General features: G+C 40.3%; 74 protein-coding genes and 2 pseudogenes (1 of these 76 cut by a window edge). 29 read left to right on the top strand and 47 right to left on the bottom strand.

Annotated features, from left to right (window positions below; all coding sequences use genetic code 11):
• Nucleotides 1-1,012 carry the 3' portion of a DUF2130 domain-containing protein gene (locus tag G6Q00_RS05920; protein WP_163532404.1) on the top strand. It extends 161 nt beyond the left edge of the window, so the window shows 1,012 of its 1,173 coding nt (coding positions 162-1,173); its start codon lies off the left edge, out of view; the stop codon is at nucleotides 1,010-1,012.
• A gap of 13 nt (nucleotides 1,013-1,025) precedes the next feature.
• Here the strand turns inward: G6Q00_RS05920 and G6Q00_RS05915 are convergent, their stop codons facing one another.
• Nucleotides 1,026-2,021, bottom strand: a complete 996-nt coding sequence (locus tag G6Q00_RS05915; RefSeq protein ID WP_163532403.1) for a HoxN/HupN/NixA family nickel/cobalt transporter — start codon at nucleotides 2,019-2,021, stop codon at nucleotides 1,026-1,028.
• Nucleotides 2,022-2,248: 227 nt separating this feature from the next.
• Between G6Q00_RS05915 and G6Q00_RS05910 the strand changes: the two genes are divergently transcribed.
• Nucleotides 2,249-3,295, top strand: coding sequence for an HrgA protein (locus tag G6Q00_RS05910; RefSeq protein WP_163532402.1), 1,047 nt, complete (start codon nucleotides 2,249-2,251; stop codon nucleotides 3,293-3,295).
• 346 nt (nucleotides 3,296-3,641) lie between these two features.
• Nucleotides 3,642-3,791, top strand: coding sequence for a hypothetical protein (locus G6Q00_RS08600; RefSeq protein ID WP_240331017.1), 150 nt, complete (start codon nucleotides 3,642-3,644; stop codon nucleotides 3,789-3,791).
• Here G6Q00_RS08600 and G6Q00_RS05900 read toward each other — a convergent pair.
• Entirely contained in the window at nucleotides 3,778-4,041 is a 264-nt protein-coding gene (locus G6Q00_RS05900; protein ID WP_163532401.1) for a hypothetical protein, read from the bottom strand. The two genes, G6Q00_RS08600 and G6Q00_RS05900, sit on opposite strands and share 14 nt — an antisense overlap.
• An 88-nt stretch (nucleotides 4,042-4,129) precedes the next feature.
• On the opposite strand from G6Q00_RS05900, the gene G6Q00_RS05895 reads away from it, so the two are divergent.
• The 3 genes and pseudogenes from G6Q00_RS05895 to G6Q00_RS05885 all read left to right on the top strand — a co-directional run bounded on the left by G6Q00_RS05895 (nucleotide 4,130) and on the right by G6Q00_RS05885 (nucleotide 4,956).
• Nucleotides 4,130-4,351 (top strand): type II toxin-antitoxin system HicB family antitoxin, encoded by a 222-nt coding sequence (locus G6Q00_RS05895; protein ID WP_163532415.1) that lies wholly within the window; start codon nucleotides 4,130-4,132, stop codon nucleotides 4,349-4,351.
• Nucleotides 4,344-4,534 (top strand): annotated as a pseudogene (locus tag G6Q00_RS05890) (type II toxin-antitoxin system HicA family toxin). The gene G6Q00_RS05895 and the pseudogene G6Q00_RS05890 overlap by 8 nt, the downstream one beginning before the upstream one ends.
• Entirely contained in the window at nucleotides 4,531-4,956 is a 426-nt protein-coding gene (locus G6Q00_RS05885; protein WP_240331016.1) for an IS607 family transposase, read from the top strand. The pseudogene G6Q00_RS05890 and the gene G6Q00_RS05885 overlap by 4 nt, the downstream one beginning before the upstream one ends.
• A gap of 66 nt (nucleotides 4,957-5,022) precedes the next feature.
• Here the strand turns inward: G6Q00_RS05885 and flgK are convergent, their stop codons facing one another.
• The 3 genes from flgK to G6Q00_RS05870 all read right to left on the bottom strand — a co-directional run bounded on the left by flgK (nucleotide 5,023) and on the right by G6Q00_RS05870 (nucleotide 7,557).
• On the bottom strand, nucleotides 5,023-6,843 hold the full coding sequence (flgK, locus tag G6Q00_RS05880; RefSeq protein WP_163532400.1) for a flagellar hook-associated protein FlgK: 1,821 nt from the start codon (nucleotides 6,841-6,843) through the stop codon (nucleotides 5,023-5,025).
• Between the two features lie 11 nt (nucleotides 6,844-6,854).
• On the bottom strand, nucleotides 6,855-7,283 hold the full coding sequence (locus G6Q00_RS05875) for a hypothetical protein (protein WP_163532399.1): 429 nt from the start codon (nucleotides 7,281-7,283) through the stop codon (nucleotides 6,855-6,857).
• Nucleotides 7,284-7,347: 64 nt separating this feature from the next.
• On the bottom strand, nucleotides 7,348-7,557 hold the full coding sequence (locus G6Q00_RS05870; RefSeq protein ID WP_163499433.1) for a flagellar biosynthesis anti-sigma factor FlgM: 210 nt from the start codon (nucleotides 7,555-7,557) through the stop codon (nucleotides 7,348-7,350).
• A 67-nt stretch (nucleotides 7,558-7,624) separates the two neighbouring features.
• Between G6Q00_RS05870 and G6Q00_RS05865 the strand changes: the two genes are divergently transcribed.
• The 6 genes from G6Q00_RS05865 (at nucleotide 7,625) to G6Q00_RS05840 (ending at nucleotide 12,603) form a co-directional block, all read left to right on the top strand.
• Nucleotides 7,625-7,855, top strand: coding sequence for a hypothetical protein (locus G6Q00_RS05865; protein ID WP_163532398.1), 231 nt, complete (start codon nucleotides 7,625-7,627; stop codon nucleotides 7,853-7,855).
• 65 nt (nucleotides 7,856-7,920) lie between these two features.
• Nucleotides 7,921-9,072 carry a peptidoglycan DD-metalloendopeptidase family protein gene (locus tag G6Q00_RS05860; protein WP_163532397.1) on the top strand — a complete coding sequence of 384 codons (1,152 nt, stop codon included), beginning with the start codon at nucleotides 7,921-7,923 and terminating at the stop codon, nucleotides 9,070-9,072.
• Complete coding sequence (locus G6Q00_RS05855; protein ID WP_163532396.1) at nucleotides 9,073-9,672, top strand: NUDIX domain-containing protein; 600 nt, start codon at nucleotides 9,073-9,075, stop codon at nucleotides 9,670-9,672.
• The gene (locus tag G6Q00_RS05850; protein WP_240331015.1) at nucleotides 9,665-10,747 is read left to right on the top strand and encodes a plasminogen-binding N-terminal domain-containing protein; all 1,083 of its coding nucleotides are present in this window, start codon (nucleotides 9,665-9,667) and stop codon (nucleotides 10,745-10,747) included. The genes G6Q00_RS05855 and G6Q00_RS05850 overlap by 8 nt, the downstream gene beginning before the upstream one ends.
• Before the next feature lie 9 nt (nucleotides 10,748-10,756).
• On the top strand, nucleotides 10,757-12,136 hold the full coding sequence (gene glcD / locus G6Q00_RS05845; protein ID WP_163532395.1) for a glycolate oxidase subunit GlcD: 1,380 nt from the start codon (nucleotides 10,757-10,759) through the stop codon (nucleotides 12,134-12,136).
• On the top strand, nucleotides 12,133-12,603 hold the full coding sequence (locus tag G6Q00_RS05840) for a methylated-DNA--[protein]-cysteine S-methyltransferase (RefSeq protein ID WP_163532394.1): 471 nt from the start codon (nucleotides 12,133-12,135) through the stop codon (nucleotides 12,601-12,603). Before glcD ends, G6Q00_RS05840 begins: the two co-directional genes overlap by 4 nt.
• On the opposite strand, the gene G6Q00_RS05835 is transcribed toward G6Q00_RS05840, so the two are convergent.
• The 30 genes from G6Q00_RS05835 to rpsJ all read right to left on the bottom strand — a co-directional run bounded on the left by G6Q00_RS05835 (nucleotide 12,598) and on the right by rpsJ (nucleotide 26,336).
• A complete protein-coding gene (locus tag G6Q00_RS05835) occupies nucleotides 12,598-12,753 on the bottom strand; it encodes a hypothetical protein (RefSeq protein ID WP_163532365.1) in 156 nt (51 codons plus the stop codon). The genes G6Q00_RS05840 and G6Q00_RS05835 overlap by 6 nt on opposite strands.
• Before the next feature lie 8 nt (nucleotides 12,754-12,761).
• Entirely contained in the window at nucleotides 12,762-13,112 is a 351-nt protein-coding gene (rplQ, locus tag G6Q00_RS05830; RefSeq protein WP_163499427.1) for a 50S ribosomal protein L17, read from the bottom strand.
• Nucleotides 13,112-14,122 (bottom strand): DNA-directed RNA polymerase subunit alpha, encoded by a 1,011-nt coding sequence (locus tag G6Q00_RS05825; RefSeq protein ID WP_163499426.1) that lies wholly within the window; start codon nucleotides 14,120-14,122, stop codon nucleotides 13,112-13,114. The genes rplQ and G6Q00_RS05825 overlap by 1 nt, the downstream gene beginning before the upstream one ends.
• A gap of 10 nt (nucleotides 14,123-14,132) precedes the next feature.
• Complete coding sequence (gene rpsD, locus G6Q00_RS05820; RefSeq protein WP_163499425.1) at nucleotides 14,133-14,759, bottom strand: 30S ribosomal protein S4; 627 nt, start codon at nucleotides 14,757-14,759, stop codon at nucleotides 14,133-14,135.
• Between the two features lie 9 nt (nucleotides 14,760-14,768).
• Nucleotides 14,769-15,161 (bottom strand): 30S ribosomal protein S11, encoded by a 393-nt coding sequence (rpsK, locus tag G6Q00_RS05815; RefSeq protein ID WP_163499424.1) that lies wholly within the window; start codon nucleotides 15,159-15,161, stop codon nucleotides 14,769-14,771.
• A gap of 10 nt (nucleotides 15,162-15,171) precedes the next feature.
• Complete coding sequence (rpsM, locus tag G6Q00_RS05810) at nucleotides 15,172-15,534, bottom strand: 30S ribosomal protein S13 (RefSeq protein WP_163499423.1); 363 nt, start codon at nucleotides 15,532-15,534, stop codon at nucleotides 15,172-15,174.
• Between the two features lie 2 nt (nucleotides 15,535-15,536).
• Nucleotides 15,537-15,650: a 50S ribosomal protein L36 gene (gene rpmJ, locus G6Q00_RS05805; RefSeq protein WP_006564198.1), complete on the bottom strand. Its 114-nt coding sequence runs from the start codon at nucleotides 15,648-15,650 to the stop codon at nucleotides 15,537-15,539.
• 61 nt (nucleotides 15,651-15,711) lie between these two features.
• Nucleotides 15,712-15,930 carry a translation initiation factor IF-1 gene (infA, locus tag G6Q00_RS05800; protein ID WP_006564199.1) on the bottom strand — a complete coding sequence of 73 codons (219 nt, stop codon included), beginning with the start codon at nucleotides 15,928-15,930 and terminating at the stop codon, nucleotides 15,712-15,714.
• On the bottom strand, nucleotides 15,931-16,692 hold the full coding sequence (gene map / locus G6Q00_RS05795; protein WP_163532393.1) for a type I methionyl aminopeptidase: 762 nt from the start codon (nucleotides 16,690-16,692) through the stop codon (nucleotides 15,931-15,933).
• Nucleotides 16,692-17,951 (bottom strand): preprotein translocase subunit SecY, encoded by a 1,260-nt coding sequence (gene secY, locus G6Q00_RS05790; protein WP_163499421.1) that lies wholly within the window; start codon nucleotides 17,949-17,951, stop codon nucleotides 16,692-16,694. The genes map and secY overlap by 1 nt, the downstream gene beginning before the upstream one ends.
• Nucleotides 17,951-18,355, bottom strand: a complete 405-nt coding sequence (gene rplO, locus G6Q00_RS05785; protein WP_163532392.1) for a 50S ribosomal protein L15 — start codon at nucleotides 18,353-18,355, stop codon at nucleotides 17,951-17,953. The genes secY and rplO overlap by 1 nt, the downstream gene beginning before the upstream one ends.
• Before the next feature lie 8 nt (nucleotides 18,356-18,363).
• On the bottom strand, nucleotides 18,364-18,804 hold the full coding sequence (gene rpsE, locus G6Q00_RS05780) for a 30S ribosomal protein S5 (RefSeq protein WP_163499419.1): 441 nt from the start codon (nucleotides 18,802-18,804) through the stop codon (nucleotides 18,364-18,366).
• An 8-nt stretch (nucleotides 18,805-18,812) separates the two neighbouring features.
• Nucleotides 18,813-19,169 (bottom strand): 50S ribosomal protein L18, encoded by a 357-nt coding sequence (gene rplR / locus G6Q00_RS05775; protein ID WP_163532391.1) that lies wholly within the window; start codon nucleotides 19,167-19,169, stop codon nucleotides 18,813-18,815.
• A 9-nt stretch (nucleotides 19,170-19,178) separates the two neighbouring features.
• Entirely contained in the window at nucleotides 19,179-19,715 is a 537-nt protein-coding gene (rplF, locus tag G6Q00_RS05770; RefSeq protein WP_163532390.1) for a 50S ribosomal protein L6, read from the bottom strand.
• An 8-nt stretch (nucleotides 19,716-19,723) separates the two neighbouring features.
• Nucleotides 19,724-20,119, bottom strand: a complete 396-nt coding sequence (gene rpsH / locus G6Q00_RS05765) for a 30S ribosomal protein S8 (protein WP_163499416.1) — start codon at nucleotides 20,117-20,119, stop codon at nucleotides 19,724-19,726.
• Between the two features lie 9 nt (nucleotides 20,120-20,128).
• A complete protein-coding gene (locus tag G6Q00_RS05760) occupies nucleotides 20,129-20,314 on the bottom strand; it encodes a type Z 30S ribosomal protein S14 (protein WP_034376675.1) in 186 nt (61 codons plus the stop codon).
• Entirely contained in the window at nucleotides 20,314-20,859 is a 546-nt protein-coding gene (gene rplE / locus G6Q00_RS05755; RefSeq protein WP_163499415.1) for a 50S ribosomal protein L5, read from the bottom strand. Before rplE ends, G6Q00_RS05760 begins: the two co-directional genes overlap by 1 nt.
• Nucleotides 20,860-20,862: 3 nt before the next feature.
• On the bottom strand, nucleotides 20,863-21,084 hold the full coding sequence (rplX, locus tag G6Q00_RS05750) for a 50S ribosomal protein L24 (protein ID WP_163532389.1): 222 nt from the start codon (nucleotides 21,082-21,084) through the stop codon (nucleotides 20,863-20,865).
• The gene (gene rplN / locus G6Q00_RS05745) at nucleotides 21,084-21,452 is read right to left on the bottom strand and encodes a 50S ribosomal protein L14 (protein WP_006564210.1); all 369 of its coding nucleotides are present in this window, start codon (nucleotides 21,450-21,452) and stop codon (nucleotides 21,084-21,086) included. The genes rplX and rplN overlap by 1 nt, the downstream gene beginning before the upstream one ends.
• 2 nt (nucleotides 21,453-21,454) lie before the next feature.
• On the bottom strand, nucleotides 21,455-21,715 hold the full coding sequence (gene rpsQ / locus G6Q00_RS05740; RefSeq protein ID WP_163499413.1) for a 30S ribosomal protein S17: 261 nt from the start codon (nucleotides 21,713-21,715) through the stop codon (nucleotides 21,455-21,457).
• Complete coding sequence (gene rpmC, locus G6Q00_RS05735; protein ID WP_163499412.1) at nucleotides 21,705-21,908, bottom strand: 50S ribosomal protein L29; 204 nt, start codon at nucleotides 21,906-21,908, stop codon at nucleotides 21,705-21,707. The genes rpsQ and rpmC overlap by 11 nt, the downstream gene beginning before the upstream one ends.
• Nucleotides 21,895-22,320 carry a 50S ribosomal protein L16 gene (gene rplP, locus G6Q00_RS05730; RefSeq protein ID WP_163532388.1) on the bottom strand — a complete coding sequence of 142 codons (426 nt, stop codon included), beginning with the start codon at nucleotides 22,318-22,320 and terminating at the stop codon, nucleotides 21,895-21,897. The genes rpmC and rplP overlap by 14 nt, the downstream gene beginning before the upstream one ends.
• Before the next feature lie 2 nt (nucleotides 22,321-22,322).
• Complete coding sequence (gene rpsC, locus G6Q00_RS05725) at nucleotides 22,323-23,015, bottom strand: 30S ribosomal protein S3 (RefSeq protein WP_163499410.1); 693 nt, start codon at nucleotides 23,013-23,015, stop codon at nucleotides 22,323-22,325.
• Nucleotides 23,015-23,341: a 50S ribosomal protein L22 gene (rplV, locus tag G6Q00_RS05720; protein ID WP_163532387.1), complete on the bottom strand. Its 327-nt coding sequence runs from the start codon at nucleotides 23,339-23,341 to the stop codon at nucleotides 23,015-23,017. The genes rpsC and rplV overlap by 1 nt, the downstream gene beginning before the upstream one ends.
• A gap of 28 nt (nucleotides 23,342-23,369) precedes the next feature.
• Nucleotides 23,370-23,651 carry a 30S ribosomal protein S19 gene (gene rpsS / locus G6Q00_RS05715; RefSeq protein WP_006564215.1) on the bottom strand — a complete coding sequence of 94 codons (282 nt, stop codon included), beginning with the start codon at nucleotides 23,649-23,651 and terminating at the stop codon, nucleotides 23,370-23,372.
• Nucleotides 23,652-24,482, bottom strand: a complete 831-nt coding sequence (gene rplB, locus G6Q00_RS05710) for a 50S ribosomal protein L2 (protein ID WP_163532386.1) — start codon at nucleotides 24,480-24,482, stop codon at nucleotides 23,652-23,654. It lies immediately after the preceding gene.
• Nucleotides 24,483-24,491: 9 nt separating this feature from the next.
• Nucleotides 24,492-24,773 carry a 50S ribosomal protein L23 gene (locus tag G6Q00_RS05705; RefSeq protein WP_163499407.1) on the bottom strand — a complete coding sequence of 94 codons (282 nt, stop codon included), beginning with the start codon at nucleotides 24,771-24,773 and terminating at the stop codon, nucleotides 24,492-24,494.
• Nucleotides 24,774-25,397, bottom strand: coding sequence for a 50S ribosomal protein L4 (gene rplD / locus G6Q00_RS05700; protein WP_430750793.1), 624 nt, complete (start codon nucleotides 25,395-25,397; stop codon nucleotides 24,774-24,776).
• On the bottom strand, nucleotides 25,391-25,975 hold the full coding sequence (gene rplC, locus G6Q00_RS05695; protein ID WP_163532384.1) for a 50S ribosomal protein L3: 585 nt from the start codon (nucleotides 25,973-25,975) through the stop codon (nucleotides 25,391-25,393). The genes rplD and rplC overlap by 7 nt, the downstream gene beginning before the upstream one ends.
• 46 nt (nucleotides 25,976-26,021) lie before the next feature.
• On the bottom strand, nucleotides 26,022-26,336 hold the full coding sequence (gene rpsJ / locus G6Q00_RS05690) for a 30S ribosomal protein S10 (RefSeq protein ID WP_006564220.1): 315 nt from the start codon (nucleotides 26,334-26,336) through the stop codon (nucleotides 26,022-26,024).
• A 162-nt stretch (nucleotides 26,337-26,498) separates the two neighbouring features.
• Here rpsJ and G6Q00_RS05685 point away from each other — a divergent pair, with 162 nt between their 5' ends.
• From G6Q00_RS05685 to G6Q00_RS05640, 10 genes are all read left to right on the top strand, one after another.
• On the top strand, nucleotides 26,499-27,563 hold the full coding sequence (locus tag G6Q00_RS05685) for an ATP-binding protein (protein WP_240331014.1): 1,065 nt from the start codon (nucleotides 26,499-26,501) through the stop codon (nucleotides 27,561-27,563).
• A gap of 61 nt (nucleotides 27,564-27,624) precedes the next feature.
• Entirely contained in the window at nucleotides 27,625-28,704 is a 1,080-nt protein-coding gene (gene ispG / locus G6Q00_RS05680; protein ID WP_163532383.1) for a flavodoxin-dependent (E)-4-hydroxy-3-methylbut-2-enyl-diphosphate synthase, read from the top strand.
• A complete protein-coding gene (locus G6Q00_RS05675) occupies nucleotides 28,673-29,797 on the top strand; it encodes a tetrahydrodipicolinate N-succinyltransferase N-terminal domain-containing protein (RefSeq protein ID WP_163532382.1) in 1,125 nt (374 codons plus the stop codon). The genes ispG and G6Q00_RS05675 overlap by 32 nt, the downstream gene beginning before the upstream one ends.
• A 44-nt stretch (nucleotides 29,798-29,841) precedes the next feature.
• A complete protein-coding gene (locus tag G6Q00_RS05670) occupies nucleotides 29,842-30,879 on the top strand; it encodes a tetratricopeptide repeat protein (RefSeq protein ID WP_430750792.1) in 1,038 nt (345 codons plus the stop codon).
• Between the two features lie 62 nt (nucleotides 30,880-30,941).
• Nucleotides 30,942-31,388 (top strand): 50S ribosomal protein L9, encoded by a 447-nt coding sequence (gene rplI / locus G6Q00_RS05665; protein ID WP_163532380.1) that lies wholly within the window; start codon nucleotides 30,942-30,944, stop codon nucleotides 31,386-31,388.
• Between the two features lie 6 nt (nucleotides 31,389-31,394).
• Nucleotides 31,395-31,937 (top strand): ATP-dependent protease subunit HslV, encoded by a 543-nt coding sequence (gene hslV / locus G6Q00_RS05660; protein WP_163532379.1) that lies wholly within the window; start codon nucleotides 31,395-31,397, stop codon nucleotides 31,935-31,937.
• Complete coding sequence (gene hslU, locus G6Q00_RS05655) at nucleotides 31,937-33,277, top strand: HslU--HslV peptidase ATPase subunit (protein ID WP_163532378.1); 1,341 nt, start codon at nucleotides 31,937-31,939, stop codon at nucleotides 33,275-33,277. Before hslV ends, hslU begins: the two co-directional genes overlap by 1 nt.
• On the top strand, nucleotides 33,274-34,164 hold the full coding sequence (era, locus tag G6Q00_RS05650; RefSeq protein WP_205426536.1) for a GTPase Era: 891 nt from the start codon (nucleotides 33,274-33,276) through the stop codon (nucleotides 34,162-34,164). The genes hslU and era overlap by 4 nt, the downstream gene beginning before the upstream one ends.
• Nucleotides 34,165-34,211: 47 nt before the next feature.
• The gene (locus G6Q00_RS05645; protein WP_205426539.1) at nucleotides 34,212-35,204 is read left to right on the top strand and encodes a L,D-transpeptidase family protein; all 993 of its coding nucleotides are present in this window, start codon (nucleotides 34,212-34,214) and stop codon (nucleotides 35,202-35,204) included.
• A 121-nt stretch (nucleotides 35,205-35,325) separates the two neighbouring features.
• Nucleotides 35,326-36,735, top strand: a complete 1,410-nt coding sequence (locus G6Q00_RS05640) for a 4Fe-4S binding protein (RefSeq protein WP_240331013.1) — start codon at nucleotides 35,326-35,328, stop codon at nucleotides 36,733-36,735.
• A 40-nt stretch (nucleotides 36,736-36,775) separates the two neighbouring features.
• Here G6Q00_RS05640 and G6Q00_RS05635 read toward each other — a convergent pair whose 3' ends face one another.
• The 6 genes from G6Q00_RS05635 to G6Q00_RS05610 form a co-directional block, all read right to left on the bottom strand.
• On the bottom strand, nucleotides 36,776-37,606 hold the full coding sequence (locus tag G6Q00_RS05635) for an energy transducer TonB (RefSeq protein WP_163532377.1): 831 nt from the start codon (nucleotides 37,604-37,606) through the stop codon (nucleotides 36,776-36,778).
• A complete protein-coding gene (exbD, locus tag G6Q00_RS05630) occupies nucleotides 37,572-37,961 on the bottom strand; it encodes a TonB system transport protein ExbD (protein WP_163499397.1) in 390 nt (129 codons plus the stop codon). Before exbD ends, G6Q00_RS05635 begins: the two co-directional genes overlap by 35 nt.
• Complete coding sequence (gene exbB / locus G6Q00_RS05625) at nucleotides 37,961-38,413, bottom strand: TonB-system energizer ExbB (protein WP_163499396.1); 453 nt, start codon at nucleotides 38,411-38,413, stop codon at nucleotides 37,961-37,963. Before exbB ends, exbD begins: the two co-directional genes overlap by 1 nt.
• Nucleotides 38,414-38,526: 113 nt before the next feature.
• Nucleotides 38,527-39,516 carry an outer membrane beta-barrel protein gene (locus G6Q00_RS05620; RefSeq protein WP_163532376.1) on the bottom strand — a complete coding sequence of 330 codons (990 nt, stop codon included), beginning with the start codon at nucleotides 39,514-39,516 and terminating at the stop codon, nucleotides 38,527-38,529.
• Nucleotides 39,517-40,506 (bottom strand): tRNA dihydrouridine synthase, encoded by a 990-nt coding sequence (locus G6Q00_RS05615; protein ID WP_430750791.1) that lies wholly within the window; start codon nucleotides 40,504-40,506, stop codon nucleotides 39,517-39,519.
• A gap of 5 nt (nucleotides 40,507-40,511) precedes the next feature.
• The gene (locus G6Q00_RS05610) at nucleotides 40,512-41,735 is read right to left on the bottom strand and encodes a CCA tRNA nucleotidyltransferase (RefSeq protein ID WP_163532375.1); all 1,224 of its coding nucleotides are present in this window, start codon (nucleotides 41,733-41,735) and stop codon (nucleotides 40,512-40,514) included.
• Nucleotides 41,736-41,784: 49 nt separating this feature from the next.
• Here G6Q00_RS05610 and queC point away from each other — a divergent pair, with 49 nt between their 5' ends.
• From queC to G6Q00_RS05595, 3 genes are all read left to right on the top strand, one after another.
• Nucleotides 41,785-42,513 carry a 7-cyano-7-deazaguanine synthase QueC gene (gene queC / locus G6Q00_RS05605; protein WP_163532374.1) on the top strand — a complete coding sequence of 243 codons (729 nt, stop codon included), beginning with the start codon at nucleotides 41,785-41,787 and terminating at the stop codon, nucleotides 42,511-42,513.
• Nucleotides 42,514-42,575: 62 nt separating this feature from the next.
• Complete coding sequence (locus G6Q00_RS05600) at nucleotides 42,576-43,439, top strand: DnaJ C-terminal domain-containing protein (protein WP_163532373.1); 864 nt, start codon at nucleotides 42,576-42,578, stop codon at nucleotides 43,437-43,439.
• A 9-nt stretch (nucleotides 43,440-43,448) separates the two neighbouring features.
• Entirely contained in the window at nucleotides 43,449-43,814 is a 366-nt protein-coding gene (locus G6Q00_RS05595; protein WP_163532372.1) for a heat shock protein transcriptional repressor HspR, read from the top strand.
• Here G6Q00_RS05595 and G6Q00_RS05590 read toward each other — a convergent pair.
• Both G6Q00_RS05590 and uvrB read right to left on the bottom strand, forming a co-directional pair.
• Nucleotides 43,811-44,800: an SAM-dependent methyltransferase gene (locus tag G6Q00_RS05590; RefSeq protein ID WP_163532371.1), complete on the bottom strand. Its 990-nt coding sequence runs from the start codon at nucleotides 44,798-44,800 to the stop codon at nucleotides 43,811-43,813. The two genes, G6Q00_RS05595 and G6Q00_RS05590, sit on opposite strands and share 4 nt — an antisense overlap.
• Nucleotides 44,800-46,758 (bottom strand): excinuclease ABC subunit UvrB, encoded by a 1,959-nt coding sequence (gene uvrB, locus G6Q00_RS05585; RefSeq protein WP_163532370.1) that lies wholly within the window; start codon nucleotides 46,756-46,758, stop codon nucleotides 44,800-44,802. The genes G6Q00_RS05590 and uvrB overlap by 1 nt, the downstream gene beginning before the upstream one ends.
• Nucleotides 46,759-46,815: 57 nt before the next feature.
• Between uvrB and G6Q00_RS05580 the strand changes: the two genes are divergently transcribed.
• From G6Q00_RS05580 to G6Q00_RS05570, 3 genes are read left to right on the top strand one after another with little or no spacing between them, the layout of a single operon-like run.
• Nucleotides 46,816-48,687, top strand: coding sequence for a primosomal protein N' (locus G6Q00_RS05580; protein ID WP_163532369.1), 1,872 nt, complete (start codon nucleotides 46,816-46,818; stop codon nucleotides 48,685-48,687).
• Nucleotides 48,688-48,701: 14 nt separating this feature from the next.
• Nucleotides 48,702-48,980: a cell division protein ZapB gene (locus tag G6Q00_RS05575; RefSeq protein WP_240329437.1), complete on the top strand. Its 279-nt coding sequence runs from the start codon at nucleotides 48,702-48,704 to the stop codon at nucleotides 48,978-48,980.
• Complete coding sequence (locus G6Q00_RS05570) at nucleotides 48,973-49,203, top strand: hypothetical protein (RefSeq protein ID WP_163532368.1); 231 nt, start codon at nucleotides 48,973-48,975, stop codon at nucleotides 49,201-49,203. Before G6Q00_RS05575 ends, G6Q00_RS05570 begins: the two co-directional genes overlap by 8 nt.
• On the opposite strand, the gene G6Q00_RS05565 is transcribed toward G6Q00_RS05570, so the two are convergent.
• The 4 genes from G6Q00_RS05565 to G6Q00_RS05550 all read right to left on the bottom strand — a co-directional run bounded on the left by G6Q00_RS05565 (nucleotide 49,204) and on the right by G6Q00_RS05550 (nucleotide 51,808).
• Nucleotides 49,204-49,722: a DUF3972 domain-containing protein gene (locus tag G6Q00_RS05565; protein ID WP_163499448.1), complete on the bottom strand. Its 519-nt coding sequence runs from the start codon at nucleotides 49,720-49,722 to the stop codon at nucleotides 49,204-49,206.
• Between the two features lies 1 nt (nucleotide 49,723).
• Nucleotides 49,724-51,088 carry an aminotransferase class V-fold PLP-dependent enzyme gene (locus G6Q00_RS05560; RefSeq protein ID WP_163532367.1) on the bottom strand — a complete coding sequence of 455 codons (1,365 nt, stop codon included), beginning with the start codon at nucleotides 51,086-51,088 and terminating at the stop codon, nucleotides 49,724-49,726.
• Nucleotides 51,070-51,405, bottom strand: a complete 336-nt coding sequence (locus G6Q00_RS05555) for a histidine triad nucleotide-binding protein (protein ID WP_163532366.1) — start codon at nucleotides 51,403-51,405, stop codon at nucleotides 51,070-51,072. The genes G6Q00_RS05560 and G6Q00_RS05555 overlap by 19 nt, the downstream gene beginning before the upstream one ends.
• Nucleotides 51,406-51,499: 94 nt before the next feature.
• Entirely contained in the window at nucleotides 51,500-51,808 is a 309-nt protein-coding gene (locus G6Q00_RS05550) for a hypothetical protein (RefSeq protein ID WP_240331012.1), read from the bottom strand.
• Nucleotides 51,809-51,926: 118 nt separating this feature from the next.
• Here G6Q00_RS05550 and tnpA point away from each other — a divergent pair.
• Nucleotides 51,927-52,390 (top strand): annotated as a pseudogene (tnpA, locus tag G6Q00_RS05545) (IS200/IS605 family transposase).
• The last annotated feature ends 15 nt before the right edge of the window (nucleotides 52,391-52,405 follow it).

Raw genomic sequence — 52,405 nt, 5'->3', positions numbered from 1 at the left:
GGTGCAAGAGGGCGTAGCTAAAGCCTTAGAGAAAGAACGATCAGAACTATATAATTCTATCCGTATGAAAGTTAAGCACGAACAAGAGGAGGCTTTAGCTCTTTTACAAAAAGAAAATACAGAAAAATCTAACCAATTAAAAGAAATGCACACTCTGCAGGCTGAAAATGAAAAATTAAAACGAGATAAAGAGGAGATGCGCGTTGCAATAGAGGCACAAAGTGCTGTACAATTAAATACAGAGTTGCAGCAACTCCAAGCTAAGTATGAGATTAAACTCCAAGAAAAAGAGGAGCAGATCAACCAGCTTAAACAGAGTGCATTAGAAATACAAAAGCGCGCTGAGAGTACTTCTCAGCAACTCCAAGGTGAGGCACAAGAGCGGGTTATTGAAGAGTATTTGCGCGTTCATTTTCCCCTAGATAGCATTGAGGATATTAAAAAGGGTCAAAGGGGTGCGGATTGTTTGCATAAGGTTTATACAAGGCAAGGGCTTTTTTGCGGGACTATTTGCTATGAAAGCAAAAATACAAAGAACTTTAATAAAGAGTGGATCACTAAACTTAAAGAAGACATGCAATCAGAGGGGGCTGAGGTGGGGGTTTTGGTGAGTGCTATCTTACCTAAGCAGATGGAGAGAATGGGTTTATTGGAGGGGGTTTATGTGTGTACTTTTGAGGAATTTAAAGGTTTAAGTGTACTTTTGCGTGCCATGGTAGAGAAGATAGCCTTAGTACAAAAGAGTCAAGAAGATAAAGCAGATAAGGCATATTTGCTTTACAATTATTTAACAAGTACAGAATTTAATCTCCATGTACAGGGCATGGTGGAGAGTTTTTTACAGATGCAAGAGGATTTGAGAAAAGAAAAGCAAGCCATGCAAAAACACTGGGCTAAACGGGAAAAACAAATCGATCAGATTTTATTCCATGTAAGCCATACCTATGGGTCATTAGAAGGTATTGCAGGCTTAAGCATGCCAGCCTTACAGGCTTTGGAGTTTAAAGAGTGATTGTAAAATAGTTCTATGTTTTAGTAAATTGCCCCCATTTTTGTTCAATTTTCCCAAAGTGCCAAATCCCATAAGAAATTGCCCAAACCAGCACAAACATGCCCACTAGATAATAGCCAAGATAGCCAAAGTCTAGGTTTTGTAAATACCCTAGTACTCCATTAAACTCCCAGTGCATCTTTTGGCTTAAAACTTGGAAGAGTTCCACACCCCCAATTGCTAGAGCCACTAGTACACTTAAAGCTGTGATAGTGATGTTGTAATAAATCTTACGCAAAGGTGTTTTAAATGCCCAATCATAAGCTTTAACCATGAAAATCCCATCGCAAGTGTCTAATAAACTCATGCCAGCAGCAAAGCAAATAGGCAAAGCGAGCATACCCATAATGCTTGTTTTAAGTGCAACCCCTGATAGGGCTAAAAGCGCGATCTCACTAGCTGTATCAAAACCCAGCCCAAATAAAAAGCCGATAGGATAAATATGCCAGCTTTTAGAAATAAAGACAAATAAGGGTTTGAAAAAGCGATTCATTAATCCTCTTTCTTGTAGCAGGGCTTCTAAGGCTTCTTGATTGTAATGCTTATTTTGCTGTCTAAATACCTTAAATAAATCTATTAAAATAAAGGCATTTAATAGACCTACAATGATTAAAAAGAGACCAGAAACCAAAGTTCCTATAATGCCCCCTATTTCTTTAAAAGCGGGCGCATGCTCTTCAAACCAGTGGAGCGCAAAGGCACTAATTACAATGCTTAAAATCACCACACTAGAATGCCCCATAGAAAAGTAAAAACCCACCCCCATAGCATTTTGTTTTTGTTGGGAGAGTTTGCGGATTGTGTTATCAATACAGGCAATGTGATCGGCATCAAAGGCGTGTCTGGAGCCAAGTAGATAAGCCGTCATGGCCAATGAATAAAAATGAGGCTCATTTGCTAAAACTAACAAACCCACCCCTAAGACATGCAAAAAGATAATCCCCAAAGCATAGGGTAGCCATGAATACATACTATCTAACCTTATTTTTTAAAATTTTGTAACATTTTAGCATATATACAAACTAGATAGTGTGTAAAGATAGTGTTTTGGTGGTGTAGTGATCAACTACCGCCTCACTGAATTTTAAACTTTTTTAACAAAGATATTATTAACATGTATGGTACAATCAGGTCTGTTATTTATTTTATATCAATAACTTTTTATTTACCCGGGAATAGTCAATGAAGAATAAGGGAATGAATGAAAACACTAAGGCTGTTATAGTAGCTGTACTTGAAGCAGTCAGAGAACCTTTGAAACCTTTGGAAATCTGTAAGCAATATAATGAAAAATTCCGAACAACCTGGGAAAGAGACGAGTCGAAAAAACACCTTGTTACCGAAGAATTAGTAAAAAGATTTACTATAAGTAAAAATGGTGTTCGAAATTCTGTTGATGAAGCGCTTAAAAGTGATCACAATGAAGAATTACCTTTTAAAAGAGTTAAAGCTAAACACCTCACTATCGCTTTAAAAGAGTGGGATACAAACAAGGAGAACACGCAGATTTTTATAAAAGATCCTACTAAAAGTGCCACTAAGACCACTACACCATCAAAAGATTATAATGAGAGAGACTTACACCCGCTTTTAGCGTATTTTGCCTACAACAAGTTAGGTTTATCCGCAAAAACTATCAATCACACTACAACAAAAGGTGGTGCAAAATCAGAAAAAGGCAAGGAAAAGGGTAAACACGAATGGCTTCATCCAGATATGGTGGGTGTAAAGTTTAGTTATGAAAATCTTGATAATAAGGCTTTACAGGAATTTATAGCCCACTTTAATAAAGAACCTTTTACATTGGTCTCTTTTGAGCTTAAAAAAGAAATCAAGAATTTGAGTGATTGCCGTGAATATTACTTTCAAGCCATTAGCAATAGTTCATGGGCGCATGAGGGTTATTTGGTAGTAGGAAAGATGGATGATAATCAAAATAAAATCATGGAATTACTCACACGATTAAACACCAGTTTTGGGATAGGGGTAATTCTTCTTAATCTGACGGACATAGAGGGTAGCAAAGTACTTTTAAAAGCTAAAACCAAAGATGAATTAGATCAAACTATGCTTTCTGAACTATGTAATAACAAGGACTTTGAAGAATTTGTGAATATTATTAACTCCCACCACAAAACAAGGGGGACCAGTAATATAGTAATTAAAGGTTTTGACGAAGTGAAAGATAAGGAAAAACTAAAGCAGTATATGAAAGAGAAAGGCATGCTTAACCTACACACCTAAATATCTTGAATCTAAAATCTTTCAAATCCCTATTTTTTGGTGTACCTGTACACGACCCATAACCTTATCCAGTGTGCTAGCATGATCAAAAGCCTAAAAGATAATGCCGCAATCAATAGAGCAAATACCTATGTGAGCTTTTTACAAGTTGTGGGCAATCTAATAATGGCGGAGCAATAAGTAATCATGCAAATGATGTGATTAATACCATAAATCTAATTGGCATGGATAGTAACACTAGCCTACTAGAGGATTGTTTGAAAAACCTAACAAAGGAACTTGAAGGCTTTAATAATCTAGTTGGAGAGGCGAAACAATCCAAGTTTTTAGTCAAAGTTTAGAAAGTTTGCCTAATCACCCGGTAAAGGTGTGGGGTTTTAGCACGCTTAAAGACTCTAGCGATAGCTTTAGTATTGATGATAAAGAGATTATACAGGGAAGTAGCATGTTATTTAGTGCAGCAGAGCCTAAGACTTATACCATTAAGTTGGGCTAAGGTAGCGATAGCTCCGATCTTTTAGCGCGGCTTGACCGGCATTATTAAAATCTGCAAACCCTAAAATTTGATCGCCCTTAAGCATTAAACTAGAATTTTTAACCCAGTCAATAGCAGGGCCTGTATGATCTAGCTCAATAGGTAAGTCTATTTTATTAGCCTTAAGCGTCTTATAAACTTTAGGCTCAATGTTGAAAGTTCGCCCGTCAATGCCGCTAATTTGTCCAATCGGTGAGTTTACAACTTGCATAGTTAAAGTTTAAGAAGTTTTAGATGTTATTTTTTGCGCATTTTAAGATTTTTTGTATGTAATTATAAGAAATTCAAAAGGCAGTGTTATACTTTTAAACGCCATTATTGAAAAAAATGAATTTGGGTATTTTGCCTATGTTCCTACCTTACAAGGTTGTATGTCGCAAGGGGAAACTTACGAAGAAATTCTAAAAAACATAAAAGAAGCTATTGAACTCTATTTAGAGAGTCTAGAAACTGATGAGTTAGCTCTTATTTCTAATAAAAATGCAGCAATAGTTCCTATTGAAGTGACTATTAATGGCTGATTTTCCTAGACTCACTGCAAAAGAAGCTGAAAAACTGCTATTGCAAAACGGCTTTGCTTTTGCTAGACAAAAAGGTAGCCATAGAGTTTACTTAAAAGGTAAGATCAGGTTTTACCCTTTCATTCTGGTGGAATTTTGTACCCTAAAATAATAAAACAGATCATGGAAAACATACTTAAATGAAGTCTAGCGAAGTCTTAAAGATTTTAAAAATATCCCGTGTTACCCTTTGGAAGTATGTTAAAAGCGGAAAGATACGGGTAAAAACTGAGCCTAATGGCTATTATAAGTACAACGATAATAATGTTTATGCGCTTGCTGGTATAGAGGATCAAAGGCTAAATGTGATTTATGCTAGAGTGAGCACTAACAAACAAAAACAAGACTTGCAAAATCAAATGGATAATAATCTTGCTTTCTTGAATGCTAAAGGCATATCTGTAGATAAAATCTACTCTGATATTAAAAGCGGCATGACCTTAGATCGACCCGGTTTTATACAACTTCTTTCTGATGTGATGGATTATAAAATCAAGGCGGTCTATGTTTCTTATAAAGACAGACTAGCTAGACTAAGCTATGAATTTGTTTATTCTTATAACTGACATGAGCAAACCTAAATACCAATAAGCTTGTTGCAAATATTTAGCATTAAGGCGGTGTGATGGCCTTTATTCTTTAATCCCCAACAAAGTTTCAATCATGCGATCAATAGCGGTGATGACTTTAGCATTGGCCGCATAGCCGCTTTGAAATTTAATAAGGTTGACCATTTCCTCATCGCTATTCACTCCAGAGATAGCCTCCTGCTCCTTTTTAACCACATGCAACACCGCTTCCTTGCTATCTAGTGTGTTTTTAGCATGCTCGGCCTCTGTGTGGATCTTGCCCACTACAAATTGGTAGTACTCCTCTATAGTCATGGGTTTATCGTTAAACTTATTTTGGTAGAAGTCCACCTTGTCATATTGGAGTTGTTGCATCATATTGGCCACATCAAAGTTACCATGAATAGGGGCTAGCCAAGGTCTTAAGGTAGTGGGCTCGCGTCTGTAAGCCTCATTAATTTTTATATCTCTAGCATTGCTGCCCTCAAAAAAAGGGTTAAGACCTAAAGCTCCAGTGATGTTAGTGCCATGATCTTTAATAGAGACAAAAAGCCCTTCAGAGGCGTTTTTAGGCTGGATAGTAAATTGCTTAGCCTTGTTATCATAATGGGCGACAAAGTAGTCATCAAAATCATTTGTGGTGTTATTATCATTATTATCATCAGTGTTAGCATTGATTTGCTTAATCACATCATTCATGGTGGTAATAGGGGTGATTTTAATGGTTTTTTTAGTAATGACTTGCCCATCTGTGTTATAGGCGATAAGATCAAAACTGCCCACCTTAATATTGTGGTTGGTATCTTTCAAGACTTCATCGCCTTCAAAATCCATCACTTTTCCCTCAATATTGTGTGCGGCACTTTGGGCGTAAATGGCATTTGTAGACTCAATTAAGCCTTTAGCAAAAGTATCTAGCGCGTCTACATAAACCTGTAATTTACCCTTAGTGGTGCCATGGGAGCCATCATTATAAATCCCCATTAAAGCCCCCACTTTGCCCTCTTGGATACGATCGGTAATATTAACCACCTTAAAATCATCGCCCCTAAAATACACCTGAGCTAGCCGGTTTTCGTTCTTATTTTCCTCCACCACTAAAGGATGAAAAATAGCCCCATCTACAATATTAAACCCATTGGCCACATTGAGTACATACCCATCATCAAAATCGGCTACTTTAATATCATTAATAGAATTAGTTTGGATATGCTTTTTAAAAACACTCCCCCCGATGAGCTCTTTTAACTGAAACTCTAATTGATCGCGCTTGTCTCTAAGTTCATTAGCTTGTTTAAGCATTTTTGGATCTTCCATTTCCTTTAAATGGCGGTTGATATTAGCAATTTCAGACCCTAAGCGGTTGACTTCTTTAATCGTGCTAACAAGTTCTGCGCTTGCCTTTTTTTGCAAAGCCACCACCCGCGCACGGGTATCATGGATATTTTGGGTAAGGGTTTTGGTTTTTTGGACTAAAGCCTGTTTTTGGGCGGGTTCTTTGGCATTTTTAGCTAAATCTTTCCACGCGTTAAAATACTCCTCTAAATCTTTGTGAATCCCCACCTCGTCCATATCCGGAAAATAAGAGGAAACCTCGCGCAAATTATCAAACTGGGTGCTATAAAAGGCGTGTTCTTGGTTAGCGCGGGTGTATCTAGCAAAAACAAAATCATCATGTACGCGTTGGATACTTTGGACATTAACGCCCATGTTCATGTTGCGGTTAGTGTACATGAGCGTACTTTGAGGTGTGGCGATCACTCTTTGGCGGCTATAAAAGGGATCGTTAGCATTAGAAATATTATTACCCGTTGCATCTACCATTACTTGGTGGGCTTGTAAGCCGGTATAAGAGGTGTTAAGCGAGGAAAGAATACCGCCCATGAAAAACTCCCTTAAGCCTGTACTTGTAAAAAGCTACTTGCGATGGTTTGTTTGTTGTAATAACCCACACTTTCATGGGGCACAATTTGTTGCATCAAAGTGGAGTAAAACTCTGAAACGGCAAAGACAATGCGCGCATAATCCGCGTTGATCTCTTTAAGTTCATTAAGACATTGGCGCATCTGTTTTAAAAGCGCGCTCCCTTTTTCATCTAGCAATTCGGCTAAGGGTTTGCCCGGATGCTTTTGCATGAGTTTTAACATCTCTTGATCAAAGAGATTTTTGCAATTTTCAAAAGAGGCGATGCGTTCTTTCTTAGTGGCATTGCGCGCAAAAATGGCCTCGTGGTTAGCCTTATGAATGTCCTCTAAGTCTTGGGTGGTGAGTTGTATAAGAGTTTGGAGATCCTCTAAAGATTGTTGGAGATAGTGATAAAGCATGTAAGACCCTTTGGCTAGATTGATCCAAAGCGCCTTAAACTCTTAAGAAGCGCTTGGTATCGCCCTAACCAAGCAAATTTTGTGCCACTTTATGGGCTGTTTTTTCCGTGTCTACTTTGTAATTCCCCTCTTCAATCGCCTTTTTGATCTGCTCTGCCTTGTTATTTTCATGCGCCTCTGATTTAGAAGCTTGTGTAGAAGAAGAGTTTTGCACAACATTGCTTTTTAAGTGAGTGGGAGTGAAAGAGGGACTATTTCCTACAGACTCAACCATGAAAGCTCCTTCCTAGCAAAATTTCAAACCCCAGATCGGCCAAACTTGAAAAATATTAAGCTATTGCATGTACATCATGCGTTTGATTAGTTCTTTGCGCAACTCCTTAGTGGTTGTAGATGACTTTTTAAACCCTTCTGAAGCAGAAAAAGCGCAGTCAGAACCTCTAAACGCAAAAATCACCATCACCGCTAAAACACAACAAAAGAGCGAAAAAACAAGGGTAGGTGTTAACCACACATGTTCAAATCTAGATTTTTCTACAGACTTTTCCATTGCACGCCTCCATAAGCTTTAAAGAAGTTATTGTATACTACAACTTACTAGCTTGATTAAAAATAAAATTCAAAATAAGGAAGTGTTGTGGTGATTAGGGCAGTTTTGGCGTGGTTGTTTTGCACGGGCTTTATGATAGCAGCGGTAGGGGAGCGTTTGGTGTGGGAAGAGGGCATGACCTTGCTTGGCTTTTTAAATAAAAACCATATAGATGCCAAAATCTATTACAACCTATCTTATCAAGATAAAGAATTAGGGACAGAAATTAGAGCCGGTACCCCCTATTACACGCTTAGAGACGATCAAGGAAAGCTTTTACAAGTATTAGTACCTGTAGGTGAGTCTGTACAGTTGCGCTTATTTGAAGATCACGGCCAATACCGCCTAGATTTTATCCCCATTGTGCTTAATAGCGCACAAAAAGTTTTTTCTATGCGTATACAACACTCCCCCTATCAAGATATTTTAAAAGCTACCGGTGATATTAAATTAGCCCAAGAATTCATTGGGATTTATAAAAAAACAATCAATCTTAAGCGCGCCGTGATTAAAGGCGATCAACTCGCCATTGTTTATACCCGTAAATACCGCCTTAATAAACCCTTTGGCTATCCTAGTATCAAAGCAGCCATGCTAGAAACTCATAAGAATAGCCACTATGTTTTTGCTTACAATGGCAAGTATTATGATACGCAAGGGAAAGAAGTAGTAGAATTTTTGTTAGAGACTCCCGTGCACTACTCCCGTATTTCTTCACGGTTTTCGCTAGGGCGCATGCACCCCATTCTTAAACAAATTCGCCCCCACTATGGTGTAGATTATGCGGCTAAAAGGGGGAGTTTAATTAGAGCTGCTACAGATGGCTATGTGGTTTCTAAGGGCTATAAAGGCGGGTATGGGAATACGGTTGAAATCAAACATGGCAGTGATTTGCGTTTAGTTTATGCCCATATGAGCGCCTTTGCAAGAGGGTTACACTTGCATGCTTATGTCAGAAGGGGGCAGGTGATTGGCAAAGTGGGTAGCACAGGTCTTAGCACAGGACCGCATTTACATTTTGGTGTGTATAAAAACGATCGCCCTATTGATCCACTTGGGCGTATCCGCACGGCTAAAAGCCAGCTTAGCGGCCATAAAAAGCAACTCTTTAGCCAAGCGATTAAACCTTATCAAACTCTCTTAGAAGATGCAATTTCCTTTGAATATGCCCAGAAAGAAACCGATGAAGTTGATTATTAAATGATTGCCTACGATCAAATCCAAGTTGTTGATTGCCCCCACTCACCCTATTTTAAGCCAAAGCGGATTTTATACGAGGAAAATGGGGTGGCTAAAAGTTGGGACATGGTGCGCGTCCATGATAGTGTTTCTATTCTGCTCTACCATACCCAAAAACAAAGCCTGCTTTTAGTCAAACAATTTAGGCCTGCTGTTTTTGTTAACGCCTGTTTATACGCAGGGCAAAGTGTAGATGGTTATACCTACGAATTATGCGCAGGATTAGTAGACAAGGCTAATAAAAGTTTAGAACAAATTGCTTGCGAGGAGATATTTGAGGAGTGCGGGTATGCTGTTGAACCCCAGATATTACAAAAAATCGGGGTCTTTTATGCGGCCACTGGTATTAGCGGGAGCAAACAAACGATGTTTTTTGCCAGCATTGGAGAGGAACATTACAAACATAAGGGCGGAGGAATTGACACAGAGGATATTGAATTAGTTTATTTGCCACTAGAAGAGTACAAGACATTTATGGCAAATGAACAAATTTGTAAGAGTGTTGGGTTAGGGTATGCGCTCTTGTGGTTTGAGCAATATTTTAAGGATAAGCGTGCTTAAAAGGTTTTTTGTGGGGGTTTTGATTTTTTGGGGGGTGTTGCATGCACAAAGTTGGAGTGAACCCTTAAAAATTGATATTGATTCAGTAGATAAAATAAGAAAGATAGTGCGTTTTCAGGCCTATGATTTAAAAGTAGGGGAGAGTGGGTATATTTTAGCCAAACTAACAGATTATAGCGTTATCGTGGCTAATGTAGAGGTATTTTCAATCCAAGATGGGGTGGCTCTTGGTAAGTATGGCCCTTTTAATGTTATGAAACAGCGCCACTTGCCCACCCCAAGAATGACGCCTAAACAGGGGAATTTGGCTATCTTTCGTGAATTTAATAACCAAGCCTTTTTAATCGCTCCAGATTTGCATACATACGAGAAAGTTAAAGATAGCTATCCAGACATCAACTTTATTAGCTCAGATTTGCTCATGACTTTTTTAAATGGATTTGATCCTACGGTTAGGGTTGTGCGCAAAGCCTGTGATATTTATAGCGTGGGTTTGTTATTTGTTGTTAGCACTAACCGGCTAAGTATTCTTGATTGCCAGAGTTTTGCTATTTTAGAATCTAGCCCACTAGATACCTCAAAAGTAGGCCGTACTTATACCCCTTTCTTTTCACGCGTAGAAGGCATTGACCGGGGCACTCTTGGTAAACTTTTTGCAGGTGGCAGAGCCACCCGTTATTTTGCCTATTATGATGCTTTATTGCGCAAACAATCAGAAAAAAGACTAATTAAAGATGTCAAAACAGAGGATAAAGAAGAGCTTAAAAAAGACATAAAGAATGCCAAAACTAGCCAAGAAAAAAAGACCTTAGAGAAAGAGTACAAAAAAGAGATTAAAGAGGAAAAGCAATCCATTATGCCCGGTCTTTCTAAGAAGCAAGAACAAGAGGAAAGGTCTTTAGACTCCACTAGCGCTAAAGAGAGAGCCAAAGAGTCTAAAGAGGCTAAGAAAGCCTATAAAAAAGAGTTGGCTAAAGAGCGCATGGAGGCAAAAGCCAAAAGAAAAGCTAAGAGGGAATCAAGGAAAAAAGATAAAAAGAAATCTAAGCAAATCCGTAAGGAGGAGCAAGAATAGGAGGTTTACTTGTTAGAAGAAAGCCATGCCAAATATTTGAGTGATCTTGTGGGGGCGGATAATTTTTTCACCGATAAAGCCCACTTAAGCGCTTATGCCTACGATGCCACTAGAGAACATTATCTACCCGATGGGGTGATCTTTCCAAGAGATGAGCAAGATATTAGCCAGATTCTAGCCTATTGCAACCAACATAAAATTATTGTTGTGCCAAGAGGAGCGGGGAGCGGATTTACCGGGGGGTCTTTAAGTGTACGCGGTGGGCTAGTGCTAAGTGTAGAAAAACACATGGATAGAATTTTAGAAATTGATCAAAAAAATTTGATAGCCAGAGTCCAACCCGGAGTAATTAATAAGCATTTTCAAAACGAGGTAGAAAAATACGGGCTTTTTTATCCACCCGATCCAGCTAGTCAAGATCAAAGCACACTAGGGGGTAATGTGAGTGAAAATGCGGGGGGAATGCGCGCGGCTAAATATGGGATCACAAAAGATTATGTCCTAGCCTTGCGGGCGGTGTTGGCTAATGGGCAAATTATTCGTGCGGGCAAAAAGACTATTAAAGATGTAGCAGGTTTTAATGTGGCCGGGATTTTAATAGCTAGCGAGGGGTGTTTGGCGGTCATTAGTGAGATCACACTTAAACTTCTAGCCAAACCTAAACTCAAACAATCGGCGATGGGGGTTTTTTCTAGTATAAAAGAGGCGATGGAGGCGGTGTATAAAACGATGGCTAGCGGGGTGGTACCTGTGGCTATGGAATTTTTAGATAATTTAAGCATTAGAGCTGTGGAGGAGCGTTTTAAAAAGGGCTTGCCTATAGAAGCAGGCGCGATTCTTATCACCCAAGTAGATGGCAGTGTGGCCGAGCAAATTGCTTGGCAACTTAAAGAAATAGAAAAACATTTTAAAGCCAATGGTTGTACGGATTTTAAAATCGCACAAAATGCCACACAAGAGGAGGATTTATGGTTTGCACGCCGCAACGCCTCACAAAGTATCACCGTTTATGGGCGTAAAAAACTTAACGAAGATGTAACCGTGCCCCGTGCAAGTTTGCCCGCTTTATTAGAGGAGGTGGGGCGTATTAGTCAGGCTTATAACTTGCCTATTCCTTGTTTTGGGCATACTGGCGATGGCAATGTACATGTTAATATCATGCTAGAAAATCCAGAGGAGCAACTAGAAAAAGGGCAAAGGGCGATGGAGGAGATTTTTAAGTGTGCGGTGGCTTTAGAGGGAACTTTAAGCGGGGAGCATGGGATCGGGCTTTCTAAGGCTAAATTTATGCCCCTAGCCTTTAGCCCTGAGGAAATGGGGCTTTTTAGAAGTATCAAACAGGCTTTTGATCCTAATAATATTTTAAACCCCTTTAAGATGGGGCTATGAGTGTCTACTTTTTTAAAACCCCGCCAAGTTTTCCTATGCCTTACTTACGGCTTTGTACCAATACAGAGGGGCTTTATAGTTTAGAATTTACAAAGCTATGTTTAAAGAGTGATCAACTAGATGATCAAATGCGCGCCATTATACAGGCTTTAAAGGGTTATTTTGCAGGCTCTCTTAAGCGCTTTAATATCCCACTAGTACTTAAAGGTACTTCTTTTCAAAAGCGAGTGTGGCAAGCTTTAGAACAAATCCCTTATGCAGAAACAACCAGTTATCAAGAAATAGCTAAGATTTTAAAAAATCCTAAGGCTTGCCGTGCTGTGGGTCAAGCTAATTACAAAAACCCATGCCCTCTTTTTGTCCCCTGCCACCGCGTGGTGTACCAAAACGGAAGTCTAGGGGGTTATGGGGGCGGGGTGGATATTAAGGCGTGGTTACTTGCACACGAGAAAAACCACAAATTATAAATTCATATTGGGCAAAATAGTAGAGGTGTGGGCTATAAACATCACAAGTTCAACTAGCCAGATAAAGATAAAAACCCTAAAGGCGAGCTTTTCTAAGGTGGGTTTGAAGTATAAAATCCCTACCACTCCCAAAGTGGCTAGAAAGCCCAAAAATTCCATTACACAAAGGCAATTTTAGCCAAAGTGCAAGCATCGCCTCTGCGGATAGCACTTCTATGGATACGGGTATAGCCCCCCTTGCGATCGCTATATTTAGGCGCTACCTCGCTGACTAGTTTGTGGGTGGCTTTTTTGTGCTGGAGGGAGGCAAAAACAAAGCGGTGGGCGTTAAAATCCCCTTTGCGAGCAGTACTCACAAGTTTTTCAATAAAAGATCGCAACTCTTTAGCTTTATAAATCCCTGTTTCAATCTGGCCATGCTCAATTAAAGAGATCGCCAAATTTTTAAGTAAAGCCTTTCTATGGGCTGAGCTTCGGCCTAGTTTTCTAAATCTATTTTGATGACGCATTAACTTTCCTCGCTTTTTAATTTATCAATACGGGCTTTTAAAGAAGTTTTAAACCCTTCGGGGAGTTCTTGACCTACGGGGTATTTGAGTTGCTCTAATTTTTCAGCGATCTCATCATAGGACTTTTTGCCCAAATTTTTAATCCCTTTAAGTTCGTAAACATCCATGAGTACTAATTCGCCAATGTATTTAATCCCCACCTTATCTAGGCAATTAAAACAACGCGCACTCAGATCCAAATCCTCAACTTTTTTAATTAACTCTTTAATTTCAAGGTTATTCTCTAAGTGGTAGGCATTTTTAGAATCGCTTAGATTTGTACTAAAAATATGCATTTGGGCATGCATGGTTTTAATGGCTTCTTGAAAGGCTTGTTTAGGATCAACCTGCCCATCGCTTTCAATCTCAAAGATCACCTTTTCAAAATTAGGGTTGCCATCTACTAGGATATTTTCAATATGATAGATCGCTTTTTTAATAGGGGTAAAGCAAGCATCTAGGGGAATATAATCGCTAGAAATAAACCCGCGTATGCTCTCAGAGGGCACATAACCCATGCCTTTTTGTATGATCAAAGAAAACCCTAATTGCCCATCTTCATTAATAGTTGCTAGATAAGTTTCTGTATCCACCACTTCTACTTCCTCTGTTGCTAAATCCTTACCACTTAGCTTAGCTGGACCATTGAAAGAATAATGCACCACCAACTGATCTTCTGCATTCTCTAAATTTTTAGCCACTAGACGGATATTTTTAAGATTAGCAATAAAAAGCGCTACATCTTCGGCCATGCCCCGCACAGAGTCAAATTCATGCGCAACACCCTCTATTTTAATCGCAATGGGAGCAAAACCCACCGAACTTTGTAGTAACAAACGGCGTAAAGGATGGGCTAGAGTGATAGCATAGCCACTTTCAAAGGCAGAAACAGAGACGCGGATACTCCTATCGCCCAGTCTCTCCACACGGATATCAGTAGGGACATGGGGCGCTGTTTTAATCACCTTCATAATCTCCCCCCTACTTAGAATATAATTCTACAATCAGGCGCTCTTCAATGGGGATTATCACTTCCTCTCTTTGAGGATAACGGGTAAAAATCCCAAATCTCTTATCCTGATCCACATCAATCCACGCCACCATTCCTGTTTGCTTGCTAAGTTCTATAGAACGCGCAATTTGGGGGTTTTCCTTGCTTTTTTCAATCAATTCGATCTTTTGCCCATGCTTAATAAAGGCTGAGGGAATATCTAAGCGTTTGCCATCTACTAGAATATGCCCATGTGTAACTAGTTGGCGGGCAAAACTTCGCGTACTAGCAAAACCCATGCGATAGATCACATTATCTAATCTACGCTCAAGTAGACAGATTAAATTTTCCCCAGTATTGCCCTCCATGCGGCTTGCCTCTTTAAAGATCGATCTAAATTGTTTTTCAGAAATCCCATACATCGCCTTTGCTTTTTGTTTTTCGCGCAGTTGCAAGCCATAATCAGAGATTTTCCCGCGCCTTTGTCCATGTTGACCCGGTCCATAGGATCGTTTATCTAGCGCGCTTTTACCACTCAAACGGCGTTCGCCCTTTAAAGCCAGAGAAACCCCAAAACGGCGTTCTAATTTTTCAACCGCAGATCGATACCTTGCCATTCTCTCTCCTTATACTCTTCTTCGTTTAGGGGGGCGACAACCATTGTGAGGCAAAGGCGTGATGTCTTTAATCCATAAAACCTTAATGCCCTCAATGCTCCCCACACTTTTAATCGCCGTTTCTCGCCCACTTCCAGGGCCTTGTACTTTAATGCCCACCTCTTTAATGCCATGATCTTTTGCTTTCATCATCGCATTTTCTACAGCTTGTTGGGCTGCGTAGGGTGTAGATTTTTTAGAACCCTTAAAGCCTAGCCCACCCGCTGTAGACCAGCAAATCACATTGCCCATTTCATCTGTTACCGTAATATTAGTGTTGTTAAAAGAAGCGGCGATGTAGACCACTCCCCTAGCGATATTTTTTTTGACAACCTTTTTTTTGACACCCACTCGTTTTGCCATTTATACTCCCTTATTTACTGCCCACGGTTTTTTTCTTACCTTTGCGGGTACGGGCGTTATTTTTTGTGGTTTGCCCGCGCACAGGTAAACCCTTGCGGTGGCGAATTCCCCGGTAATTGCCCAAATCCATCAAGGCTTTAATATCCATTTGTACTTTTTTGCGCAAATCCCCCTCTACAACATAATTAGCCTGGATTTCTTTCGTAATGCTAGAAATATCATCTTCACTCAAGTCATGTACCCGCTTGTCTGGAGAAATTTTAACCTTAGCTAGAATATCTCGCGAACTTTTTAAACCCACGCCATAAATATAAGTTAATGCGTACTCAATGCGTTTTTTCTTGGGTAAATCCACCCCTGCTATCCTCGCCATGCCTATCCTTGTCTTTGTTTGTGTTTGGGTGTGCTGCAAATCACGCGAATCACCCCGCGCCTTTTAATGATCTTGCATTTATCACACATCTTTTTAACAGAAGGTCTTACTTTCATTCAATAACTCCTTGTGAAAAAGCTCTAATTGTAAAAAAATATTAGTTATAAAACACTTAAATCACTTGTAACGGAAAGTGATTCGCCCCTTATCTAGGCTATAAGGTGTGAGCTCTAAACGCACCTTATCACCTAAGGCAATACGGATATAATGCATGCGCATTTTGCCAGAAATCCGGCAGAGCACCACATGCTTATTATCTAGTTCTACCTTAAAAGTCGCATTAGGCAAGGTTTCAATCACCTTTCCATCTACCTCAATCACATCATCTTTTGCCACTCAAACCTCCGTTAAAATCTGCGCTTTTTGATTGATCATTGCAATCGTGTGCTCATAATGGCTAGTTTTAAGCCCATCTACAGAAACCACGCTCCAATGATCGGCTAAAATTTTAGGCTTGCCCTCTTTTTGGCACACCATAGGCTCTAAACAAAAAACCATTCCTTCTTTAATTTTAGGCCCCGCCTTAGCCTTGATCCCCGGGGATAAATAATTAGGGATTTGGGGTTCTTCATGGGGCTTTTTGCCTATCCCATGCCCGCAAAAATCAAATAAAGGTACAAAGCCCCGCTTTCTAATTGCGCTTTCTAAAATCTGACTCACCTCTTTAAAGTGCATTCCTACCCTTAAATTTGCAATCGCCTCATATAAACTCTCTTTAGCACAGGCAATGAGTTTTGTATCCATAGCGCTAGGTTCACCTATAGCAAGCGTGATAGCTGCATCGCCAAAATAGCCTTGTATCTGCGCGCCTAAATCTAAACCCACAATATCGCCCTCTTGCAAACAATAATCCGTTGGGATACCGTGGATAATCACCTCATTAACAGAAATACAAACCGTGTTAGGAAAGCCATAAAGCCCCTTAAAAGCAGGAATTGCGCCCATTTTATAGATGTGTTCTTCAGCTAGAGCGTCTAATTCTAAAAGAGACATGCCCGCGTGGATTTTTTGGGCTAATAAATTTAGAGTCTGCCCTACTACTTCTCCAACCTTTTTTAAAAGCGCGATTTCCTTGCGGTTTCTAATAGCAATGGCCATTAAAAGCCTATAGCGCTTAAGGTTTTGTACTTGCTCATGTAAATCTGTGCCTCAATTTTTTTCATGGTATCAATCGCCACTTGTACCACGATAAGTACAGCCGTGCCGCCAAAGTAAAAGGGTACACCCATTGCCTTAACTAAAATCCAAGGCAAAGTAGAGATGATAGCTAAATATAAAGACCCCCACAAAGTCAAACGACTCGCTACAGTGTTTAAAAAATTAGCCGTTCCCTCACCCGGTCTTAACCCGGCAATAAAACCCCCGTTACGCTTGAGATTGTCTGCAATATCCTTAGAATTAAAGACAATGGAGGAATAAAAATAGGCAAAAAAGATAATGAGTAAAAACATCAAGACATTGTAAATATAGCCATGCGGGTTAAGAAAATCTGCGATGGCCTGTAAAATTTTATTAGAAGAGGCTTGCAAGATTGTAGAGGGAAAAACCAGCAAGGCGGAGGCAAAAATAGGAGGAATTACCCCGCTTAAATTAAGCTTGATAGGAATGTAGTTCATGATGCGTTTGTTTCTATTTTGCATCACTACTTTACGGGCATAAGAAATAGGAATGCGCCGCTCGGCAAGCTCTACATAAATGATAGAAAAAATCGTAGCTAAAATGATAGCAAAGATACCAAGCAACACTAAAACATTGATCACGCCTGTGTTGACTAAATTAAAAGTGCCTGCAATAGCGCTTGGAATGCCAGAAACAATGCCTGCAAAGATGATCAAACTAATTCCATTACCCACGCCCCTTTGGGTGATTTGCTCGCCAATCCACATTAAAAGCATGGTTCCTGTAAGCATGGAAAAGGTGGAGATAAGCAAGAAAGTTTGCATAGAAATCATGATCGCCCCATTGCTCCCATGCCCAATAGAGCGCAACCCAAAAGAGACACTAATAGCCTGAATAATGGTAATGCCTATGGTGGCGTAGCGCACAATTTGCATGTATTTTTGCATTCCATCGCGCTCTTTTTTCATCTTGGCTAGATTAGGAAAAGTCGCGCTCAAAAGCTCCATAATAATAGAGGAGGTGATGTAGGGCATGATCCCTAGTGAAATAATACTCAAGCGCGAAACCGCGTTTCCGCTAAACATGTTAAACAGACCTAGAGCGTTGCTAGAGTTGTGATCAAAGAAAGATTTAATGGCTGCCAAATCCACTCCCGGAATGGGCACATAGGCTAGCATTCTATAGAGGAATAAATAGCCCAGAGTGATAAAAATCTTAGTGGCAATGGCTTTTGTCATTATTCTTGTCCGCTAGTGCTAATTCTTTCATCTTGGATTCTAGCGCTGAGTTCTCTAGCCTTTGTCCCAATGAGTTTTACCTTTTTAATCGCGCTAGAAAAGGGGTGGATTTTGCGGATAAGTTCTAAACTAAGAGTCTCAAGCTTAAAAATCTGTGGGTATTTATCTACATTAATGCTATAGCTAAAGTTTTTAGTGTGGCTTGTAAAACCCACCTTAGGCAAACGGCGCTGTAAAGGTTGTTGTCCGCCTTCAAAGCCTCGTTTGTGTTTATAGCCTGTGCGCGCACTCTGGCCTTTTCCGCCTCTAGTGGAGGTTTTGCCCATTCCAGAACCCTGCCCTCTGCCCACTCTTTTAATGCTAGATACACTGCCCCTTGCGGGTTGTAAATTTTCTAATGCCATGCAACCTCCTAACCCTTAATTTTAGAAAGCGCTTCAAAAGTTGCGCGTACCACATTGTAGGGGTTATTAGACCCTAAAGACTTGGTTAAAATATCTTTAATACCGGCTAATTCTATCATAGGGCGGGTAGAGCCCCCGGCAATAATGCCTGTACCCTCACTAGCCGGTTTAAGCAAAATTTTACTCGCATTGTATTTTTGTTCTATATCATGCGCGATAGTTGTACCCTTAATTTTAACCTCTATAATGTTTTTAAAGGCATCATCAATAGCCTTTTTAATCGCATCAGGGACTTCCCTAGCCTTGCCAAGCCCAAAGCCTACAAGGCCGTTTTTATTGCCCACAACCACCAGCGCGTTAAAGCGAAAACGACGCCCGCCTTTAACAACCTTAGTAACCCGCCCAATGTTAACCACCACTTCTTGAAATTCTTCTCTATTAATTTGCATGCCTATCCTTAAAGGGCGATGTTTTGTTCGCGCAAAGTCTCTGCAAAGGCTGCCACCACGCCGTGATACAAATACCCATTGCGATCAAAAACCACCTTTTCAATGCCTTTTTCTTTAAGCTGGATCGCAAAATCTTGCGCGATTTTTTTACTATCCTCTACACTTTTTCCAAGCCCTAGCTTTTTACCATCTATATGGGCAAGTGTGATTTGCTCGTTATCATCTATAGCCTGCGCATACAGATGTTTATTAGATTTAAAAATACTCACACGGGGGCGTTCTTGTGTACCAAACACCTTAGAGCGGACGCGCTTTTTGCGTTTGAGTCTTTGGGCTTTTTTCTTTTCTAAAACATTCTTTGTCATTATTATCCCCTATTTTTTCGCGGTTTTGCCGGCTTTGCGGACTATCACTTCGTTTTGGTATTTAATGCCCTTACCCTTGTAAGGTTCAGGGGGGCGAAAAGCGCGGATATTAGCCGCAATTTGGCCAATTTGTTGCTTGTTACTTCCTTTAATGGTAATGGTATTTTTATCCACAACAATTTCTACACCCTCTGGAATGGGGTATTTAATCGGGTGGCTAAAACCCAAATTGAGTTCTAAAACTTTATGCCCTAAAGCCACTTTATAACCCACTCCATTTACCTCTAAAACCTTGCTAAAACCCTTATGTAGACCCATAACAATATTATTTGCCAAAGCCCCATAAGTTCCCCAAAAGGCGCGATCTTGTGCACTCTCTCCTACTGGCTCAAAGCGTAGAGTATTGCCCTCTAAAAGAATTTTAACCCGCCCATGGGTTTCTAATTCTTCGCTGCTCTTTTGGTTTTTAAAATGCAGGCACGATCCTGCTAAACTCACCTGTACCCCACTAGGGATAGCAATGATCTTTTTACCAATTCTTGACATGCCAACTCCTACCAGATACTACAAAGTACTTCGCCGCCCACATTTTGTCTGTAGGCTTCCTCATTAGTGATCACACCCTTATTTGTGCTCACCACCACCACGCCATAGCCATTTTTAAACCGCTTAAGTTCGCGAGATTGTCTATACACCCGTCGACCCGGCTTGCTTAACCGCTTGATCTCATTAATCACTGGTCTACCCTTTTCATCATAGCTTAACTCCACAGAAATAAAGGGTTTCCCGTCTTTTTCAACAACGCGGTAGTTACTAATAAAACCCCGCACCTTAAAAATTTCTAAAATAGATTCCACGATTTTGGCATAATACAGCTCGGTTACTTCCAATCTGCGCATGCTTGCATTACGGATACGGGTTAAAGAATCTGCCACAATATCATTTACCATACAACTCCCTTACCAACTTGCTTTTCTAAGGCCCGGGATTAGCCCCTCATTGCCCATTTTGCGCAAACACACACGGCATAGCCCAAAATCTCTATAAACCGAGTGGGCACGGCCACAGATATTACAACGGGTGTAGGCCCTGACTTTAAACTTGGGTTTGCGGTGCGCCTTTGCAATGATTGATTTTTTAGCCATTAGCGTCCTTTCGCAAATGGCATTCCGAGTAGTTCTAACAACTTAAATGCCTCCTTGTCGCTGTTTGTAGAAGTGATGATGGCGATGTTAAGCCCGTGTGTAACCAAAATATCATCATAGACCACCTCCGGGAAAATCAACTGCTCATTTAGCCCAAAGCTATAATTGCCTCGCCCATCAAAACCATTTTTAGAAACCCCTCTAAAGTCCTTTACTCTGGGCAAGGCAATTACAATGAGTTTTTCTAAGAAGTTATACATGATTTTATTGCGCAAAGTAACCTTTACTCCCACCGCCATTTTCTCACGAATCTTAAAACCTGCCACTGACTTTTTAGCTGTGGTGATCACCGCCTTTTGGCCGGCAATAAGTGAAAGAGTTTGGGCGATATTTTGCATAATTTTCATATCTTTAGCATAACTGCCCGCCCCCACACTGAGTACCACTTTTTCAAGCTTAGGGAGCAACATCGGGTTTTTAATATTTAAATCGGCTGCTAGCTGTGTCTTCACTTCCTTCTCATAAAAGCTTTTCAAACCATACATACCCTACTCCTCTTCTTTTTTGACATTAGAAATATGCATGGGCATCTCCTTAAAAACATGCCCGCCCTTAGGGTTTTCATCTGTTGGTTTAATGCTTTTTTTTGCTAATTTACACCCTTCCACAATAACCATAGATTTTTTAGGAAAGACAGCTAAAACCTTGCCCACCTTGCCCTTATCATCTCCTGCAATTACCCTCACCATATCCTCTTTTTTAATCCGCATTAGAGTACCTCCGGGGCTAAAGAAATGATCTTCATAAAATTAGCGTAGCGGACTTCACGGCTTACGGGGCCAAAAATGCGGGTACCGATAGGATCGCGTTTGGCATCTAAAATCACGGCAGCGTTATCATCAAAACGAATTAGTGAGCCATTAGGTCTTTGCACTTCTTTTTTAGTGCGCACCACAACCGCCTTAACAACCTGCCCTTTTTTCACCTTGCCATTAGGGATAGCCTTTTTCACAGAGGCCACAATCACATCTCCTACACTAGCATAACGGCGATGGCTTCCCCCTAAAACCTTAATACACATGATTTCCTTCCCCCCGCTATTATCCGCCACCACTAACCTTGTGAAACTCTGAATCATCTCTACTCTCCCTTGCTCACAATTTCTTTAAGCGCAAAAGTCTTGGTTTTAGAAATAGGTTTACACTCTATTGCACTCACCACATCACCCACCTCTGCGCTTTTTTGATAATCATCTATACTGTATTTCTTAAAGCGCTTCACAATCTTATGGTACTTTTGGTGCACCACTTTTCTCTCCACCAAGATCACCACAGTACGGGCATCAATTCTGTGCAGTACTCTACCCTGAATGACTCGTTTATGCGCTTGTTTAGACTCCATGTTTATCCTTTTTTAAAGCGCTAATAGCCGTTGCGATGCGAGCGATGTCTTTACGCAAGGTACGGATTTGGCTAGGATTAGTTAACTGCATGGTTTTTAGCTTCACGCGCAACTCAAAAAGTTCTAATTTCTTATCCTTCAACAAAGTTTGTAGCTCCGCTTGGCTCTTGTCTTTTAGCTCAATAAATTTCATTCTCACTCTCTCTAGTTACAATCTTGGTTTTAAAAGGCAACTTTCTTTGCGCTAAAGCCAAAGCCTCACGCGCTACCTCCTGCTCAATCCCTAGCATTTCATAAATGATGCGCCCGGGTTTGATATTCATCACCCATTTTTCTACAGAACCCTTCCCTTTCCCCATCCGTGTTTCTAAAGGTTTGGCGGTTAGGGGCTTGTCTGGAAATACGCGAATCCACACCTTTCCCGCTCTTTTGGTGTGCCGTGTCATCGCCACCCGCGCTGCCTCTATTTGGCGCGAATCAATACGCCCATGCTCAATGGCTTTAATCCCAATATCACCAAAGGCTAAACTAGCACCGCGACCAGACTTGCCACGGTTGCGCCCCTTCATCTGCTTGCGGTATTTGGTTTTTTTAGGCATTAACATGGCTATTCTCTCCCTTTTCTAGCGCGTTTTTCTTCACTCTCTTCGCGTCTTTCAGATACAATCCCCTTATGCAACACCTCGCCTTTAAAGAGCCATACCTTTACCCCAATGTTTCCATAAACCGTAAAAGCTTCTGCAAAGCCATAATCAATTTTAGCCCGCAGCGTGTGCAAGGGTACGCGCCCCTCCATATACCATTCTGTACGGGCAATTTCAGCGCCTGCTAAACGGCCTGAAACCCGTACCTTAATCCCTCTTGCGCCTGCTTTCATCGCAGTTTGCATGACTTTTTTCATCGCCCGCCTAAAAGCCACCCGTTTTTCTAGTTGGGTCGCTACATTTTCTGCGGCAAGTTGGGCATCAGCTTGAGGCCGTTTAACCTCTTTAATATTAAGCGCGACTTCTTTGCGGATTAAATCTTTCAAAGAGGCTTTAACTTTTTCAATATCCACACCCTTTTTACCAATGATAAGCCCGGGGCGTGCGGCTACTACAGTGATACGCAACTTTTTAGCCGCCCTTTCAATGAGAATCTCACTCACCCCTGCATAGTAAAGCTCTTTTTTGAGAAACTTACGGATACGATAATCTTCTTCAATATTAGCCACCGCCACGCCAGCACTAGGAAACCAGCGCGAAGTCCAGTTGCGATTAATGCCCAGTCTCAAGCCAATAGGATTAACCTTTTGTCCCATTACTTGCTCCCTTCTTTGCCTACTTCTACCCGGATATGTGTGGTGGGTTTTCTAATAGAAGAGGCGCGGCCTCTGGCTCTTGGCATGTGCCGTTTAAGAACAGGCCCTGCATCTACGCGGCAACTAAGTACTTCTACCTCTTTAGAGTCATGTTGGCCATTATAAACAGCTGCGCTAATCACGCGCGAAAGAATTCTTGCGGCTTTGTTGGGGGTAAATTCTAATCTAGCAATCGCCACTTCTGCATTCATGCCTTGTACTTGCCTAGCTAGCAAGCGCGCCTTTGTGGGGGAGAGTCTGGTGTATTTAAGGAGTGCCACGCTCATTGATATTCCTTTATATGGTATGCCATCGTTATTTACCTATCTTCTTTTGGACTGTGCCCTTATGCCCCTTGAAAGTGCGGGTGGGGGCAAATTCTCCTAATTTATAGCCAACATGGTTTTCAGTAATGTAGACAGGGATAAAAATCCGCCCATTGTGCACGCTATAAGTTAAACCTATCATCTCAGGCAAAATCGTACTGCGCCGCGACCAAGTTTTAATGGGTCTATTGTCTTTTTTAGCTTTGTGTTTGAGGGTTTTATCCATGAGATGTTTATCAATAAAGGGACCTTTTTTAATTGACCTTCCCATCTACTTGCCTTTCTTGCGTGAAATGATCAAGCGATCGCTTGCTTTTTTATGCCTAGTTTTATAACCCTTTGTGGGTAATCCCCAAGGCGAAACCGGATGCCCGCTAGATCCGGTTTTACCCTCCCCGCCCCCATGGGGGTGATCAACTGGGTTCATCGCGCTACCCCTAGTTTGAGGTCTGACTCGTTTATAGCGGTTGCGCCCTGCCTTGCCAATGGTGGTATTAATAAAATCCTCATTACCCACCACCCCAATGGTGGCCATGCACTCGCTTAAAATATAGCGCATTTCGCCACTTGGCATGCGTAAAGTCGTGTACTTGCCCTCTTTACCCATGATTTGTGCACTCATTCCTGCACTTCTAGCTAGTTGCCCACCAGCACCCGGATGCATTTCTATATTGTGTACAATCGTGCCAATAGGGATACTCCTAAGCTTCATGGCAAAGCCCGGTTTAATGTCTAATCCACCCTCTGCAGCAATGATTTTATCGCCTATTTTAAGACCGCTGGGTTGTAAAATGTAGCGCTTATCTCCATCTGGATAGAGAATAAGAGCGATGCGGGCGTTGCGGTAAGGATCGTACTCAATGCTAGCAACTTTGCCCTCAATGCCAAACTTATTGCGTTTAAAATCAATGATACGATAAAGCCGTTTAGCCCCGCCCTCTTTGTGGCGGCTAGTGATTCGACCTTGGTGGTTGCGCCCGGCGTGTACCGGGAGTTTAATTAAAAGTTTTCTTACACTAGGTTTTGTACTGATGTCTATTGAGCTTAGCGTGCTCATAGAGCGACGGCTGGGGGTGTAGGGTTTGTAAGTTTTAATAGCCATAATGTCTCCTTAAGCGCTTAAAGCCGCAATATTGGCATCTTTGGGGAGGGTTACATAAAATTTTTTATAGCTACTGCGTTGCCCTGCCCTGCCTTTAAACCGCTTGGTTTTACCCCCTTGAGACAAAGAATTGATCTTAAGAGGCACAAAACCAAAGTAATCTTTAAAAATTGCCTTGAGTTGGTTTTTACTCACACCAAGAGAAGTTTGAATCACAATCCTCCCGCTTTCTTGCATAGATAGGGATTTTTCCGTATAAAGGATTGCTTTTATATCGGTGATGTCTGCCATTTATTCTCCTTCTTTAACCAAGATCAGAGCCTCAAATGCGGACCTTTCCATGATAACAGCGCTAAAGGCTGCAACTAAATACCCATTCACCTCGCTTGATTCTACTAAAAAGCAATTAGGCAGATTTCTAAAAGCTAGAATCAAATTTTCATCTAAAGCATGTTGGACTAACAACACATCTCTAAAACCTAGATTTTTCAAAAAAGCGTGGGCATCTTTTGTTTTTTTACTAGGGATTTGGATATTCTCCATTATGATTAATTTATCTGCTAAAGCCTTTTGGCCCAAAGCATACTCTAGGGCTAATTTTTTCTGCTTTTTATTGATTTTAAGGTGGTAGTTGCGCTCATTAGTAGCCCCATGGGATACACCCCCGCCTACAAATACGGGTGAGGTGATACTGCCTGCTCTAGCGCGTCCGCCTCCCTTTTGACTCCAAGGTTTGCGCCCCCCGCCACTGACTTCACCGCGATTTTTGCTTTTAGCGGTGTTTGCCCGTGCTAGTGCGCGGTAGTACTTGACAAATAAATATAAATTATGCGCGTTGATCTGCTCAAACCTAGCAGGCAGTTCTAGCGTCTCTGTTGTCTGCCCTTGCTGATCTAAGACTCTTGCTTTCATGATTTTCCTTTCTGGATACTGATACGGCCATAAGCGCCTGCATAGCCAGCCGTCGATCCCTTGAGGACTAGAATTTTATTTTCTTTATCAAAGGAAAGTACTTGGTTGTGGCAGGTTACTTTTTCATTGCCATAGTGCCCTGCCATCTTTTTACCTTTCTGTACCCGTCCGGGCCACTCTCTATTTCCAATTGAGCCTAAACGGCGGTGGAAACGGCTTCCGTGGGCTGCTGGTCCGCCTTGGAAATTCCAGCGCTTCATCGCCCCACTAAACCCGCGCCCCTTAGTATAAAAGGTAGCTTTGATATATTGCACTCCCTCTAAAGGTTCTACACTCAAATCCCCCAGCGCCTCCGCATGCCCTTTTAAGGTAGCAAAGCGGTTAAATTCTTGGCTTAACTGGTATTTTTTCTGCTGGCCGGCGATAGCTTTGTTGTGTTTTTTGTGCAGGGCATAAGCCACCAATAACTGCCCTTCTTTAATCTCACAAACCTTGCTATCTAAGACTTTAAGCAAAGTTACAGGTACACTACTAGCCCCCACGATGCGACTCATCCCGATTTTTTGCACTAAATATTCCATTATTACATTACTCCTTTCCACAAAATCGTACTAACGCTTTTGGGAATTATTTTTCCTCCATAGAAGTAACTTCTACTTCCACCTCGGGGGCTAGATCAAGTTTCATAAGGCTATCTACCGTCTCTGGAGTGGCTGCCATAATATCAATCAAACGGCTATGTACACGGATTTCAAATTGCTCCCTAGAGTCCTTATTGATGTGGGGAGAGCGAAGCACCGTATAGCGCCTGTTTTTAGTTGGCAGAGGAATAGGCCCTCTAATCTCAGAGCCTGATCGCTTCACCGCCTCCACAATCGCCACGACGGAGCGATCTAACACGCGGTGATCGTAGGCTTTCAACTTGAGTCGTATCTTTTCCATAAAAATCCTTACAAAACTATCAAACTTTTGGGCAATTTAAAAACCCCAATTATAGATCAAAAAATAAGAGAAGTCAAGAAAATAAGCCCCATTTAACGCGTTTTTAACAAAATGTTTAGATATAAAAGTTTCCTTTTATAAAGGAAAATTATAATAACCCTTATGCAAAATCTACCCCTGCTTGCTAATATTTTAGAAACTAGTTTTGCTCAGGCTAGCCAAAGACCACTCAAACCCCGCGATTATGTTATCAAGCCCTCTACTTTGCTTTATGGGGGGGCTAAGGTGGGTAAAAGCGCTTTGGCTCTGCTTGTTGCTAAAAACTATAAAAAGCCCATTTATGTAGACGCCACAGACTGGCGTTTGCCCTTAGACGAGCTTTTTAAATTCCTACCCTCCTTTGCTCAAGACTATAGAGCAGATTTACTTATTCTCAAACACCCCCCTAAGGATTTTGCTTTGCCTACCTTGCCTACTTTACTGATCCAAAGAGATACTAGCCACACCCCAGAGGGTTTTAAGCAACAAGCCATTTCCCCTTTAAGTTTTGCTGAATTTGTCCATTTTTGCAACAAAGACCCTGCTGCTCTCCTTGCTCGTTTTTTAAAAGAGGGGAATTTGCCTGAAATGCTAGCCTTTTGCTCGCATGAGAAAATGCTTAAAAAACAAGCGCTTTTTGCCTTAGAATTTGGCACACAAACCCCCCTTTTTAAAGCAATTTTGCCTTTCCAAGCTAAGAGTTTGAGTACAAACCACCTTTACACCCAGCTTAAAAAGCAACTTAAAATTTCTAAAGACACCCTTTATCGCTTTCTTGCCTCTTTACAAGCTAACCAAATGCTTTTATCTATTCCTACAGAAAAAGGCTATTCTAAGCTATATTTTTATGACTTTTCCTTGCCCTATACCTTTAGTTATAGCCACCCTCTCCCCCCCGTATTTGAAAACATGATCGCTTTAGAATTAGCCCGCTTTTTTGGATTATCTGCTCTCACCTCTTTATCCCCTGTTTTAAGGGTACAAACAAATCAGCGCGCTTATTGCTTTCTCCCTCTAGCTTTCCCCACACAAGAGCAACTTGAATACAGTCTACCCTTACTTTTAAAAAAGATACCTACAGATCCGCTTTTTTGTATCAGCCTTAACCCTCTACCCTTTTCTTGCAAACTCCCCTGTACCCTCTGTGATTTCCTCACCTTTTGTCTAAAAATCCTCCCCACTCTTTAGCTCTCTCTCATGTATTTTTAGCTAGACTAGCGCCTTATTAAAATATTTAAGGTTGGGAGTTTTGGTTGCGCGCTTTCTAACTAAAAAAATCTTTGTCGGTCCTGTGGCTGTGGGAGGCGATGCGCCCATTAGCGTGCAGAGCATGACCTATAGCCAAACCCATGATATAAAAGCCACTAAAGAGCAAATTGATCGCCTCAAATTAGCAGGAGCGGATATAGTACGCGTAGCTGTACCCCATAAAAAAGACGCCCTTGCGCTTAAAGAGCTTAAAAAAGTTTGCTCTTTACCTTTAATTGCAGATATTCATTTTCATTACCAGTTTGCTCTGATTGCGGCTGAAAGTGTAGATGCAATCCGCATTAATCCGGGAAACATCGGTTCGTTAGAAAAGATCAAGGCTGTTGCTAAGGCTTGCAATGCGCGCTCTTTGCCTATCCGTATTGGGGTAAATGCGGGGAGTTTAGAAAAACAATTTGCGCTCAAATACGGCCCTACGCCTGAGGGAATGGTTCAATCTGCTCTTTATAACACCAAGCTTTTAGAAGATGTGGGGTTTGATAATATTAAGATTTCTTTAAAAGCTAGCGATGTAGAGCGCACCGTTTTAGCCTACCAAAAACTCCGCCCGCTGGTTTCTTACCCCTTTCATTTGGGTGTAACTGAAGCCGGAAGTTTGTTTCACTCCAGCATTAAAAGCGCGATGGCTCTAGGGCAACTGCTTAGAGAGGGCATAGGCGATACCATGCGGGTTTCTATTACTGGAGAGCTAGAGGAGGAGATTCGCGTGGCTAAGGCGATTTTGCGTTATAGCGGGAGGCAAAAGGAGGGCATTAGCTTTATTTCCTGCCCTACCTGTGGGCGTATTGAGTCTAATCTAGTGGCCTTGATGGCTGAGGTAGAACAACGCCTCGCGCATATTAAAATCCCCCTAGATGTAAGCGTGATGGGTTGTGTGGTTAACGCGCTAGGGGAGGCTAAACACGCTGATATTGCTATTGCCTTTGGTAATAAAAGCGGGCTCATTCTTAAAAAAGGCAAGGTGATTCATAAACTACCTGAAGATCAACTTTTAGAAACCTTTGTTGCTGAAGTGCAAGCCCTAGCAGATGAACATGCAAAGGAGATTCATGCCCTCTAAACCCCTTGCCTTTGGCATTGCAAAAATGCAGTATGGACAAAAGAGTCAAAAGCCTTTGAGTGCGTGTTTTTTATCTCTGGAGTGGCAACCTTTAGAGCATTCCATTTTAAAGGCTTTGGAAGGGTTAAAACCCCTAAGCAAAACTCCAAGCGAGGCTATTTATAGTATTGATTCACTCTTTTTAAAACAAACTCTCCCCTATATTTCTCAAGAAAAAACCCCCCTCTCAGAAGTACTTTTAGCCCTAAATGAACAAGAGCAAAACCCGCAGTTATCTTTTTATCATTTTGTTCTTCTCTATGAAGATAGGCCATGCCAAAGTCTACAAACGGCTTATCTCAAACTCCATGCTCTATCTCTGGGTAAAGCCCCTTTGCGTAGTTTAAATTTAGAGGGTATTTTTGCGCTGTTGCCTAATGTAGCTTGGAGTGGCCATAAAGCCTATGAACTAGAATGGTTGCGCGAACATGAAATTTCTTTAAAAATGCAGGATAAATTTCCCTGTATAGATTTTGTAGACAAATTCCCACGCTATTTAATGCAAATTATCCCCCAGTTTGATAATATCCGCCTGCTAGATAGCGCTAAAGCGCGCTTTGGAGCTTATCTTGGCAAAGGGGGCTATACCCAAATGCCCGGGGCTAGCTATATTAATTTTAACGCCGGTGTAGAAGGGTCTTGCATGAATGAGGGGCGTATCTCCTCCTCTGTGATTATAGGAGAGGGTACAGATATTGGCGGGGGCGCGGGGATTTTAGGCGTACTTAGCGGAGGCAATAGCGATCCTATTAGTGTGGGGAAAGATTGTCTTTTGGGGGTTAATAGTGTACTGGGCATTAGTTTAGGAAATGGTTGTATTGTAGATGCTGGTATTGGCGTGCTAGCCGGTACAATTTTTTATATAGCCTCTGGAGAATTAGCCAAATTGCAAGAAATCAACCCGCAGCTAGAAACAAAAGATTCAGGGCTATATAAGGGTAGAGAGTTATCCGGTTTGCATGGTTTGCATTTTAGGCAGCACAGCCAAACGGGTAAAATGGTTGTTTTGCGTAGCACGCGCTTAATTGCGCTTAATACGGACTTACACCACTAGGGAGTAAAATGGGTTTTAAAAAATGGGGTTTTTATCTTTTTTGCTTGCTCCTTTTAAATCTAATCCATGCCGCGCCCACACCGCCTAATGCCCAAACCCAAGCCACACCTCCGGCTACGCCTCCTACAGCCCCACAAAATGCCAGACCCCCTACAAATACACCCGCTTTAACTGTTCCCCCTGCCTCTTCGCCTATGAACGATCGCCTCACCCCCCCTGCAGTGGCACAAGATGCTTTAAGTGCCGGTATTGCCGCGGTTAAGAGTGGGGATTATAAAGATGCTTTTAGACTCTTTTCTAGGTCTTGTGATCAGGGCAATCCAGCCGGTTGTTTTGCGGTGGGTACGATGTATGCTAATGGGGTGGGTATTCAGACAGACACTGAAAAAGCCACGCGCTATTATGAAATGGGCTGTAGTGGAGGCGATGCAAGCGCTTGTGCGGATTTAGCCCAAACCTATGATTATAAACAAAATGCTACCTTAGATGATAAAGAAAAAGCCGCCCAGCTTTATGCGGTGGGTTGTCGTGGGGGGAGTGCTTTAGCTTGTAATAATTTAGCATGGATGTATGCTAATGGGGTGGGGGTGCCTAAGAATTATTTTAAGGCAATAGAGTATTACAAATATGCCTGTGAACATGGGAGTGATTTAGGTTGTTATAATTTAGGTTTGATGAGTAATGTTAAAAATATCTATGGGATTGATAAGGCTAAATTAAACAATGTAGATTTAAATTACTTAGCTTGTAACGCGGGGGACATGCAGGGTTGTGCGAATTTGGGTTGGATCTATGCTAAGGGGGCAGAGGGCGTACCCATTAATAATTTTTATGCGGCTAAGTATTTCCAGCTAGCTTGTGAGAGTGGCAATCTTTCTAGTTGTAATAATTTAGGGGTGTTGTATCAAAAAGGTTTGGGCGTCCCCCAAAATGATAAACGCGCCCTTGATCTATTCTCTTATGTGTGCCAATATGGTCTGCAATCTGGTTGTGATAATTATGGAATCTTTAAAGAAAAGTTATTGCGCTCTAATCCTAATTATGGGCGTTTATTCCTCCCGCTTGATCCTAATTTGCGTTAAAGGTAGTTTAAAACCCGGATATTTTATAATGCGATCTTTTAAATACTTTAGTAAGGATAAGCGTGAAAGTATTACTGCTACAAGATGTGAAAAATCTAGGCAAAGCTGGAGATGTGTGTGAGGTTAAAAATGGCTATGCAAACAATTTTTTATTAGCTAAAAATTTGGCTGAGTTAGCCACCACAGAGGTGATTCGCAGATATAAAGCTAGTGCACAAAAACGGGCACAACAAGAGGCCTTAGAGTTGGCCGCCAAACAAGAGCTTGCTAAAACACTAGAGGGGATTGTTCTAAAAATTAGCAAAAAAGTAGGGGCTAATGGCGCGCTTTTTGGTTCTATCACTAAAGAGGAAGTAGTTGAGGTTTTACAGGCCAATCACCCTATTAGCCTTGATAAAAAAACACTAGAGCTTAAAACGCCCATTAGAAGTACCGGGATTTATGAAATTGATGTTAAGCTTGGATTAGGCGTAGTGGGTGTTTTAAAAATTGATGTCGTGGCTGAGTGATTTTTAATGTTTCATGCCACTACGATTTTGGGCTATAAAGCCCATTTTGAGGGGAAGGATTGTGCCATTATTGGCGGAGATGGACAGGTTAGTTTTAATAATTGCATTCTTAAGGGCAATGCCACCAAAATCCGCACCCTCCACCATGGCCAAATTTTAAGCGGGTTTGCAGGCAGTACAGCCGATGCCTTTAGTTTGTTTGATATGTTTGAGCGCATTTTGGAGGGCAAAAAAGGGGATTTGTTTAAAAGCGTGGTGGATTTTAGCAAAGAGTGGCGCAAGGATAAATTTTTACGCCGTTTAGAGGCAATGATGATCGTGCTAAATAAACAATCTATCTTTATTTTAAGCGGAACAGGCGATGTGGTAGAGCCTGAAGATGGCAAGATTGCTGCCATTGGAAGCGGGGGTAATTATGCGCTAAGTGCAGCCCGCGCGCTCGATGCGTTTGCACACCTACCGCCTAAAGCTCTGGTAGAAGAATCGCTTAAAATCGCGGGCAATCTTTGTATCTATACCAACCAAAACATTAAAATTTTGGAGCTTTAATGGTAGGCCATGCAAAATTAAATTTAACACCCCAAGAGATTGTCCACTATTTAGACGACTACATCATCGGGCAGCAAGATGCAAAAAAGATGATTGCAATTGCTCTGCGTAACCGCTGGCGGCGTTTGCAGTTAAGTAAGGAGCTCCAAGAGGAGGTCATGCCTAAAAATATTTTGATGATAGGTTCAACGGGTGTGGGTAAAACCGAAATTGCGCGGCGCATGGCTAAAATGATGGGTTTGCCCTTTATCAAAGTAGAGGCTAGTAAATACACAGAAGTAGGCTTTGTGGGGCGCGATGTAGAGTCTATGGTGCGTGATTTGGTAGTGGCAAGTATTCATTTAGTAGAAAATGAAGAGAAGGAAAAAAACCAAGCCAAGATTGAGGATTTGATCATTGAGCGCATCACTAAAAAGCTTTTGCCCCCCCTTCCTAGTGGTGTGGGCAAGGATAAACAACAAGAATATATGCTAAATTTTGAGAAAACCAAAGAAAAAGTACGCGGCCATGCTCTAGATCACCAAAAAATCCAGATTGAACTAGATAAAAGGGGTGTAGAGGGGGATTTTAACATGCCACCTGAGATCATCAAGGTTCAAGAGAGTCTAACCAAAATTTTAAATAAGGGGGGGGAAAAGGTTAGTAAGGAAATGACTATTAAAGAGGCTAAAGAAGCTCTGCGCCATGATGTTTCTCAAGCTATTTTAGATATGGAACAAGTACAAAGAGAGGGGGTACAAAGAGCCGCACAATCTGGGGTTATCTTCATTGATGAGATTGATAAAATTGCGGTTGGTTCTAAAGAGGGGCGTACTCAAGACCCTAGTAAAGAGGGCGTACAGCGCGATCTCTTACCCATTGTAGAGGGGAGCACAATCCAAACTAAATATGGGCCCATAGCCACCGATCACATTCTTTTTATTGCCGCTGGGGCTTTTCATTTGAGTAAACCTAGCGATTTGATTCCTGAATTACAGGGGCGCTTCCCTTTGCGTGTGGAATTAGAAAGTTTATCTGAGGAGATCATGTATGAAATTTTAACGCGCCCTAAAAGCTCGCTGATTAAACAATACCAAGCGCTTTTAGGGGTAGAGGGCGTGGACTTGGCTTTTGAACCTGAAGCTTTAAGAGAACTGGCTAGATTTTCATATTTAGCCAATCAAAAAACAGAGGATATTGGTGCGCGCCGTTTGCACACCACTTTAGAAAAGGTGTTAGAGGATATTAGTTTTAACGCTACAACTTATGCGGGGCAAAAGGTGGTGGTTTCTAAAAAAGATGTGAGCCAAACATTACAAGATTTAGTAGAAGATGTGGATCTAGCGCGCTTTATCCTATGAGTAAAGCCGGCTTTATTGCACTCATCGGACGGCCAAATGCCGGTAAAAGCACTCTGATTAATGCGCTTGTTTATGAACACCTCTCCCTTATCTCTCATAAAGCTAATGCCACCCGTAAAGTTTTAAAGGCCATTGTACCTTACACTCAAGAGGGGGTAGAGTGTCAAATGATTTTTTTAGACACCCCCGGAATTTGTAAGCCCACTAAATTACTTAATCAAGCTATGCTAAAGCAAATTAGGCATGCATTAGAGTCTTGTGATTTGGCTGTATTTTTAGCCAGTATCCATGATAGCCCGGAAAAATACCAAGAATTTTTAAACCTAGCCCCTAACAAACCCCATATTTTAGCCCTTAATAAAACAGATACAGCCACCCCTGCTAAAATTCTAGCCCAAATTAAAACCTACCAAGTTTATAGTACGCACTTTAGCGCATTAATTCCTTTAAGTGCAGCTAAGGGGCATCATTTAGAAATTCTCTTAAAAGAGGTGGCTAAACTCTTACCTGAAGCCCCCTTTTATTACGATCCTAAACTTCTTAGCGATATACAGATCAAAGAGATTTATAAAGAGATGATTCGCGAACAGATTTTTCGCTTTTTGAGTGAGGAAATCCCTTATGCTAGCGATGTACTTATTATGCGTGTTAGGGAGGAAAAAACTATGGATTTTATTGAGGCTAAAATCATTGTAGAAAAAGAGAGTCAGCAAAGAATGGTGATTGGTAAGGGAGGGGGTGTTATTAAGAAAATCGGGCGGGAGGCAAGGTTGGCAATAGAGGATTTTTCTCAGAAAAAAGCATTTTTGCAAATAGAGGTAGTGGTACAGAAAAACTGGACTCAAGAGAAAGATCAGCTAAAAAGAATGGGCTATATGATAGAATAGCGCGTTTTCTTTTTGATTTTTACGCTTAGGGGTTTTGTATGGTTAGAATGGGTTTGCGATCTGCTTTTTTAATTTTTGCTCTAACTTTAGGGGCTCAAGCAGGTACTTTAATGGGTTTTGTCAAAGTCTACCATGAAAAGGGCATAGGCTCTATTGAAAGACTTTTGCAGTCCTATTTAAGCCAAAAGGATTTTTGGGAAGATGTGCTAGAAACAAAAGACACCACCTATGGGTATTATGAAAATTTAGACTATCTTTTTATTATCAATAAAGCCGATCCTAGACTAATTCTTTACAAAATGGATGGGGAGAAAATCTCTAAGGTGAATGAAAGTAAAGCGTTAGTGGGGTCTAAAATTGGCATGAAAGTAAGCGAAGGGGATAAGGCCACTCCCATTGGTGTTTATCAGATCATTAAAAAGATCACCAATTTAAGCGCTTACTATGGACCCCTAGCCCTTGTAACTAACTACCCAAACCCCCTAGATGTAGTACTTAAACATACAGGTCATGGCATCTGGATTCATGGCATGCCTTTAAAGGGCGATCGCAACAATTCAAATACTAAGGGCTGTATTGCCATTGATAATAAAATCTTGCAAAGTTATGATAAATTGGTGCGCAATAAAAAGACTTTATTGATAGTTTATGAGGGGGATTTTCCCCATGCAAGCAAACAAGAATTAGCGTTGTTACTGAGTAATTTATATGCTTGGCGCATGGCTTGGGCTAAGAATAATTTGATCTCTTATTTAGAGTTTTATTCCCCTAATTTCAAACATTTTAATGGCATGGGTTTTAAAAGTTATGAGAAATTTAAAACCAAGATTTTTGCTAAAAATGAGGATAAGACGATTCGCTTTTCAGGTATTAATATCACCCCCTACCCCAATATTGAAGGCAAACGGCTTTTCCGCATCACTTTTTTACAAGATTATGAAGCCTATAAGAATAAAAAACACACTTACTCCTCACATGGCATCAAAGAGCTATATGTAGAACTCAAAAATAAAAAGATGCAAATTTTGGTAGAAAAATAGATGTTAGATATTTTGGGTAGTTTGATCAATGCAGCAGGCTAGGATTTTAAAAGATCACTTTATAACAACCCTCCGTACCAAGCGCGATCTTTTACTAAATGCCTAGCAGCAGGAGAAAAAGATGATGGTTGAATTTGTCTATGTTAAAAACCCACATTATCCCCACGCGCTACTCCATGATCATATTCAGGTGTTAGATACTCCCATAGATATAGAATGTGTGGTATCTAATGTGCCTTTAAAGGGCGCTCAAAGAGTAGCCCCTGAAATTAACTTTCTAATAGAACATAGCACCCAAGATCCTTTAGAATTAGCTAAGAGTCTTTCTTTGCTTTATGAACTTCATGGTTTACAATTTGATTTTAAAAACACGCAAACTTTAGAAACTCAAGAAGGCTCTCTTATAGAATACTTCACCTATGATAGTAATATTTGCCAGTATCACCAAAGACGCGTAGAGTGTTGTGGTAAATGTAGCGAGGTGTGCCCGACTTTGGCTATCACTAAACTAGATCCCCAAATTGCCCAAGAAAAGGGTTTAGAATGCCATGATAACCGCCATTTAGTTTTTAAATACGAAGCTTGTATTGATTGTGGTAAATGCATAGCGGTTTGTCCTAGCGGGAGTTTGGAATATGGGGCTTTGAGTTTAGAGTGTATGCAGGCTGTGGCTAAACTTTATCAGGGTTATATCCCCTTAGTTATAGATAAAAATACAGCCTTACCTGATATTACACTCAAGCAAGAAGTTTTACCCCTATGTTTGAATGCTAATATTTTAGAACAGACCTATCTTTTAACACTTCTACAAGAAAGCGGCGCGCAGGTGGTGTTGTATGCACCAGAACTAGGGATAGGGACATTAGAAAGCATCACACTACTCAATGCCATTTATCAAAAACTCTATGGGCTAGATGCTATTTTGTGCGCTTTTGATTCAACTAAACTTGTAGAGTATTTAGAGCAAGCTAAAATTTTAGAGTACACCCACTTTAGCCCGCCAACAACCCCCACACACACTAAACGCGATCTTTTTGCCAAACGGCTAGCACATATGGTCGGAGAAAAAGATTATGGTCAGGTAGGCTGTGGAAACTTTATCCGGTATGGGCATATTAGCATTCAGGATAATTGTACCCTTTGTCTCTCCTGTGTAGGGGCGTGTAACACCCATGCTTTAAGCATTGATGGAAATAAGTATACCTTGCTTTTTAACCCATCTCTTTGTACCACTTGTGGCTATTGCGTACCTACCTGTCCTGAAAAAGATTGTTTGAGTTTAGAGCGCGATGGAATTTCTCTAAACCCGGCCTATTTTAAACCCCAAGTCATGGCTCAAGACACACTATTTACTTGCCGTGTGTGTGGTAAACCTATGGGAACGACTAAAAGCGTGTTAAAAATTGCTAAATTTATGGAACCTCGTTTTAAAGGCGATGTACGCCGTATCGCCTCTCTTTATGCTTGCGCTGATTGTAAGGTTAAAGTTATGTTAGAGGATATGTTAGATATTACCTCTATTTTGCGCTAACTTAAGTTTAAAGATTATCTTTTTTAAATAGCCATAGAGGCTATTCCTCTTTAATTGTATAAGCAATGGGAATGCGCAAACGCACGGTGTGTTTAGGGGCAGGGAAGAGTTTAGAAGCCTCTTTAACAGCCTGCAGGGCAGCGTGGTTAAGAATATCTGAACCTGAGCTTTTAGAGATTTTAATATCCTCAGTACTGCCATCAGCATTGAGTACAAATTCTACTAAAACCTCCCCCTCAATGCCCCTTACCATAGCCATGCGAGGGTAGCGGTTTTTAGATGAGATAGCCTGTTGAATCTGCATTAAAAAGGCATCGCTAACCCCTTGATTATAAGCCAAGCTTGCTTTAGCCCCTTCTGCTGTCTGGTTAGACTGCTCTATTTTCTTCTCTTTAGGCGACTCTTTAGCCGGTGGTGCTTTTTGAGTGGGCGCTTCTTTTGGCTTAGACTCTTCTTTAGGTTTTGGTTTTTCCTCTACCTTAGGTTTAGGCTCAGGTTTGGGTTTTTCCTGTACTTTAGGCTCAGGTTTAGGCTTTTCTTGTGGTTTTGGTTTTGGTTTTGGTTTTGGTTTGGGTTTGGGCTTAGGCTTGGGTTTTGGTTTTGGCTTAGGTTTGGGTTGTTCTTTGGGTTTATCCTTAGGTTTTTCTTGTACTTGTGGGACCTGCTTAGCATGGCTAAGATGATTTGCATGTGTATTAATACTAGCTAGGCTCATGGTTACAGTTTGCGTACCTGCCTGAGCTATTTTTTGGACATGGTTAGAGTTAGAAAAAAAAGCCCAAAGCCCACCCGCATATAAAATTAGAGTAATAAGAAAGCTAATCCGGTTTGCAGACTTACTTTTTTTCTGTAGAGATGGAGAAGTTTTCATGGTTGTGTTCTTTGAGAATATCAATGATCTCAATGAAAGTACCAAATTTAGAATCTTTATCGCTACGCAAATCCACAAGGGTTTTTGGATCTAAAGTAGAGATTAAGGCGCGTAATTGCTCTAAACTCTTTTGTTTATCATCTATAAAAATCCCATCAGATTTATCCACCACAATCGTAACTTTCTTATCCTCTTTTCCTGCCTTCTCTGCACTAGAGGCACTGGGTAAGTTAACCTTAATTTTGCCCTGAGCAATAAAGGTAGAAACACTTAAAACTAATGCTAAAAGCACTAACATCACATCAATAAAAGGAACGATATTTAAGCCATCGCCTCTTCTTAATTTAGGACGCATTAAGCCCTCTTTTTATGCATTAATCTAAATTGCTCAGACAACACATCAGTTTTACGCAACATCGCGTTATAAACGACTAAAGTTGGAATTGCCACTATCAAACCAAAGGCTGTAGCTTTCAAGGCTAAAGATAATCCTAAAGTAATGGCCTTAGCATCTAGGCCTGTAGAACTCGTACTCATGTCATAAAAAGTAACCATTACCCCTAAAATCGTACCTAAGAGCCCTACATAAGGCGCATTAGAGAAGATAATATAAAGAGTGGTTAGATTTTTACTTAGATCTAAATCTAGGCGATCTGGATCGTCATATAAACTAAAATCTAGCTTACTATAAAAGATAATCCGTTCGATAGTAAACCACACAGCTATAAAACTCATCAAACCTAGCGTTGAAAAGATACCGATGTCTACATATTCGCCAATTAACTTGACAGATAAACCAGAATGCATGGCTATCCTTATTAAAAAATTAAAAAAGAAGTGTTGATTGTATTAGCTTTGTAATAAAAAGTCAATACAAAAAGCCCTATTATGACAATAATAATAAATATGATTCTAAGAATTTAGAATAAAAAAGCATAACTGACATAAAATTGGCTTTGTATAGAAATACTTAAGGCTTGCTTGATAGTTTGTTGGGTACCGGGGTTATTATTTCCATAGTTATACCAATTTTGAGCGGTAGTTTTATAGTAGGGAATTTTCCAGCCTAAATTAAAGCGGTTATGTTTTCCTAAATATAATTGGTAGCCCACATTCACATAAAAGCCATTACCGGCACTAAAAAAGCGCGTTTTTTGGATATGCCCTTTACTCAAAGAAGACCCCCCCAAAGCGCTTAAAGCTTGGTTGTTAAAATCATCACTCCAAAGCATCGCATACTCCACACCCCCGCCTACAAAAACCCCCATTTTAAAAAAGAACATTTTAGAATAAAGGCGTTTGAGCCAGTAATCAAGCGGGATATTGAGGAAAAAATCTATATTAAACCCTAGAGTAACCAAGTTAGCCGGTCGTTGTAATAAAACTTCTTGTGGGTTTGGTGTGGGGCATAATCCTAGAGGGTTAGTTGTACTAGTAGTACAAGGGGAGGAATAATCACTAGGTACACTCCCCCCAATGACTTGATTGTTATTAGAATTAATGGCTTTAATGTATTGTGGGTTATAGTTTTGCCCCCCTTGATTTTCAATCTTATAACGACTCCCTAGACTATCCTGTGCGTATTCAATAGTCCCATAAACACGAATCCCACTAATGGCCAATTTATCAAAAAAGATTTCATCGCCTAGCGTATAAGTAAAGGCCGGACTCACCCCCTTAGCTTTATAAAAACCTACAATCTTATTCCCCTCGCATAATTCATTAGGGCAGACAAATGTACCATTTGGCATAGTGCTAGGATTTTGCATGCTCACTTGTTGGCTCAAGGTGCTAGTAGAATTTTTCATATAACCAAGACGCACACCGGTAAAGACATGGTTTTTAACCGCCTCTAAAGACTGACAGTAAAACATACCTAAGATAACAAAAAATACAAGGCTTTTATGCATTTAAAGGCTTTGGCGATTTAGAGTAATGATTTGGGGTAGAGGGCTAAGGGGTGCGTGGGTGCTAAAAAAATCCTCAATCTGAGCGCGGCTTTGTGCTGGCATCACCATTGCATTAACAGCTAATCTAAAAGCCCCAGCCCCTACATGCCCTTTGGCATAGGCATGTAGATTCTTTCTAAACATAATAACCCCCCTATCCCCATAAAAGGCCACCATTTTATCAAAGTGTTCTAAGACTAAATCTTTTTTAAGAATTGCGGGTAATTCCTCAGTATTATGTTTAATTTGCCAAAAAATCCAAGGCTGGGTTAGAGAGGATCGCCCAATCATCACCCCATTAGCCCCTGTATATTCTAGCACCTCCCTAGCCTTTTTAGGGCTATCAATTTCTCCATTAGCAATTAATGGTTTATGTAATACTTGACGCATTAAACGCACACTCTCATAATCAATACGCTCTTTTTTATAGCGATCAGACCTAGTGCGTGCATGTACCACCACAAAATCTACCGGCGCATCGTTGAGGGCATGGGCAATTTCTAATGGAATCTTTTCATCAAATCCTAAGCGCACTTTTACGCTAGTGTAGGGCTTATTGGTGGTTGTTTTGATCAACTCTAATAGTTTAACCAAGTGTTTTAAATCCTTAAGTAACCCGCTTCCATTGCCATGGTTAGCCACTTTAGGTGCCGGGCAACCACAATTAAAATCTAAAATATCAATCCCTGTAGTGGTGTTGAGTAATTCTACAGCCTGTTTGACAACCTCCATTTTAGACCCGGCAATTTGTACACTAAAGGGGCTTTCTTCGGGCGATTTTTGTAGCATTTTGCTAGTTTTATCAAAGGCATGTACCAAAGCGTGGCTACTAATCATTTCACTCACCGTTACATCTACCCCAAAGCGTTTAACCACACTTCTAAAGGGCAAATCTGTATAGCCTGCTAAGGGTGCTAAAAACAGCAAATCCTTAAACACCAATTTTTCCATAAACTCTATTTTAACGCATATTCTCTTAAATCTTTGATCCACTTTTGAGCCCAGTCCAATAACGCCCCTAGCTCATTTTTAACCCTCTCTTGCACCACCTCTTTTAAACAGGCCTGCAAACACGCCCCAATTTCTGCACCTCTTAAGCCTAGATTTTTGACATGATCTCCTTTAAGGGCTAAAAAGTACAAAGAATAAACTTCCTTTTGCATGCCAATGATTCTAAAATGCGTGTATAAAGCACGGCTTAAAAGTACATCACTAGCTTGTAGCCACCCTAGCCATGCTCTAAATTGACTCAAACTTAAAATCTGTAATTGTTGCTTAACCCAAATTTTAGAGTCTTGCGGATTAATTTTGGTATATGGGTGTAATTTATTAAGGGTTAAAATTAATTGTTTAGGGGCTTTTAAGTTCTTTAAGCAAGCTTGCATGCTTAATTGATCGCAATTTTGATAGATCAATAAAAGCCGCGCCACTAAATTAGGGGGGATATATGAGAGTTTGGCTAAGAGTTTACTATCTAGTTTCCCAAAAATGCGCTCTAAAAGACTGTGATAGCGCACACAAACATTAGAAGCATTAAAACCCACTAGTAACCTAGAGCATTCATGCCAAATGCGCTCTTTACTGATTTTGTCTAATAAGTTTGCTTGATCAAAAAGCGCCATCTCACTTTTGAATTCTAGTTTAAAACCTAGAGTACTGGCAAAACGCATGGCTCTTAAAATACGCAAAGCATCTTCTTTTAAACGCACAGAGGGCACACCCACAAAAACAAGTTTACGATCTTTTAAATCTTGTAGCCCTCCATGTAAATCTAAAAGCCCTTTTTTGGGGTGAAAGGCTAGCGCATTAATTGTTAAATCGCGGCGACTCAAATCTGATTCAAGTGAGTTAACAAAGGCCACTTTAGGGTGGCGGTGGTTGGTGTAATCAAATTCTAAGCGATAAGTGGTTATTTCAAAAAACTGCCCCCTGTATAAAACCCCTAGAGTGCCAAATTTTAAACCCACAAGGCTAATTTGCATTTTGGGTTGTAAAAGGGCTAATAATTGTTCCGGTGTAGCGTTAGTGGCTAAATCATAATCCTTAGGCTTTTTATTAAGAAGTAAATCGCGTACACTCCCACCCACCACTACAGCTTCAAACCCACCTTGTTCAATTAAATCTATTAATTCTAAGAGTGCACGAGGGAGAGTTAAAACATAGGTTAAATCCCAACCCACTAACAAGTCCTTTGCTATAATCCTCTCATTTTAATATAAAGAAGCCGCCATGAAACCTTGTGATTTTCAAAGTTTACTAGCCAAGCGCTATAAAAGTAGCTGTGTACTTTGCTTTAGTGGAGGACAGGATAGCACGACTTTAGCTTTATGGAGTTTATCTGCCTTTGAGAATACCTATTTATTAGGTTTTGATTATGCCCAAAAACATGGCATAGAGCTAGAACAAGCCACAAAAATTGCCACACAATTAAAGTTACCTTTTAAAATTCTTAGTTTGGATTTTTTACAAGAGTTAAGTAACTCCGCTCTCTTTAAAAAAAGCCCCCAATCGCCCCAAACTCCGCACATGAAAAACCCACAATTACCCGCCTCTTTTGTACCCGATCGCAACGCTTTATTCATCACGCTTGCCCATGCCTATGCCTTTAATTTAGGGGCTTCTTTTGTACTCTTGGGTATTTCAGAACAAGATTACAGCGGCTATTTTGATTGCCGTCAAAATTTCTTAGAGAGTCTGCAAACTTCTTTAAATCTAGGCGCTTTTGGCACTTCTGAGGGCATCACTTTACTCGCTCCCTTCATGTTTATAAATAAAGCCCAAGAGTTTGCTCTAGCTCACAAATTAGGGTTTTTAGATTTTATTTTAGAGCAAACCCATACTTGTTATATCGGGGATCGCAGCACACGCCACCCTTATGGTTATGGCTGTGGTACATGCCCGGCCTGTCTTTTAAGGCAAAAGGGTTATGAAAACTTTTTAAAAGAATTTAATAAATAAAATTGATACTATAAGACTAAAGTTTTATGCTATAATAGCTTTATATTTTTTAAAGGATATCTATGGGAAAAAGTTTATATGCGACCCTAGAGGTGAGCGAGCAAGCTAGCAATGAGGAAATTAAAAAATCCTACCGCAGACTAGCGCGCAAGTACCACCCCGATCTTAATAAGGGTAAGGAAGCTGAGGAAAAATTTAAAGAGATCAACGCTGCTTATGAAATTTTAAGCGATCCACAAAAACGCGCCCAATACGATCAATTTGGCGATAACATATTTGGAGGGCAGAATTTTAGCGATTTTGCGCGTTCTCAAGGCAAGGGCGCTAATTTTGATGATATTTTAGCCCAAATCTTTGGCCGTGGAGGATTTGGGGGCGGTGGTTTTGGGCATGGAGGTTTTGCAGACTTTGGGGGGTTTAATTTTGCTGAAAACCTAGATGTACATGCAGAAATCCAAATTAGTTTACAAGAAGCTGTTTTAGGCGCTAAACGATCTGTTAAACTCAACCACGATAGTTTTGAAATTAAAATCCCGGCTGGGGTTAAAGAGGGGGAGGTTTTGCGCGCTAAAGGTAAGGGGCATACTCAGGGAGGATTAAGAGGCGATGTACTTTTAAAAGTGCATGTATTAGAAGATGGTACTTATACGCGTAGCGGTGATGATTTGATTAAGGATTTTGATTTGCCCTTAAAAACGGCTCTTTTTGGAGGCAAAATACAAGTACCAACTTTACATAAAGAAATTGCCCTTAAAATCCCACCTAATACAAAAAATGCCCAAAAATTCCGTATTAAAGGTTTGGGGGTGAAGAATAGAAAAAGTGCAGAAATGGGGGATTTGTATTTAAAAGCCCATGTGATTTTGCCCCATACAGATACTTTAAGTGCAGATGTTAAACAAGTTTTACAAGAACAATTACCCTAAGGAGTAAACATGGTTGATTATGATGCACCTCTTTACTTAATTAGTGTGGTAGCCAAAATGTTAGATGTCCACCCCCAGACTCTGCGCCAGTATGAAAAAGAAGGGCTAGTTGAGCCCAAACGCACAGATGGGAAAGTACGCCTATATTCCCAAAGGGACATGGATAAGATCAAAACCATTTTGCGCTTAACAAGAGACATGGGGGTTAATTTAGCAGGGGTGGATATTATTTTGCGCCTTAAAGAAAGATTAGACGAGTTAGATGATCTTAATGAGCAATTACAAACACACATGCAGCAAAGTACGCCTAGTAGGCCAGAAACTAAGCAACTGCAAAAAACATCTTATGAATTAATTCTATTTAAAAAAACCTAATTACCCATAATAAGCCCTTTAAAGCGTTCGCCAAATCCTTCGGGGCTAATAAGAACGCGGGCTTTAATGATCTCTCTTTGGTAGGTTGTAAAGGGGGCGCTAGCGTGGAATAATTCTAATAAAGAGGCTAGCCCCATTTTTAAAAGGGTAGCGCTTTGAGTACCATAAAAAAGGGTGTGTGCCCCTTGAGCTAAAAAGAGTGTTTCTAAGAGTTTAAAGTCCACATCATAGGTTAGATCAATTTGCTGGTAATAGCCTTGCAAGTTGTCTAAAATATCCTCAAAACTAAGTACTTGGTGTTTAGTATAACCTCTTAAACTAATCCCCCCATAACCCCCATATTGCCCATAATCAAAGCTAACCATAATCCATTTTTTGCCCCGTAACTGGTTACATAAATTAGTAATATAATCCTCCCATAAAGGTAGACAATCTGATTTTATAGTCGGATAAAAGGCTTTTATTTGGTGCATTTGCTTAGAACTTAAATTTTGCCATGTAGGTTTAAAATGAGAAATGTATAATTTCTTAGAATTATCAATAACTTCGCATGGAAAACTATCCCATAATTCATTGCAATAAATAAAAACAGACGCAGAAAGGTTTAAATCTTCTAAATAAGCCACACATTTAAGATCAACCCCCCTTTTAGCTAATCTTTCTTTTTGTAAAATAGCTAGGCTATCCAAAGGTTCTACACTGATAAATCTCATGTGCTCTAATACGCCTTGACTTAAATCTTTTAAAAAACCCACTACATCGCTTAATAAGCGCCCCTCCCCCGCGCCTATTTCTACCACACTTAAAGGCAAAGAAAGCCGCCCATTTTCTAGTAAAGATAATAAATAAAACGCTAATGTACCCCCAAAAAAGGCGCTACTATTTACGGCTGTATAAAAATCCCCCTGCATGCCAATTAATGCATGCCTATAGTAACCATTTTCACCATATAGCCACTCTTGCATGCACTGGCTAAAACTCTGCATTAAAGCCTTCTAATTTTAGCAATTTCATCTCTTAGCTTAGCTGCATTTTCAAAGTCTAAAACCCTAGCCCTCTCTTGCATTTGGGCGCGCAAAGTTTTAATTAGCCGTTCTTTTTCACTCTTTGGCATCTTATTGATGTCCTTTTTAGAGGTTTTTTCTATTTCTTTTAACTCAGTCTCTAGCGGTCTATTAACACCTCGTGGAATTAATCCATGCTCTTTATTAAAGGCCATTTGTTTAGCCCGTCTTTGATCTGTAATATCCATAGCCTCTTGCATACTAGGCGTGATTTTATCTGCATAAAAAATCACCCTGCCATGTACATGCCGTGCTGCTCTGCCCATAGTTTGGATTAAAGCCGTACTGCTACGCAAAAACCCCTCTTTATCTGCATCTAAAATAGCCACTAAAGACACTTCCGGTAAATCTAAACCCTCTCTAAGTAAATTAATGCCAATTAAAACATCAATTTCTCCAAGCCGCAAGGCACGGATACTGTGGTTGCGCGCGATCACATCTGTATCGCTGTGTAAATACTGCACTTTAAGCCCACATTCTGCATAGTGTTTACAGAGTTCTTCAGCCATGCGCTTTGTTAAAGTGGTTACCAATACCCGCTCTTTTTTAGCCACCACACTTTGGATAGTCTTTAAAAGGTCTTTAATTTGATTTTGTGTGGGTCTTAAGCAATACTCCGGGTCTAAAAGCCCGGTTGGGCGGATAATTTGGCTAGCCACTTGGTTAGCTGAGAGTTCTAACTCTAAAGGATTTGGTGTAGCTGAAACAAAGAGAAAATGCGGGGCTTTTTGGATAAATTCCTCATATTTAAGAGGGCGATTATCCAAAGCAGAGGGGAGTCTAAATCCATGTTCAACCAGTACTTGTTTGCGACTTAAATCTCCAGCATACATGCCCTTAAATTGAGGCAAGCTTACATGGGATTCATCTACAATCACAAGATAAGGGCAATTTTTTTGTGCAAAGTAATCCATAAGAGTATAGGGAGTTTCTCCGGCTTGTTTGCCTGTAAAGTGGCGGGAATAATTCTCAATGCCCTTACAAATCCCAGTTGTGCCCATCATTTCTAAATCAAATTCCGTCCGCGTTTTAAGCCGCTCATATTCTAAGAGTTTTTGTTCTTGTTTGAAAAATTCTAAACGCTGCGCTAATTCTGTTTCAATACTAGAAAGGGCTTTTTTAAGACACTGCGGACTGACAATAAAAGCACTTGCCGCATAAAGAATATAAGAATCTAAGGATTGGATAGGGGTGTTTTCTAAAGCGTCCATGTAGATGATGCGATCGACCTCATCTTCTAAAAATTCCACACGGATAAAATTAGAATCATTATAAGCCGGGAAAATATCTACACTCTCCCCAACTACTCTAAAATACCCCCTTTCTAAAATATCTTGCCGTTCATAACCCATTTCCACTAACTTAAGTAAAAATTGTGTGTAAGAGATTTTTTGCCCCACTTCAATTTTTTCAAGCATGCTTAGATATTCTGCCGGGTTACCTAACCCATAATTAGCCGAAACGCTAGCCACCACCACCACATCATCATAGCCTAGTAAAGAAGTGATCGCACTCAAACGCAAACGCTCCAAATCCTCATTAATGGAGCTATCTTTTTCTATGAATAGATCGCGTCTGGGGATATAAGATTCAGGCTGGTAATAATCAAAGTGAGAGATGAAATATTCTACATGGTTTTTAGGGAAGAAACTTTTAAATTCGCTATAAAGCTGGGCGCATAAGGTTTTATTATGCGACATCACTAAAGTTGGCATTTGTAATTTAGAAATTAAATAGGCCATGCTAAAGGTCTTACCACTACCTGTAACCCCTACTAAGGTTTGGTATTTGGCATTTGAATTAATCCCAACTTGTAACTTTTGTACGGCTTGTTCTTGCTCTAAACTTGCTTTGTAAGGGGCATTTAGAATAAAACCCATGTCTTTGCCTTTTGATAAAATCAGGGGGTATAATAACTAAAAAATCCAAGGAATTTAATGCTTAATTATTTTTATAGCATTGCACCATTTAGGCATCTACAACCCCTCACCTATAAAAGCCAAACCTCACTAGCAAAGGGTGATTTAGTACAAATCACTTTGCGCAAATCGCGCCTAAAGGGTGTTGTATTAGAAGAATGTGAAAAACCCCCTTTTGATTGTGTTTTAGCCACTCCAGAATTAACTTATTTTAACGCCCACCAAATGCTACTTTTAGAATTTATAGCCAAATATTATTGTTGTTCTCTTGGTTTAGTCGCCTCTTTATTCATTCCCTTTAATAAGAATAAATCGCCTCTTAATCCTATTTCTACCCCATTTGAGATAAACCCCCTAAGTTTTGCACAAAAGCAAGCCTTAGAAGCACTCAAACCCCATAAAAGCGCTTTACTCTTTGGAGATACAGGGAGTGGAAAAACCCAAATTTATATCCATTTGATCGTAGAAAAATTACAGAAAAACCAAACCGTTATTATATTAGTACCCGAAATTGCACTCACTTCTCAAACCCAAAAAGCGCTGATAAAAACCTTTGCCAATCAAGTAGGGTTATGGCATAGTAAACTTAGCACCAAACAAAAACAAGAATTATTAAAGCAATTAACATTAGGGCAAATAAGAGTAGTGGTGGGTACTCGTAGCGCTTTATTTTTACCCATGCCAAATTTAGGGCTTATCCTCATTGATGAAGAGCATGATCAAGCTTATAAAGCTAGCCAAGCCCCCTATTATAATGCCCGCGATAGCGCCCTTTATCTTTCTAGTAAAATGCCTATCCAAGTGATTTTAGGCTCAGCCACACCCCATGTACGCAGCTATTATCTAGCCAAGAAAAACCAAACACTTGTGCGCTTAAAAGGGCGTTTTTTTAACACCTCAAAAGAAATTCTTTTTGAGGAAAATAAAACAACACTGAGCCTAAATTTATTAGAGTGTCTAGCGCAAAGTTTAGAAAAAAAAGAGCAAAGCGTGATTTTTCTACCCACCCGCGCTTCTTTTAAAAAATTGCTTTGTTATTCTTGTGGAAATGGCGTACAGTGCCCTTTTTGTAGTGTGAATATGAGCTTGCACCTTAAAGAAAAATGCATGCGTTGTCATTATTGCCAACACCAATTAGAAATTCCAAAAGTCTGCCCTACATGCAAGCAACCTACTCTAGCTGGGAAAAGAATAGGCACCCAGCAACTTAAAAGCGAACTAGAAGCACAGTTACCCCAAGCGCGCATTGGGATTTTAGATAAAGATCACACCCATACAACCTCACAAATCCAAAATATTTTAGATGCCTTTAACCGCCATGAACTTGATATTTTAATCGGGACACAAATGGTAGCCAAAGGGCATGATTACCATGGAGTTAATCTAGCCATTATTTTAGGTTTAGATGAGGTACTTAATAATGGGAGTTATCGCAGTTTAGAAGATGGGGTATCTTTGATGCACCAAATTGCTGGCCGTAGTGCGCGCAAAGAACATGGAAAAGTGATGATTCAAACCCTTAACGCCTCTTTTTTAAAGCGCTATGTTCAAGACTATGAGGATTTTTTAAAAGATGAGTTACAAACACGCATGCCCCACTTTCCCCCTTTTATGCGTTTAGCTCAGATTGAATTTAGAAATAAAAACGCTTTAATAGCCCAAGAGAACATGCAAACAAGTTTAAAAATGCTACAAACTCTTTTAGATCAAAATAAAGGCGTACAAGTTTTAGGATCTGGCTGTGCACGGGTGGCTAAAATTGCGGGTAAATTTCGCTACCAGATTCTTTTAAGCGCGTCTTCAACTTTAGAGCTACACCAAGTTTTACACCACTTACAAGAACATGCTAAAGGTGTATTTAAGATAGATGTAGATCCGCTAGATATTTAGAAGGATATTTTGTAATGGAAGTTTGCTATAATAGGGGTTTAATCCAGTTTAAAAGGGCGGATATGGGGGCAGAGATTTTAGACAAGCTCCATGAAAAGATTGAAGATCTTCTTATCAGGCTTGCGCTTTTAGAAGAAGAAAATAAGGAACTGCAACTTAAAAACGCAACACTTGCTACACAAAATGAGGAAAAGGGGCGCCAACTTAATACGCTTTATGATGAAATTGCCGCAAAAGATAACCGGTTGCAAGAAATTTATGACAGAATCCACAAAGTTTTAGAAAATGGATAACCAAAAACCCGCCGTTGACATGATTGAGGTGAGTATCGGGGGCAGGCGTTATAAGATCACGCTTAATCAACGCTTTAGCTTAGATACACGCGAAGAAATCAAAGAGAGCTTTCATAAAAAAGAAATCGAACCCATCGAACTTTTTAAAATCCACCTTAATAAAATCCAAGAAATTGCAGATTTAAACGCCAAACTTGGCCAACTACTTAATAAAATCCCTTAACTATTTTAAATTTCCCATGTCTGTAACTTTGCCCCACATGAGGCGGTACTTGCGTTTCATAAATTCCACTTCCTCGCGTACTTTGCTTAATTCTTCTTGTAAAACTTCAATCGTTCTTTTATCCTCCTCATAAACCTCTTGCATAGAAATCACCGCATCTTTTAAAAACACATTTTCATTTTTATAGGCACAAATGGCCTCATCTTTAGCACTCACCACTTTATCGTGGAGTCCTAAAATCGTGTTAATCGTCTTTTCTACAAACACCGGATCTACTTGTTGCATGTTTTCTACTAAAGCTGGATAGCCGGCTTTAGTGGCCACTAAAGTATTTTTATGTACCGCCTTTTTGGCTAATACTTGCGTAGCACTCTGTAAATCCACCCAAATTTGCTCCTCATCATGTTTACTCACAATGCTTTGATCTTGAATCAAGGCTAGTACCCGCTCTTTAGGTAGTTTAGAAATATCTAAGAATTCATCTAGCGTAACCCAAGTTTCTTTTTGTGTTATATCCACTTCAACCTCCACGCAGTGTCTTAATGGCTTTTTGGAGTCTGTTTATTAAATAATCAAGGTCTTCTAAACTATGGGTGTAGTGTAAACTCACCCGTAGCCAGCCGGGTTGTTTTTCTCTACTTAAAATATAATTACTATCCTGCAATCCTAATAAATCATGGCCATAAGGCCCAGCACAGCTACACCCCGCCCGTGTTTCTATGCCAAATGTATAACTTAAAAGTGGCGCTAAATCATAACAAGACACCCCACTAGCATTAAACGCCACATTTCCCACCCGTCTAGCAAGCAAGGACCCATAAATACTAAGCGCAGGGATTTCTTTAAGAGCGTGCATGAAAACCTGAGTAAGCATGTTCTCGCGCCGCCTGATATAATCTACCCCTAATTCATTGCGTAATTGTAAAGCTAGTGTGGCTCTTAAAAGCTGGATTAGCCCATAAGTGCCTACTTCTTCTCTTAGCTCAACTTCTTTAATGTATTCATGTGTACTCCGACTCACATAGCAAACAACCCCCCCACCGCTAAAACTAGGCGCTAAATTTGTATCAATTAGATCGCGTTTAATGCCTAAAATCCCACAACTCCCCACTCCCCCTAAAAGTTTATGTGTGGCGATACAGCACGCGCTAAAATCTGTTGTGCGCAAATCATCATGTGAGATAAAAGCGGCCAAATCAAAAGCTAAAATGGCGTTGTATTTTTGACAAAGTTTAGCAATGTCTAAATAAGGGACTATCAAACCTGTTACATTGGAGGCCACACCTATAGAAACAACAATTTGTGGCGCTTCTTGATACTCTTTTAAAGCCCGTTCTAAATGTTCTAGGCAAAATAAGCCATGTTGGTTTAAATCTAGGCGCAACACATGGCAAAGCCCTTCACGCCAGCTTATTTCATTAGAATGGTGCTCATAAGGCCCAATAACAACTTGAGGCAAAGAGACTCCTTTTAGATTAAGCCTTTGGCGACTCTTTGGAGGCAAATATATCCCTAGAATTTCTTGTAAGCGCTTAATTGCATGGCTAGCCCCAAACCCGGCTGTTAGAATGATAAAATCCTCTCCTAAGCCTAGAGATTTTAAGATATTTTTCTTACATCTAAGATAGACTAGCTCCATTAAGTGGGCATGTTTAGACTTACCTGAGTGGGCATTAGCATAAAAGGGCAAAAGTTTAGCCACCCGTTTTTCAATAAGAGAACTAGCTAGCCCTGAGGCTGTCCAGTCAAAGTAATACACGCCCTTTTTAAGTAATATACTTTTACGGATTTGGTTTAATTGTTCTTCTTTGGAAGTATCTTGCAGTAAAGGCGCAAATACACTTTCTAAAAACTGCTCTTGTTTACCTAAAAGAGTTTGGGCCATGTAAGCTTAGTGCCCCCTAAAATGTGAAAATGCAAGTGAGGTATCTCCTGCCCTCCATCTGTACCCGTATTAGTAATGAGGCGATAACCACTTTGCTTAATGCCTAAAACTTCCACTACTTCTAAGATAAAAGCGCTCATGTTTGCTATTAGCTCTGGGGTAATGGCATTAAAATCTTTCACGCCCACTTTTGGAATTACTAACACATGGATAGGCGCTTTAGGATTAATATCCTCAAAGGCTAAAAAAGCCTCATTTTCTAACACTTTTTTACAAGGGATTTCCCCATCGATGATCTTTTCAAATACATTTTTCACAAAAACCACCCCTTTATAATTTGCCCTGTATTATAGCTGAATCTAATAGATTTACTAAAGATTAAATTTTAAAGAAGTCGTGTTATGTATCAAATTATCCCTTATAGGGTTTGAGACTTGAAAGACTATGATAAAGTTCAAAATCACTTTCAAAAGTAAACCCGGGTTTAAGGATTTTAAAACTCTGCTCTGCCTGTTTGGCTAAATTCTTTGCTTTTTGCTGATCATCTATTCTTAGAGATTGTCTATCCATTTTAAACACCTCCCACCCTTGATCTTTAAAAGGCTCATTCTTTTTAATCCACTCAAAGGCCTCACCCTTTGTCCCCACCCCATGACAGATACGATAAATCCTCTCATACATCACCCCTCTAGCGATGTTGTTTTCATTGCTAGTTACCACTCGCGCCGTAAAGCCCTAGCTTTAGCTAAGCGGATTAAGGCGCATGCTCTTTAGAGCATATGATGAGATACAACCCTTTTAATGTATTATTTAATAAATATTTTGTATAATACACTGCATGAAATATATCAAGTATAAAAGTAATAATAACATTGTCTATTCTTGCAAATACCACATCGTATGGTGATGCAGGCGAAAAAGTCCTTGTAGATCAGGTAGAAGTAAGGTTAAAACAAATCATTTTTGAAGTTTCACAAGAGCTAGAAGTAGAGATTTTGGAGATAAAAACAGATAAGGATCATATCCACATCTTAGCGGAGATTGATCCTAGTTTAGCGGTGTGCAAATTTATTAGGACAGCTAAGGGTAGGAGTAGTCGGCTCTCAAGAGTTTGCGCACTTAAGAACTAAATTGCCTACGCCAAACTCTTGTTTTATATCCTCTGTAGGCGGTGCTCCTTTAGAAGTGATCAAACAATACATCGCCAATCAGCAAAATTCTGAAAGACCCAAGCAAAAAGAAAGGTGGAAAGCCTATGTTAATCGCCTACAAACAAAAGCTCTACAGCACAAGCAAAAATAAGCACATAAGCAAGCT

Source organism: Helicobacter suis, assembly GCF_902196125.1.
Classification (GTDB): Bacteria; Campylobacterota; Campylobacteria; order Campylobacterales; family Helicobacteraceae; genus Helicobacter; species Helicobacter suis_B.
Note: the sequence above shows the minus strand (reverse complement) of the source record. Positions and strands in the feature narration are given on the sequence as shown.

Excerpts from the sequence above, each read along its gene's own strand:
- rplE (WP_163499415.1), bottom strand. The coding sequence starts at position 20,859 with ATGTATGGTTTGAAAAGCTTTTATGAGAAGGAAGTGAAGACACAGCTA.
- era (WP_205426536.1), top strand. The coding sequence starts at position 33,274 with ATGAGTAAAGCCGGCTTTATTGCACTCATCGGACGGCCAAATGCCGGT.
- G6Q00_RS05640 (WP_240331013.1), top strand. The coding sequence starts at position 35,326 with ATGATGGTTGAATTTGTCTATGTTAAAAACCCACATTATCCCCACGCG.
- G6Q00_RS05620 (WP_163532376.1), bottom strand. The coding sequence starts at position 39,516 with ATGCATAAAAGCCTTGTATTTTTTGTTATCTTAGGTATGTTTTACTGT.
- map (WP_163532393.1), bottom strand. The coding sequence starts at position 16,692 with ATGGCCATTGCTATTAGAAACCGCAAGGAAATCGCGCTTTTAAAAAAG.
- queC (WP_163532374.1), top strand. The coding sequence starts at position 41,785 with ATGAAACCTTGTGATTTTCAAAGTTTACTAGCCAAGCGCTATAAAAGT.
- rpsD (WP_163499425.1), bottom strand. The coding sequence starts at position 14,759 with ATGGCAAGGTATCGATCTGCGGTTGAAAAATTAGAACGCCGTTTTGGG.
- rplC (WP_163532384.1), bottom strand. The coding sequence starts at position 25,975 with ATGGAATATTTAGTGCAAAAAATCGGGATGAGTCGCATCGTGGGGGCT.
- rpsE (WP_163499419.1), bottom strand. The coding sequence starts at position 18,804 with ATGCAAATTAATAGAGAAGAATTTCAAGAAGTGGTGGTTAACATTGGG.
- rplO (WP_163532392.1), bottom strand. The coding sequence starts at position 18,355 with ATGGCATTAGAAAATTTACAACCCGCAAGGGGCAGTGTATCTAGCATT.
- secY (WP_163499421.1), bottom strand. The coding sequence starts at position 17,951 with ATGACAAAAGCCATTGCCACTAAGATTTTTATCACTCTGGGCTATTTA.
- rplR (WP_163532391.1), bottom strand. The coding sequence starts at position 19,169 with ATGACAAAGAATGTTTTAGAAAAGAAAAAAGCCCAAAGACTCAAACGC.
- rpsH (WP_163499416.1), bottom strand. The coding sequence starts at position 20,119 with ATGGTAAATGATATTGTGGCAGATTCTTTAACCCGTATCCGTAATGCA.
- G6Q00_RS05615 (WP_430750791.1), bottom strand. The coding sequence starts at position 40,506 with ATGGAAAAATTGGTGTTTAAGGATTTGCTGTTTTTAGCACCCTTAGCA.
- G6Q00_RS05595 (WP_163532372.1), top strand. The coding sequence starts at position 43,449 with ATGGTTGATTATGATGCACCTCTTTACTTAATTAGTGTGGTAGCCAAA.
- rplB (WP_163532386.1), bottom strand. The coding sequence starts at position 24,482 with ATGGCTATTAAAACTTACAAACCCTACACCCCCAGCCGTCGCTCTATG.
- G6Q00_RS05705 (WP_163499407.1), bottom strand. The coding sequence starts at position 24,773 with ATGGCAGACATCACCGATATAAAAGCAATCCTTTATACGGAAAAATCC.
- rplV (WP_163532387.1), bottom strand. The coding sequence starts at position 23,341 with ATGAGCGTGGCACTCCTTAAATACACCAGACTCTCCCCCACAAAGGCG.
- G6Q00_RS05870 (WP_163499433.1), bottom strand. The coding sequence starts at position 7,557 with ATGGTTGAGTCTGTAGGAAATAGTCCCTCTTTCACTCCCACTCACTTA.
- rpsJ (WP_006564220.1), bottom strand. The coding sequence starts at position 26,336 with ATGGAAAAGATACGACTCAAGTTGAAAGCCTACGATCACCGCGTGTTA.
- G6Q00_RS05635 (WP_163532377.1), bottom strand. The coding sequence starts at position 37,606 with ATGAAAACTTCTCCATCTCTACAGAAAAAAAGTAAGTCTGCAAACCGG.
- flgK (WP_163532400.1), bottom strand. The coding sequence starts at position 6,843 with ATGGGCGGTATTCTTTCCTCGCTTAACACCTCTTATACCGGCTTACAA.
- rpsC (WP_163499410.1), bottom strand. The coding sequence starts at position 23,015 with ATGGGACAAAAGGTTAATCCTATTGGCTTGAGACTGGGCATTAATCGC.
- G6Q00_RS05685 (WP_240331014.1), top strand. The coding sequence starts at position 26,499 with ATGCAAAATCTACCCCTGCTTGCTAATATTTTAGAAACTAGTTTTGCT.
- exbB (WP_163499396.1), bottom strand. The coding sequence starts at position 38,413 with ATGCATTCTGGTTTATCTGTCAAGTTAATTGGCGAATATGTAGACATC.
- hslU (WP_163532378.1), top strand. The coding sequence starts at position 31,937 with ATGGTAGGCCATGCAAAATTAAATTTAACACCCCAAGAGATTGTCCAC.
- rplF (WP_163532390.1), bottom strand. The coding sequence starts at position 19,715 with ATGTCAAGAATTGGTAAAAAGATCATTGCTATCCCTAGTGGGGTACAG.
- G6Q00_RS05645 (WP_205426539.1), top strand. The coding sequence starts at position 34,212 with ATGGGTTTGCGATCTGCTTTTTTAATTTTTGCTCTAACTTTAGGGGCT.
- G6Q00_RS05560 (WP_163532367.1), bottom strand. The coding sequence starts at position 51,088 with ATGGCCCAAACTCTTTTAGGTAAACAAGAGCAGTTTTTAGAAAGTGTA.
- rpsM (WP_163499423.1), bottom strand. The coding sequence starts at position 15,534 with ATGGCGAGGATAGCAGGGGTGGATTTACCCAAGAAAAAACGCATTGAG.
- rplN (WP_006564210.1), bottom strand. The coding sequence starts at position 21,452 with ATGATTCAGAGTTTCACAAGGTTAGTGGTGGCGGATAATAGCGGGGGG.
- rpmC (WP_163499412.1), bottom strand. The coding sequence starts at position 21,908 with ATGAAATTTATTGAGCTAAAAGACAAGAGCCAAGCGGAGCTACAAACT.
- rpmJ (WP_006564198.1), bottom strand. The coding sequence starts at position 15,650 with ATGAAAGTAAGACCTTCTGTTAAAAAGATGTGTGATAAATGCAAGATC.
- hslV (WP_163532379.1), top strand. The coding sequence starts at position 31,395 with ATGTTTCATGCCACTACGATTTTGGGCTATAAAGCCCATTTTGAGGGG.
- rpsQ (WP_163499413.1), bottom strand. The coding sequence starts at position 21,715 with ATGGAGTCTAAACAAGCGCATAAACGAGTCATTCAGGGTAGAGTACTG.
- G6Q00_RS05875 (WP_163532399.1), bottom strand. The coding sequence starts at position 7,283 with ATGCTTTATCACTATCTCCAACAATCTTTAGAGGATCTCCAAACTCTT.
- G6Q00_RS05865 (WP_163532398.1), top strand. The coding sequence starts at position 7,625 with ATGTACATCATGCGTTTGATTAGTTCTTTGCGCAACTCCTTAGTGGTT.
- G6Q00_RS05910 (WP_163532402.1), top strand. The coding sequence starts at position 2,249 with ATGAATGAAAACACTAAGGCTGTTATAGTAGCTGTACTTGAAGCAGTC.
- G6Q00_RS05675 (WP_163532382.1), top strand. The coding sequence starts at position 28,673 with ATGAACATGCAAAGGAGATTCATGCCCTCTAAACCCCTTGCCTTTGGC.
- G6Q00_RS05840 (WP_163532394.1), top strand. The coding sequence starts at position 12,133 with ATGAGTGTCTACTTTTTTAAAACCCCGCCAAGTTTTCCTATGCCTTAC.
- G6Q00_RS05885 (WP_240331016.1), top strand. The coding sequence starts at position 4,531 with ATGAAGTCTAGCGAAGTCTTAAAGATTTTAAAAATATCCCGTGTTACC.
- rpsK (WP_163499424.1), bottom strand. The coding sequence starts at position 15,161 with ATGGCAAAACGAGTGGGTGTCAAAAAAAAGGTTGTCAAAAAAAATATC.
- G6Q00_RS05575 (WP_240329437.1), top strand. The coding sequence starts at position 48,702 with ATGGAAGTTTGCTATAATAGGGGTTTAATCCAGTTTAAAAGGGCGGAT.
- rpsS (WP_006564215.1), bottom strand. The coding sequence starts at position 23,651 with ATGGGAAGGTCAATTAAAAAAGGTCCCTTTATTGATAAACATCTCATG.
- G6Q00_RS05915 (WP_163532403.1), bottom strand. The coding sequence starts at position 2,021 with ATGTATTCATGGCTACCCTATGCTTTGGGGATTATCTTTTTGCATGTC.
- G6Q00_RS05600 (WP_163532373.1), top strand. The coding sequence starts at position 42,576 with ATGGGAAAAAGTTTATATGCGACCCTAGAGGTGAGCGAGCAAGCTAGC.
- rplP (WP_163532388.1), bottom strand. The coding sequence starts at position 22,320 with ATGTTAATGCCTAAAAAAACCAAATACCGCAAGCAGATGAAGGGGCGC.
- rplX (WP_163532389.1), bottom strand. The coding sequence starts at position 21,084 with ATGCGGATTAAAAAAGAGGATATGGTGAGGGTAATTGCAGGAGATGAT.
- uvrB (WP_163532370.1), bottom strand. The coding sequence starts at position 46,758 with ATGGGTTTTATTCTAAATGCCCCTTACAAAGCAAGTTTAGAGCAAGAA.
- G6Q00_RS05855 (WP_163532396.1), top strand. The coding sequence starts at position 9,073 with ATGATTGCCTACGATCAAATCCAAGTTGTTGATTGCCCCCACTCACCC.
- G6Q00_RS05760 (WP_034376675.1), bottom strand. The coding sequence starts at position 20,314 with ATGGCTAAAAAATCAATCATTGCAAAGGCGCACCGCAAACCCAAGTTT.
- G6Q00_RS05580 (WP_163532369.1), top strand. The coding sequence starts at position 46,816 with ATGCTTAATTATTTTTATAGCATTGCACCATTTAGGCATCTACAACCC.
- G6Q00_RS05570 (WP_163532368.1), top strand. The coding sequence starts at position 48,973 with ATGGATAACCAAAAACCCGCCGTTGACATGATTGAGGTGAGTATCGGG.
- G6Q00_RS05900 (WP_163532401.1), bottom strand. The coding sequence starts at position 4,041 with ATGCAAGTTGTAAACTCACCGATTGGACAAATTAGCGGCATTGACGGG.
- G6Q00_RS05825 (WP_163499426.1), bottom strand. The coding sequence starts at position 14,122 with ATGAAGGTGATTAAAACAGCGCCCCATGTCCCTACTGATATCCGTGTG.
- G6Q00_RS05590 (WP_163532371.1), bottom strand. The coding sequence starts at position 44,800 with ATGCAGAGTTTTAGCCAGTGCATGCAAGAGTGGCTATATGGTGAAAAT.
- exbD (WP_163499397.1), bottom strand. The coding sequence starts at position 37,961 with ATGCGTCCTAAATTAAGAAGAGGCGATGGCTTAAATATCGTTCCTTTT.
- rplQ (WP_163499427.1), bottom strand. The coding sequence starts at position 13,112 with ATGCGTCATCAAAATAGATTTAGAAAACTAGGCCGAAGCTCAGCCCAT.